The following is a 57671-nucleotide window of genomic DNA, read 5'->3' as shown; positions in this document are numbered from 1 at the left end:
TGGTGGGGCAGATTGAAGGTCACCTCCTAATGCCGTCGCAAAATAAAACCACCAAGTATGAACATGTGATTCCGCAGTTGATTGCGGCAGAACAAAACCCGAAGATTGAAGGGATGGCCGTTATTTTAAACACGGTCGGGGGAGATGTGGAAGCAGGTTTAGCCATTGCTGAGATGATTGCAACAATGAGTAAGCCGACTGTCTCGTTAGTATTGGGAGGGGGGCATAGCATTGGAGTCCCCATTGCGGTGGCAGCAGATCTTTCTTTTATTGCTGAATCCGCTACGATGATTATTCATCCAGTTCGATTAAATGGGCTTGTGATCGGGGTTCCGCAGACGTTTGAGTACTTAGAAAAGATGCAAGACCGTGTGATTCGCTTTGTAGAGGCACACTCTAGTATTAAAGAGAAGACATTTAGGGAGCTAATGTTCCAGACGGGGGATTTAGCACGTGATATTGGCACAAATCTGATTGGAGAGGATGCTGTGAAGCATGGATTAATTGATCGTGTTGGTGGTCTCGGTGTTGCTCTTCGTGAGTTAAATCGTATGATTCAAGAACGAAGACAGCCACAAGAGGTGGTTCAATGATTCATTACACTGTGCTTCCACATGAGTTAATATATTTGGATCCAGATCAACCACAAGCGGACACAAAAGAAGTTGTAATTGATGGAGTTACAGTAGAAGTGCTGATGAACACGAGCGGTCAAGCACAAATTGTACGTCTTCTCTCTTCCGATCCAGAGCACTTCCTCAACCCTCGGTTACAGCCAGGAAGTCAAATAAGTATGGTGCCCTCCGTTTAGTTTTACCGTTTGGAGTGAAGGTATGGAAGAGAGTTTCCATGCTATAATGGGGGAAGGAATGAGCATGCGGGAAAGGTGATCACTTTATGCCGAAAAAAAAGAAAAAGCAAAAGAAGAAGGACACCTTGCAACAAGCCATACGCTTTGAGATCTATGGCATTGCACTATTTACGGTCTCATTGATAGCTATGGCGAGACTAGGGGCTGTCGGACGCTCTCTTAGCTATATATCTCGCTTCATCGTAGGGACTTTCGATTTTCTCATCCCGCTGATGGGGATCATCATTGCAGGATATATTATGATTAAACGCCAGTGGCCACAGAAATGGTCGGCACGGTGGACGGGCATTCTGTTTATCATATTGGCACTGCTGATATGGAATCACATGAACACGTTTGTGGCGTTGCGTGCTGCTGGAGAAGAAGGGTCTGTTTTAGCTGTAAGTTGGGAGAAAATCTTAGAAGAGCGCAATTCACGCTTACCCACGGATATTGGTGGAGGAATGGTAGGTGCAGTGGGGTATGCTCTTTTCTTATACTTGTTTTCTAATACAGGTACCCCGTTTGCGATTGTAGCACTCCTCTTAGTAGGGTTTATTTTGACGGCACGCCTCTCTTTCATCCACTTATTTCAAACCGTGCGTCAAGCATCGGGAATGAAGTTTTCAGAGTGGAAGACGATGGTGAACCAGCGCTGGCGAGTGCACCAGTCCAAGAGCAAGCAGCAGGGGGAGAAGGAAGAGAAAGAGGCTCCTACATCTGCACGTGTGACAGAGTTAACCCAAGCAGAGAGTCCTGTAATTCATGATTTTGCCGATCGTCAGTTAGAGCAGGAAAAAAGAGAACAGCTGTCTTTATTTGCTGAAGATTCTTCTGTTCCCCCTCCTGTAAGTGAGGAAGGAAAGGCAGATGCATCAGGCACATCTCTTCATATGATGACCGAACCAGATTCTGCCTATCGTCTTCCTCCGTACAGTTTACTAAGTAAATCGAAGAAGCAAGGGCGAGGTCGGGAACGTAAGGATATGACTGCTAATGCGAAAAAGTTGGAGACTACCCTGGAGAGTTTTGGCGTACAAGCACAGGTGACTCAGATTCATCGTGGTCCTACAGTAACTCGCTATGAAGTTCAACCAAGCACGGGTGTGAAGGTGAGCCGCATAGTTAACTTGGCAGATGACCTGGCGTTAGCACTGGCAGCAAAAGACATTCGTATTGAAGCGCCGATTCCAGGAAAAGCGGCAGTAGGTATCGAGGTTCCAAATCAAGAAGTTTCAATTGTTGGCTTGCGTGATGTACTGGAAAGCTCGCAATACCACGAGGCAAAATCGAAATTAAGTATTGCGCTAGGACGTGATATCTCGGGAGAAGCGATTGTGGCTGATTTAGCTAGGATGCCACATGTATTGGTGGCAGGAGCTACTGGTTCCGGGAAAAGCGTTTGCATAAACGGTATTATAAGCAGTTTGCTCTATAAAGCAAAGCCGCACGAAGTAAAGCTGATGATGATAGATCCGAAACGGGTAGAATTAAATATATATAATGGTATTCCTCATCTTCTCACCCCAGTCGTAACAGATGCTCGTAAAGCAGCGATGGCCTTGAAGAAAGTAGTAGCCGAGATGGAGAAGCGCTATGAACTCTTCGCTCAGACAGGTGCTCGCGAGATTGAGCGTTACAACCAGATGATTCGTGATAAGAAAGAAGAGGGGCTTCATCCACTCCCGTATATCGTTGTCATTGTAGACGAGCTGGCTGATTTGATGATGGTCGCTCCACAAGATGTGGAGGAAGCAATTAGTCGTTTAGCTCAAATGGCTCGTGCAGCAGGAATACATCTGATTTTGGCAACCCAGCGACCCTCGGTTGATGTGATTACAGGTATTATTAAGGCTAATATTCCCTCACGCATTGCTTTCGCAGTCTCTTCACAGGTGGATTCGCGTACGATTTTAGACGGTAGTGGGGCGGAAAAATTACTAGGTCAAGGGGATCTACTCTATTTGCCTGTAGGTGCATCTAAGCCGACACGTATTCAAGGGGTGTTTGTATCTGATCAGGAAGTGGATACTATCGTCCATTATGTGAAGGAACAACAAGAAGTTCATTACCAAGAGGAGATGATCCCAACTGCCGAAGAACATGTACAGGCAGAGGATGTGGACGATGAATTGTATCCGCGCGCGGTACAATTGGTGGTGGAATCAAAAGCGGCTTCTGCTTCTCTCCTTCAACGTCGCTTACGAGTTGGCTATACGCGGGCAGCACGGTTGATTGATATGATGGAAAATAGGGGTGTAGTAGGTCCGTACGAAGGGAGCAAGCCACGTGAGGTTTTGATCACTCAAGAGCAATGGCATGCTCAAAGAAATATTTCGGTCTAAATATGAGCCTCTTTGTAAGTGGCATCATGATCCCGAGTATGGTATAAATGTGATGGGACAGCTTTCATTCTTACCGTAAATAGTAGAACGCAATCTGCAATAATGGTGTGACGTTCAGTAAATTGTTACGGGAAGAGTCGCCCGGATGAACGATACTGAAAGGAGAATCGTATACATGAAGAAGAAAAGTTGGCTGATTCTGCTGTTGAGTGCTATGTTGGTTTTATCTGCGTGTGGAAGTGGCAGTGGAGATGAGAGCAAAGAAGGTAAAGATGGAGGTCTCAAGCTGGGACTGGTAACGGATACTGGTGGGATTAATGATGAATCCTTTAACCAGACAGCTTGGGAAGGGATGAAGCAAGCAGAGAAAGAGTTAGGTGCAGAAGTAAAGTACTTAGAATCCAATAAAGACTCGGATTATATTCCGAACTTGACGAAGTTGATTCGTGGAGATTATGATCTTACTTGGGGTATCGGATTTAAGTTTGAAGAAGCGATGAGAGATATTTCGGATCAATTCCCGGATGCAAAATTAGGGATTGTGGACACCAATATGGGTGGAAATATTCCTGATAACGTTGTAGCTGTTACTTTTAAAGAGCATGAAGGCTCTTTCTTGATGGGAGTTATCGCGGGAGCAACCACGAAAACGGATAAAGTTGGTTTTATCGGTGGGATTGAATCTGAACTCATCAAGAAGTTTGAAGCAGGTTATCGTGCTGGAGTACATGCTGTTAACCCGGATGCAGAAGTAAAAGTAGCATACGCAGCCAGCTTTACGGATACAGCTAAAGGTCGCTCGCTAGCCAAGAGTATGTATAATGATAACACTGATGTTATTTACCACGCAGCAGGCGGAGTAGGAAAGGGACTCTTTAGCGAAGTGAAAACACGGGAACAAGGAAAATTTTGGGCTATTGGTGTTGATATGGATCAATCTAGCCTCGCACCTAATCATACCTTGAGCTCGATGATTAAGAAGGTGGATGTCGCGGTTTATGATGTCGCCGCTAGTTTGGATAAAGGAACGTTTGAGGGTGGAAAAGAAGTTGTACTCGGCTTGGAAGATGATGCGGTCGGTATTGCTACTACGAGTAACAAAAACACCCCAGATGATGTACTAAAGAAAGTGGACGAGTATCGCAACAAAATCATCGATGGTGAAGTTAAAGTTCCTGCCACAATTGAAGAGCTTGAAGAGTTTATGAAGTAAATTGCATACGAAGGTATGATGATAAGGGGCTGGCGTTGGCTAGCCTCTTTACATGACGGAGGAAGGGGGAGCCACAACCATGAATGTGGTGGAGATGAAAGGCATTACTAAACGCTTTCCTGGAATTGTCGCTAATGATTCCATTAATCTGCAAGTTAAAAAAGGAGAGATTCATGCGCTATTAGGTGAGAATGGTGCAGGAAAGTCTACCTTGATGAACATCTTATTCGGACTATATCAGCCAGATGAGGGTGAGATCTTTCTAAAGGAAGATCGAGTCGCTATAAGCGGTCCAGCAGACGCAGATCGTTATGGGATTGGAATGGTACATCAGCATTTTATGTTGGTGGAGCCATTTACGGTAACGGAAAATATTATGCTGGGGGCAGAGACAAAGAAGGGGCCCTTTCTTGATCGACTGAAAGCGGAGAAAGAAGTGCAGGAGATTTCTGATCGCTACGGATTAAAAGTGGATCCTAAAGCAAAAATAAGGGATATCTCAGTCGGGATGCAACAGCGAGTAGAAATCTTAAAAACCTTATATCGCGGAGCAGATGTATTGATCTTTGACGAGCCAACCGCCGTATTAGGACCACAGGAAGTAGAAGAGTTGCTCGCAATTATGAAAAACTTGGTGGCTGAGGGCAAAACAATTATTTTTATCACACATAAACTTAAGGAAATTATGAGTGCCTGTGATTCCGTCACCGTTATTCGGCGTGGACGAGTGGTCGACTCTTTATCCGTTAAAGATACGAATGAAAAAGAGTTAGCAACGAAGATGGTAGGGCGTGAAGTTACCTTTTCTGTAGATAAAGAAGATAAGGATAGCGGTGAAGTGGTGCTACAAGTGGAAAACCTCGTGGTAAACGATCATCGTAACCTTCATGCTGTCGCTGGATTAAACATGGAGGTTCGGGCGGGAGAAATCGTTGGGATCGCTGGTGTCGATGGAAATGGGCAATCGGAGCTGATCGAAGCGATTACCGGATTGCGTAAAGTCGAATCAGGGAGCATAAAACTAAGAGGTAACGAAATTACCAAGAATACTCCACGTCAAATTGACCAAGCAGGGGTAGGACATATTCCTGAAGACCGTCATAAACGCGGTTTAGTACTGGACTTTTCCATAGGTGAAAATATGGTATTAAAAACGTATCATCAATCTCCGTTTGCGCGAGGAATCTTAATGAATTACCCTGCAGTATTTGAACACGCGAAGAAGCTCATCGAAGAGTACGATGTTCGTACTCCGGACGAGCATACGATGGCACGGGCGCTCTCAGGTGGTAATCAGCAAAAGGGCATTATTGCGCGCGAAATAGATCAAGATCCTGAACTCCTGATCGCTGCACAGCCAACACGTGGATTGGATGTGGGTGCGATCGAATTTATTCACGGTAAGCTGATCGAACAGCGTGATAAGGGCAAAGCCGTATTGTTGGTCTCCATGGAGCTGGATGAGGTGCGTAATTTAAGTGATCGTATCGCTGTGATATATGAAGGAAAAATTGTGGGTTGGGTTGATCCAAAAACAGCAACTGAAGAAGAATTGGGTCTGCTGATGTCATCTGGAACACAGGAACGAGAGGTGAAAGCGTAATGCAAGCACTGCTAAAAATGAATCGTCAGTCCCCCCTATTGTTATCACTCATCTCAGTTGTGTTGGGTTTGGTTGTGGGGGCAATCTTTATGTTGATCGCGGGCTATAACCCCATCACGGCATATGGCGCCTTGTTTGCCTCAGCGTTTTTAGACCCATTTGATATTGGTGAGACATTGCGACAGACGGCTCCACTACTATTGACGGGATTAGCAGTTGCATTGGCATTTCGAACAGGTCTCTTTAATATCGGGGTGGAGGGTCAGGTCATCGTAGGGTCTTTAGCGGCGGTGATTGTAGGAACAAAGATGAGCCTTCCTTATGGCTTACACGCCTTCGTTGCGGTACTAGCAGGAGCGTTGGCAGGTGCGTTATGGGCGTATATCCCTGGATTGCTTAAAGCAAAGCGCGGCGTTCATGAAGTAATTACGACCATTATGATGAATTTTATCGCTTTAAGTTTAGCAAATGTATTAATTAGAGAGTGGCTTGCTGGAGGGTCTGATAAAACAGAGCGTATTTCAGAAAACGCGTCGATCAGAGTAGATTGGTTATCTTCTCTTTTCGCCAATTCCCGTATTAATTTAAGCGTGTTTATAGCTTTGTTAATTGCACTCTTTATGTACTTTTTACTTTGGCGCACTACTTACGGATATGAAATGCGCTCTGTGGGTTTAAATAAATATGCTGCGCAATATGCCGGGATCAATGTGAACCGGAATATCGTGATGTCAATGATGATTTCAGGTAGCTTTGCTGGGATTGCAGGTGCATCAGAGGTGCTGGGTACGTTTGAATACTTGGCAATTCAAGAAAGTTTTACGGGATTGGGCTTTGATGGAATTGCTGTAGCTCTATTAGGGGCAAATACGGTGATTGGTACCATTTTCTCTGCCTTCCTCTTCGGAGCGTTAACTTATGGTGGAGGCGCGATGCAGTTTGAAGCAGGTGTTCCTTTTGAGGTTGTACGCGTGGTTTTTGCCGCCATTATCTTATTTGTAGCAGCTAATATTTCGAGTATTATTGGGAAAGCATTGGGCTTGGATAAGCGAGGTGATAAAGATGCTTGATATCATTTCTAATATATTACAATCCATGGTTATCTATGCGACTCCTCTGATCTTGACAGCACTTGGTGGGCTCTATTCTGAACGATCTGGTGTTGTTAACATCGGGCTGGAAGGCATGATGATCATTGGTGCTTTTACAGCAGCGATCACCAGTCACTACACCGGTAGCCCATGGCTGGCTTTGCTGTTCGCTGCGATTGCGGGAATGTTTATTGCACTGCCGCATGCAGTCGCATCGATTACATTAAAGGCGGATCAAGTTGTAAGCGGTGTGGCGGTTAACTTTTTGGCCTTGGGGGTTTCCGTTTATTTGGTAAAGACGCTGTTTGATGCGGGGCAGACGCCTACAGTGCCCGTCTTGGAGCGAATCTCAATACCGATTCTAAACGAAATCCCTGTGATTGGAACCGCTTTTTTTGATATGTATCCTACTTCCTATTTAGCGGTTTTCGTGGTGATAATCACCTATATTATTCTTTTTCATACGGTATTTGGAATGCGTCTGCGTGCGGTGGGCGAGCATCCGCATGCAGCAGAAACGGGAGGAATTAGCGTTGTAGGGATGCGCTATACTGCTGTTATTATCAGTGGAATCCTGGCTGCACTGGGTGGGGCTGGATTATCGATTGCGATTGGGAATGAATTTAACGCTACTACGGTAGCAGGACAAGGCTTTATTGCTTTAGCAGCTTTAATCTTTGGGAAGTGGCATCCACTGGGAGCTTTTGGTGCGGCCAGCTTTTTCGGTTTAACGGTAGCTCTCGCGCTCGTAGGGCAGCTGGTAGGGTTAACTGCGTATGTTCCGAGCGGCGTTCTCAATATGATTCCTTATGTATTAACGATTTTAGTGTTAGCTGGCTTTGTTGGGCGGGCTGAAGCTCCCTCTGCATTAGGGAAGCCGTTTGAAAAAGGTACACGCTAATACGATGAAACGAATGAAACCTTTCAGTTTAGCTCACACACTGGGGAATTAGGTAGGGTGTGACCCCATCTGATGGGAAAAGTCCCTGTTCGAACGGGGTCTAACCCATTCTAAAGAGATTAAACGCATTTCCTGACTGACAGGGGATGCGTTTTTTGGAATGAGAAAAGGGATGAAAATAATGGTGTAAAATCAGAAGAGGGAGGGGATATAATAAAGGGAGAGCGTTGTTTGTATGAAAATAATGATTGAAGGTGGGGTCGCATGTCTTTTGTACCATTTAAGACCGTTGCTGTGGGCGGGATTCGCTTACATCTTTCAGTTTCAGATAAATTTAAAACGAATGTTGTAATGGCTATGATTCAACAAGAGCTTGCAGAAGAGAAAGTAACACAGACATCACTTCTTGCTAATGTATTAGAACGAGGAACTCGTTCTTATCCATCTACTCTCCAACTGAAGCAACAGTTGGAATCCCTGTATGGAGCGATTCTGTTTTCCGGCACTTTTAAACGAGGGGAGCGTCAAATCCTACAGGTAGGGATGGAGTTGGCCAACGAGGTTTATTTGCCCGATCAGGTAAACTTACTTGAGCAAGGCATTCAGTTGATTGGGGAATTACTCTTCCAACCTGCGATTGAGGAGGATGGCTTTCTTCCCATGTATGTAGAAGCAGAAAAGAAGAATTTGCAACAGCGGATGGATGCATTAAAAGATGATAAAATACGATATGCTGCGCAGCGTGCAACAGAAGAGATGTGCAAAGAGGAACCTTTTGCCCTCTCTAATCTGGGGAAACCCGAAGTGATTCCTACGATTACGTCACAGTCTCTTTTTACATATTATCAAAAGGCAATTGCCAATCAGCCATTAGATCTTTATGTCATGGGGAATGTAGAGCAGGAACATGTAGTTGAACTGATCAAAGCGAACTTTCCATATACATCTGAGCGAGAAACAAAGGTGGAAACGAAAGCTGTTGGTCATGTGGTTACGGAAGTTCGTGAAATTGTGGAGCGCATGGATGTTAAGCAAGGGAAGCTTAATATGGGTTGTCGTACACAAATCTCAATGGCAGATGAAGATTATATTCCATTACTTGTGTACAATGGAATCTTGGGTGGTTTCCCGCATTCTAAACTGTTTGTCAATGTACGGGAAAAAGCAAGTCTCGCTTACTACGCATCCTCTCGGTTGGAGAGTCATAAGGGTGTGTTGATGATACAGGCGGGGATTGAGATGGGTAACTACAAACAAACTGTAGATATTATTAAGGCACAAATGAATGCGTTAAAAGACGGAGAGATCTCAGATAAGGAACTGACGCAGACGAAGGCGATGCTATGTAATCAAATGCGCGCGCGACAAGATCGGGCAACTGATATGATCGATTATCATTATCACCATGTACTTTGTGGTAAAGAGCGAAGCTTAGCGGAAACAATAGCAGAGATTGAATCAGTTACGAAAGATGATATACGCCGAGTGGCGGAACAGATACAGTTGGACACGGTGTATTTCTTGCGGGATCAAGAGGAGGGGGCAGCCAATGGAACAGCTTAGAGACCAACTTCTACAAGAAACGTATTACCAGGAGCAACTAGATAACGGCTTAACAGTCGTACTACTTCCCCGACCAGACTATGTGAAGACGTATGCGATGTTTACCACACGTTATGGTTCGATTGACCAGCACTTTCGTTTGCCAGATGGAGAAAAGTTGTTAGTTCCAGATGGGATTGCCCATTTTCTCGAGCATAAAATGTTTGAAGAAGCTGAGGGGGATGTTTTTCAACAGTTTTCGCAACAGGGAGCATCCGCAAATGCGTTTACCTCGTTTAATCGCACCTCTTACCTATTTACGGGGACAGAGAAGATCGAAGAAAATCTAACGACATTACTTAACTTTGTACAGCGCCTCTACCTCACAGATGAAAATGTAGAGAAAGAAAAGGGGATTATTGGCCAAGAAATCCGCATGTATGAAGATAATCCCGATTGGCGTGTTTACTTTGGTTTGATTGGAGCACTGTTTCAAAAGCATCCCGTAAGGATCGATATTGCGGGAACAATTCAATCGATTGCAAAGATCGATAAAGAGGTTTTAACGACGTGTCACGAAACCTTTTATCACCCTAGCAACATGTTTCTTTTTGTCGTCGGGCCGATGGATCCAAAAAAGACGATTGCGTTGATTAGAGAGAACCAGGATAAAAAGCCTTTCCGTGATCGGCGTGAGATTGAGCGCTTTTTTTCTAAAGAGCCAGAGGCGGTTGCTACGAAGCGTGCAGAAACTTCCCTCAGTGTAGGGATTGGGAAATGTTACTTTGGGTTTAAAGAGATCAAGTTGGGAGCACAAGGCGATCAATATTTAAAACAGCAACTATCTACCGAATTGATGTTGGAGTCTATATTCGGAAGTGGATCATCATTTTATCAGTCTCTATACGATGAAGGTCTAATAGATGAGCAATTTGGTGCAAGCTATAGTTTGGAAAAAGAGTTTGGCTTTTCGGCAATAGGTGGGGATACGGTTGATCCAGATCGTTTATTGACCCGTGTGAAAGAAGAACTTCCGAAAAGAGTGAAACAAGGAATTTCAGAAGATGATTTTCTTCGATTGCGCAATAAGGAGATGGGGAGAATGGTGAAAGCATTTAATTCCCCTGAATGGATTGCCAACCAATATACCGGGTTATGGCTAAATGATGCTAGTTTACTACGGTACTTGCCAGTGTTAGATAATTTAACGGTTGATGATGTGAACCAAAGGATGAAAGAGCATATAGATGAAGAACGCTTTGCCGCCTCAATCGTGAAACCGTTGTAAGAGTTGTGCTGTTATTATCTGTGTAAAAAATGGGCTGTCATCTTCTTAAGAACGTTACAAGGTGACAGCTCTTTTTTGTGGACTTTAGGTACGAAAGTAATGTGATGGAGGTGAAAGCGTTACATTCCTTACAGTTTGTAGCGTATGGAAATGGGGTTAGTTAAAGAGCGGGAAGTTGTTTTCATTTCAGGTGGGAGTAGGGGCATTGGCGCAGCCACAGCAGTAAAGTTGGCACAGTCCGGTTTTGATATTGCGATCGGTTTTCGGACAGCCCAGTCTGATGCTCAACGTGTTATACAGGAATGCAAAACATATGGTGTAAGGGCAGTGGCGGTGCAGATGGATGTATGTAGAAAAGAGGATGTAGAGCGGGGAATGCGAGCCATAAAGTGGGAGATGGGAAGTCTTCCTATGGTATTGATTCATTGCGCTGGAATTTCACGTGTCGGTTTGATTCAAGATGTGACGGAGGAAGAGTATGAAGAGATGATGAATGTGCATGTGCGAGGGGCGATCTATCTTATTCAACAAGTTGTAAATGATATGATCCGCAACCAGTACGGGCGTATCATTCTTTTATCCTCTATTTGGGCAGAAGCAGGCGGTGCGGGAGAAGTGTTGTATTCGACAGCGAAGGGAGCAATTAATGGGCTGGTGCGATCACTTGCTAAAGAGTTAGCACCCTCTGCGATCACCGTCAATGCAGTCGCACCTGGGGCGATTGCTACAGATATGGTAACCAATCATTTAAACGATGTGGAGCAGCACATGTTAGCCGAGGAGATTCCCTTGGGTCGATTAGGGGAGGCGAATGAAGTGGCGGAAATGATTGCGTACTTATGTGAGCGAAGAGCAGGCTATGTGACAGGGCAAGTCTTGCATATAAATGGAGGATGGTACCCCTGATTTTGGTGGATGCAGGGGAATGTATAGGGAAGTGGGAACGCGGACATATTACCTTTAGAAGGCTTAATCCAAGCTTGTTTGCAGAAGGAGGAAAAAACATGTCTGTCCTAGAAAATTTTCAGGAGTGGAAAAGCTTTTTGAATGATCGTCTGGATCAGGCGGAATCGTTGGGTGTAGATAACGAAACGATTAGTAATATGGCATATCAATTGGGTGATTATCTTGCTAAAGGGGTAGATCCCAAAAACCACCAAGAACGGGTATTAAAAGAGTTGTGGGATGTTGCCTCGGAAGAAGAACAACATACAATCGCAAATTTAATGGTAAAATTAGTTAAACATTAGCAAAAGGCGATGAGTGATTTAAAAGCGAGTGATCCTGTGAAAGTCGCAGAATTACTCGCTTTTCTCTATTATCCTTTACATTAAGAAAATTCTATTATATTATATCCACATGTCTTATAGATGTGCTCTTTCGCTTATTTTGCAAGGTTTTCTTACACCGAGGGTTCGCTTATTGACTAACATATGCTATACTATTATATAAATACTTACTACGTCTATGGCTTGAAAGGTGTGACTTTCTTGGGCGGACACGACTGGTATTTGGAGTACCACATTCACAAGAATCGTCCCGGTCTTTTGGGCGACATCGCTTCGATCCTTGGAATGCTCTCCATCAATATCTTGACGATTAATGGAGTGGAGAACCAACGCCGTGGGATGCTCTTGCGAACGGATGATCGCGAGAAAATTCACGCATTAAAGCAAATCCTGAATCGAATAGATAATATAACCATCACCGCTATGCGTCCACCGACACTGATTGACCGCATGGCAGTACGCCACGGTCGTTATTTGGATCGTTGTTTAGAAGATAAGCGCACCTACCGATTTACACGTGATGAATTGGGCCTATTAGTAGACTTTTTAGCTGAGATTTTTCAAAAGAAAGGGCATCAGCTAATAGGTGTGCGAGGAATGCCCCGGGTTGGGAAAACGGAATCGATCGTTGCCTCTAGTGTGTGTGCCAACAAGCGCTGGACTTTTGTTTCATCCACGCTCTTGCGACAAACGATTCGCAGTCAGTTGGCTGATGATGAGATGGTTCCCGACAATGTTTACATCATTGACGGAATTGTGTCCACACTCCGCTCAACCGAGCGGCACCATATGCTAGTCCGTGAAATTATTCGGATGCAGGCAACAAAAGTGATTGAGCATCCTGATATCTTTGTGAGAGAGACAGAATATGAATTGGATGATTTTGATTATTTCATTGAGTTGCGCAATCATCCAGATGAAGAAATCACTTATGAGTTGCTAGATACTGGCTTCTCTGCTTTTGATATAAGTTAAAGTGTATATAAGAGATATAGACAGTAAGAGTAATGGGGATTTAAAGAATATAATCAGGGGGTGCAGCTGATGTCAGGAATTGGAGTTCAGCTGAAACAAGCTAGGGAGTCGATGGGATTAACGTTAAACGATGTGCAGAGAATGACGAAGATACATTTAGAATATTTACAAGCGTTAGAGCAGGATCAATTTGAATTGCTTCCGAGCCCATTTTATGTACGAGCATTTTTACGCTCATATGCACATAGCTTAGGGTTGGATGCAGAGCCGTTTCTAGACCGTTATGATAAAATGGATAGTGGGCAACCGGAGACGGGTCCACAACGAGAATCATCACAAGCTCCCCGTGCGGCCACAGGGCGGGAGCGTGGAGGTAGAGCCGATACTCCTCCACAACGTTCACGGACAAGCTCGCAAGAAACAAAGCGGATGAGAAGGCCGCAACAACCTCTACAAGATACGACGCAATCGCTTTCCCGTAGTCAACGTCACCCTGTTGTGCAGGATACGACGAGACTGAAAGCACAACAACCTGTGGATAATCCAGCAGGTGTTACCAATTCGGGTAAACGAAACACCGTGAGTATCGAACAGACAAAAGTAGCAGGGAAAGCACCTCTCTCTCGTAGTACAGGTCGACATGTCCCTGTGACCGATAATGGCAAGGGACCTTTATCATCTGAACGTTCCTCTACCGTGTCAGCGATGATGAATGTGAAAAAACCGAAGCTGAGCAAAGGGGTTTGGGCTGGTATTGTAGCTGCAGCACTCTTGATTCCAGCGACGATCTTTGGTGTTTCACAATTAGGTGGAGATGAAGAGTCAGCGAAAAAAGAACAAGTGGTAGCAGCTGATTCGCAGACCAAGGCGGCTAAATCAGACTCCACTGGAACCGCAAGCGCTGAAAAGGTTGCTGAGAAGGGACTCGTGCAAAAAGAGTATGGGGACTCAGATGCTGAAGGTGTTTTATACGAGCTAAAAGGTGAGAGTGAGATTGTTGTTAGTATCCGTATGGAAGGAACAGAGGATGTTAGCGTTCGTTTTGGGGACAATGTTAACGAAACCGATGAAAATTTCAGTTTGGAAACAGGGAAGAAAAGAGAGCTGAAAAAGGATGATTTCATCTGGTTCCGTGTTACTAAACCATCCGATACAAAGATTGAAGTAAATGGTCATGAAATTGATACGACGGCGGACGATCTGCCAAAGAGCTATCGAATCAAACTAGTGAAGAAATAATGAACGACTAGGGAGGTGGGCCGGGTGTCAGATGAAATCGGTCTCCGGCTCAGACGGGCAAGAGAAGCGATGGGGCTGTCAGTAGAAGAATTAGCAGAACAAACTCGCATACAACCGTCAGAGCTGATGATAATTGAAGAAGGACGGTTTGAAGAATTGCCCAGTCCTTTTTACGCGCGTTCCTATTTACGCTCCTACGCTAATGCTGTTGGAGTGGAACCACAAACGGTCTTGCGCCAGTACCGCGTGAGTGAACAACAGCGTATACGTGGTGAAAGTGAACCCCCTTTGGCGGGGAACTCGCGTGCAGGCAGAGTAAAGCGCAATCAGAGACGTATGGATCCAGGCTCTCGACCAGCAGTACCCGAGGAGAAGCAGGTCATTCAGGAAGAAAAGAGAACAGAGTCGCCTTCTTCTCCTCTGGTGGAGGGTAGATCGAGAACACAGGCTCGGTCGAACCGTATTGTGAGTGATGAGTTAAACCAAACCCCACCGAAACGGGAACAGGAAGAATCTACAGCTGCTTCATCTACACGGAGGATGGAACCGGTTACACCTAAAGATGAGATCCCATCCCGCAAAGAAAAAGAAGCCGTGCCTCAATCCACAATGAATACCCGCCGGGTGCAAATGCCAACAGATCTGCCCCGCCCAGAAGAGGTGGGTTTGCCGTCACGTAGTCGCAAAGATGATCAAGAAAAACAAGAGGATCTTTCTTTGCGTAGCCGGATTGAAAAGGAACAAACACCTTCTCAACAACTTTCTCGAGGGCGAGCAGAGGTAGCCGCCAGTAAAGAGGAACCCACTAAGCAGGATGAGGAACCGCTTCCACAGACATTATCGCGTACGGCCAAGCAAAGAGCGATCTCTGAAGGGGATCGTCGCACACGTGCAGGTGGAGGCTCTTCTACAGCTGAAAGCTTGATGCTGATGGAAAACCCGCAGAAAAAGAAAAAAAGTTCCTGGTTTGAATCTACTTTTAATCGTATCTTGCTTATTGGTATATTACTTCTAATTCCCGCTGCGATTTTTGTTGGGCTGCAGCTGTTAGGTGACGATAGTAAAAAATCTCCGGAGGCAGATTCTGCAGCTGAGGCAAGTGATGAGAAGAGTGATGAAAAGGAAGGCTCAACTCCACAAGAAGAGTCGGGAACAAAAGGTGTTCTGACGAAGGTTTCCTCAGGAGAAGGTGAGCCTGATGTATATGAACTATCTGGAACAGATAACATCGAAGTTGTCGTTGAAACCGAATCAGCTGTGTGGATACAGATTCGTGAATTTGAAGAGCTGGTAAATCGGGCAGGAATATTAGCAGATAAGAAGGTAGGATCTAACGATAAAGAAGTGTTTACCTTTGATAACGATGAGATTTGGATTGAATTTGGTAACACTTCAGGTTTAAAGGAAGTGAAGGTGGGCGGAGTCCCAGTAGAACTATCTTCTTCCGAACCTAATAAGAAACTAAACATTAAACACCTCAAATAATGCTCCCTTAGACGGGAGCTTTTTTGACATGGAATATAGGGGTAAGGTATACTGAAATGACTTAAGGGAACTCATCTTCTTAAGCAATATGCTGGTTTACCGCCCTTTTTAACCGAAGTCATCATGGGGGATGAGATTCATGCTAGAGTTAAACGAGGTACGGAAGCGTAGTGGATTAAGCTTGGAAGGGATACATAAAGAAACAAAGATCCCGCTCCAATATATAAAGGCGATTGAAGCGGGTAGTTGGGATGAGCTCCCCCCAGCTAAAGCTCGCCTGTATTTGCTTTCTTACGCTCAACATGTGGGTGTGGATGCAGATGACCTTTTTTCGGAGTATGACGAACAGCGAACAGATGCTAGGCATCAGGATGGAAATGATCTGGTGCGGACTCGATCCGAACGTGTACAAGCGCGGACTCGAGGTCATAAGACGAAGGTTATGGGCCAGGCCCTGATTTCGATGATCCGAGAGTCGTGGCAGACGAATCGTCTGAGATGGTGGGTGATTGGTGGGCTTACAACCGTTGTTCTTATTTTATCTGCAACAGGAGCGCTGTATTGGTTAGGATCTGATCAGCCTAAAGAAGTCGTTGATGCTACCTCTGGCGCAAAGGATGAAGAGTCAGTTTCCGCCCCTGTTAAAACTGACCAGAGTGTAGAAGCTGAAGGTGACCTGGCGACAGACGCACAGTTGGAATTGGTTAAACCTGCTGAACTAAATCAGTATGGTGACGAGTATGTTGTGCGAAATGTGAAAACGGTTCAGGTGGACGTGAAGGCGAAAAAAGATGTTCTCATCCGATATCGGGCAGGGGGGCCAACAGAAGAAATTACGGAAGAAACAACGATGAATAAAGGTACATCAAAAAGTTTTGCCCATGATGAATGGGTCTCGATCTATATGGAACGCCCAGATCAAGTAGAGCTGGTTGTAAATGGTGTTGGTATTGATACTAGCGGATACTCGAAAGCACAAGCTTTTCAATTGAAACGTGCAGATGAGAAGCAGCAGGGTGAGAATTAAACTAAAGGCTCTGCTGTTTTGACACGTATAAAAGGCCTCGCTTATACTTGTAGCAGATTGATTTAATGGTTGTGGAGGAAATGAATATGGTAATGTCCTGCGAAGGGGGGCTCCTGCTGTGAATCTGGCCAATCGCATTACGTTAGCCCGTATCTTCCTAGTGCCTGTAGTGATGTTCTTTTTGCTGGTAAGCTATGATTTCGGTCAGGTTTACATAGGGAAAGAAGCAATTTCGCTAAATGAGATCATAGCAGCGTTCATCTTTATACTAGCCGCTGCGACAGATGGCTTGGATGGTTATATTGCACGCAAAAGAAAGATTGTGACGAACTTAGGGAAGTTTTTAGACCCATTGGCGGACAAACTTCTAATTACAGCAGCGCTCATCTCTTTGGTAGAGATGCAGAGACTGGATGCGTGGGTGGCGATTGTGATCATTAGTCGTGAATTTTCCGTGACGGGCCTACGCTTAGTTGCTGCTGCTGAAGGGCAAGTGATCGCTGCTAGTCCGTTGGGCAAATTAAAAACAATCATCCAAATTGTTGCTATTGCTGCATTGATTTTAAATAACTTTCCTTTTTCCTACTTTGCTGTTCCCTTCAGTGAGATTTTGATTTGGTTGGCTGTAATCATAACTGTCATTTCCGGTGTGGATTACTTTTATAAGAACAGAGGGGTTATTCGCTTTTCAAAATCGAAATAATGTACGGGAAGGGAAGATGATATGCGAGCAGAAATTATAGCAGTTGGCACGGAGCTTCTGCTTGGACAAATTGTGGATACACATGCCGCCTATCTCTCACAGGCGCTATCTGAGCTTGGGATTGATATGTATTATCATACAACGGTCGGAGATAATCAAAAGCGGCTGGAAGACATTCTTATGCTTGCTTCCTCACGTTCTGACTTAGTGATTCTGACAGGCGGATTGGGACCTACCGAGGATGATCTTACAAAAGAGGCTGTGGCAGCAATGCTTAACATTCCATTGGTGGAGCATGCGCCATCATTGGAACGGATTGAGACGATGTTTCGTAAATTTGGGCGCACGATGCCACCTGCAAACCGCAAACAGGCATTAATGTTTAAAGATGGTATAGTTTTTGAAAACCGGCGTGGAACCGCCCCTGGTATGGGGGTGACACATAAAGGTGTTACCTATATTTTGATGCCAGGTCCACCCCATGAATTGAAAGCGATGTTTGAGCGCACAGTTCGCCCATATCTGGTAGGACTGCTGCCCCAGGCACATGTTGTTCACTCCAAGGTACTACGTTTTTATGCGATTGGTGAATCCCATTTGGAGGAAGAAGTGGGCGATCTTATCAAAGCGCAATCCAATCCGACAATTGCACCCCTAGCCAAAGAGGATGGAGTTACGCTGCGTCTAACAGCAAAAGCAACAAGTATAGAAGAAGCGACTTCACTTATTGCTCCCGTTCGGCAAGCGATTTTGGAACGGGTGGGTGCATACTGCTATGGAGAAGATGACGAGTCGCTAGAGCAAAAAGTGGTAGAGGAATTGGAGAGACGTCAATTAACTTTAGCACTGGCGGAAAGTTGTACTGGTGGGTTACTGGCTCAAGCTGTGACTAGTGTCCCAGGAAGTAGTAAGGTACTGCGTGGAGGGATTGTTTGTTACACCAACGAGGCGAAGCATCAACTTCTGGGTGTAAGTAAAAGTCGGCTGCAACAGTATGGTGCAGTAAGTGGAGAAGTGGCAGCAGATCTTGCCGAAGAAGCATGTGCACGAATTAACGCAGATGTGGCTATTTCGATCACAGGAGTGGCAGGGCCAGATTCTGTTGAAGGAAAAGAAGTGGGGACTGTATATATCGGACTTGCGGAAACAGGAAGGAAGGCAGTGATATATCAGCTCGCACTGCGGGGTACGCGGCGCTCCATACAGCGTCGTGCCGCAAATTATGCTTTATTTATCTTAATGGAACGTATACAGAAAGGTGTAGACATGCATGAAGTCATTTGAGATGTTCGAATTAGATGAGCAGGTATTACAAGGTGTGAAGGAGATGGGCTTTGAGGAGCCGTCTCCCATTCAAGAGCAATGCATTCCGATCGTTCTTCGTGGTGAAGATGTGATTGGGCAGGCACAGACAGGTACAGGTAAGACGGCTGCCTTCGGCATTCCTATCCTCGATCATGTGGATGTAGAGCGGCGGGTGGTACAAAGCCTCATTTTGGCGCCAACGCGGGAATTGGCGATCCAAGTATCAGAGCAGATCCAACGTATTGGTCGTAAAAAAAATGTACGCACGTTGCCCGTATATGGAGGACAATCCATCGGTCATCAGATTAAAGTATTAAAACAAGGTGTTCATATTGTGATCGGAACGCCTGGTCGTGTGCTCGATCATCTGCGGCGGGGGACTTTGAAGCTAGATGATGTGGAGATTATGGTGCTAGATGAAGCCGATGAAATGCTGGATATGGGTTTTGTTGACGATATTGAGGATGTAATGAAATATTTGCCCAATCAACGCCAGCTGCTGCTCTTTTCAGCGACGATGCCACGTGCTATTCGCTCCTTGGCGCAAAAGTATATGCGTAAGCCGCGCTATATCACTGTGAACCGGGGAGAAGTGACGGCACCTGTAATTGAGCAAGTGGTGTATAAAGTGTTAGACAGCGGGAAGCTAGATGGGCTTTGTCGCTTGTTAGATAGTGAGGATGTTGGTTTAGGGATCGTCTTCTGCCGGACGAAAAAAGGTGTAGATGAACTGGCTGATTCTTTGTCGGCACGTGGTTACCTTGCGGGGGGATTGCATGGTGATTTAGCGCAACCTCAACGTGATCGCGTTATGAATGCCTTTCGTCGACGCGAGATTGATTTGTTGATCGCCACCGATGTAGCTGCCCGTGGGATAGATGTCGGTAATGTTTCGCACGTAATTAACTATGATATTCCGCAAGATGCGGAAAGCTATGTGCATCGCATTGGTCGTACAGGGCGCGCTGGCCGAACAGGGAAAGCCCTTACGCTGGTTACTCCACGCGAGACGAAACAGTTACGCAGTATTGAGCAAGAAGTGGGATTCCGTTTGAAGGTGCGCTCGCTACCTACCTTGGAAGAAGTAGCAGAGAAGCAACAAGAGGCATGGGGTGCTCGTTTAGAGGAGACCATGAAGTCAGATCAAGAATATCCGATCTTTGACAGTATGGTAAAAGAGCTATCGACCCGCTATAATCCAGAACAGATTGCGATCGCGGCACTTCATCTCGCGTTTGCTGATCGCTTTACCAGCGAAACTGATGCCAATTATAACTTCGGGGAAACGGGTGCATCTCCGGGGATGGTTCGTTTCTTTATCAATGTGGGTCGCAATGCCGATATTCGTCCAAGGGAATTGGTTCAAGCGATTGCAGATCAGGCGGGTATTGAAGCGAAAGAGGTAGGGCGAATCAACATCTATGATCGCTTCTCTTTTGTAGAAGTTCCAGAAGAGGCTGCTCCGTTTGTCTTTGAAGCTTTACGGCAAACGCGTATCAATGGTGCACGCGTCAATTTAGAACCTGCACGCCCGCGTGAGCGTTCCTAACAAAAAAAACTGCCTTTCCACTCATTAGATAGTGGAAAGGCAGTTTTTTTATTTCTCCAGGTTAGGTAGTTTATATCCTCTGAAAATGAAACACGTAGCTTATGGTCGGCATAAATTACAGTGTAATGGAGAATGGAGGGTAGAGATGAAAGATTTATTTTATGAAGAAGATGTAGCCACTCAACAGATGGGTTTGAAAGCAGTATGTGTACATTTTTATGAAGATAGTGTGGGATATGAAGATCTAGTGACGGGTGCTATGGTTAGAATGCGATTTATTGGAAGCGAAGGTGTAAGTCGAACGAAGAGTAGCAGGGGAGAAGTACTTTATTCTTCACTCTGGCGAGGGGTTGACTTATGGTATTATCGTACGGCAATTGGTTGGAAATCAGATTGGGTCATACAGGCGGACTCAGAGGGATTAGGGGCAATTCAGTTTTCTTTTGAAAGTGAAGAGGCTCCTTACCTCGATGAGGAAGGAAGGCTGTGTATTGCAACCAACACAGGGGTATTCATCGAGGAAATCCCGGTTGCTATGCAGTTTGATCACTCTTTGTCTAAACAGATCGTAGCTGTTCAATATAATGTTCGTTCAGATGGCAGTATTGGGTTTGAACCAAACGGAGAATACGATCAAAAGCGTCCTCTCTTGATTGATCCAGTGGTACGTTATTCTAGCTATTTGGGAGGGACTGAGTTTGATTCGGGGAAAAGCATTGCCGTCGATTTAGAAGGGAACGCGTATGTAACAGGACGCACCTTTTCTAATGATTTTCCAGTTACTTCGGGTTCATTTCAAACTCGTTTGCGTGGAGGTTCAGATGCTTTTATTACAAAAGTGAACCCAGGAGGATCGTCCCTGCTTTACTCTACTTATTTAGGAGGAATAGGAGTAGATTTTGGATGTGGGATTGAAGTGGATGAGGAGCAAAGGGCTTATGTGACAGGGACGACACAATCCCCTAATTTCCCTATTACCTCTGGAGCGTTTCAAAGTAAACTAGCGGGTTCAGATGCGTTTGTGACCAAGCTAAACGCAAGCGGGAGTTCCCTTCTTTATTCTACATTTCTTGGAGGAGCAAATGGGGTGACACAAGGGGCAGACATTAAAGTGGATGCGGAAGGGAACGCTTATGTAGCCGGAGCGAGTAGTTCGAAGGAGTTTCCAGTTACATCAGGCGTGATCCAAACCAGTTTTACTGGCCAGTCCCCTAATTTCGCGGGTACGATTAGTAAATTTAATGCTAGAGGCTCCTCTTTGTTGTACTCCACCTATCTAGGTGGGAGTGATGAGACGCAATTGATAAGTGCGCTTGCTCTTGATGATAGCGGGAATGTTTATGTGACTGGAGGTACACTGGCCAGTAATTTCCCTGTTACAGCCGGTGCGTTTCAAACGCAACTAGGAGGAATTTCTTCTGCTTTCATCTCTAAAATAAATGCAACTGCGACCACCCTTCTCTATTCTACATTTTTAGGTGGGAACAACTTTATCGATATCACAGAGGGGCATGGCATCTCCATCGATTCCGATGGGAATGCCTATGTTACCGGTTGTACATCATCGACTGCTTTTCCCACTGAACGTGCTTTTCAACCCAATTTTGGGGGAAATGTAGATGGGTTCGTCAGTAAGTTCAATCGAACAGGATCAGCGTTGCTCTATTCTTCTTATCTAGGTGGCGGAGGGATTGATGATGGCTTAAGTATTGCGTTAGACTCTTTTCAAAATGCCTGGATTTCGGGTTTGACCCAATCAGAAAATTTCCCTGTTACCCCGGATGCGTTTCAGAGTCGTCGAAGAGGGTCGCAAAATGCTTTTATCGCTCAGGTAAGTTCTATCGGATCAGGCTTAACCTATTCCTCATACTTAGGTGGAATCGCATCTGAGGCGGGTGAAGATATTGTAGTGGATGAGTTTAGAAACGTATATATGACCGGGTTTACTTCGTCAGCAAACTTTCCTGTGTCGCTAGATGCGGTTCAGCAACAGTTTGGTGGGAATGCGGATGCATTTTTGTTTAGTCTGGTCTTTCCTGGGCAGGCTGTGCGCGGGGCGACGGGACCGACGGGGGCTACAGGTGAACGGGGCCCACGTGGGGCGAGGGGGGCAAGAGGGATCTCGGGATCGAATGAACGTTGACTCTTAAAGTGGTGTTACCTGGACATGGGGCGGCAGAAGACGAAAGAGGCCGTCTGCTTGGCACTGTGCCAAGCAGACGGCCTCGCTATTACTTAATGAATGCCTAGCGCCATTTTGGCATAGCGGGACATTCTATCTTTAGACCATGGCGGGTTCCATACAATTTCAACTTCTACTTCTTTTACACCGTCAACTTTGGTAACGGCTTGTGTTACCATCTCTTGGATCATACCGGCTAGTGGGCATCCCATCGCTGTCAGTGTCATCGTAACTTTTGCTTTTCCATCCTCTTCTACATCTACACCGTAGACAAGACCAAGGTTGATAATATCAATATTTAGCTCTGGATCAATAACCTCTTCCAGTGCTTCCATAATCATCTCTTCTTGTTTTTCTTTATCCATTGTGGTCCACCTCATTTTTTGCAAAAGGTTCTTCCTGCTCTTCTTTACTGTACCATATGCGCGAGTGGGTTAAAATAGGTAGAAAAATAATCGAATAAATGTTCGTAAACAACCTTGGCAGGCAGAGAAAAACCATGTATGATGAATATATAGATTGATAGAAGAGATCGAGAGGAAGTGGAATGGGATGTCGGATCGTAAACAAGCATTAGATATGGCGTTACGGCAGATCGAAAAGCAGTTTGGTAAAGGGTCCATTATGAAGATGGGGGAGGATTCTTTCCCTCCAGTAGAGACCATTCCGAGTGGTTCTCTAGCTGTAGATATTGCTCTAGGGATTGGTGGATATCCGCGTGGGCGAATTATTGAAGTATATGGTCCAGAATCATCTGGTAAGACAACCGTCGCTCTTCATGCGATCGCAGAGGTTCAGCGCGCTGGTGGTCAAGCAGCTTTTATTGATGCTGAGCATGCTCTTGATCCTGTATATGCACGTAAATTAGGTGTCAACATAAGCGAATTACTACTTTCTCAACCGGACACTGGGGAGCAAGCATTAGAGATATCAGAAGCATTGGTGCGTAGCGGTGCTGTGGATATTATTGTGGTTGACTCCGTTGCAGCGCTGGTTCCCAAAGCAGAGATCGAGGGTGAGATGGGAGACTCGCACGTGGGGCTGCAAGCGCGCTTGATGTCACAGGCATTGCGTAAACTATCCGGTGCGATTAGCAAGTCGAAAACGATTGCTATTTTTATTAACCAACTACGTGAAAAAGTAGGCGTGATGTTCGGGAACCCGGAAACAACTCCAGGTGGACGAGCACTTAAGTTTTATTCGAGTGTTCGCTTGGACGTACGACGTGCGGAAACCATTAAGCAAGGTCAAGATATGGTAGGGAATCGCACACGCATCAAGGTAGTGAAAAATAAGGTAGCACCACCGTTTAAACAAGCGGAAGTAGATATTATGTACGGTGAAGGAATCTCGAAAGAGGGAAGTATTCTCGATATCGGTAGCGATCTCGATATTGTGGATAAGAGTGGTTCTTGGTACTCCTTTTCAGGTGAGCGCTTGGGACAAGGACGTGAAAATGCGAAACAGTTTTTAAAAGAGCATGTCGAGATCGCAGGGCAGATTGAACGTAAGATTCGTGAGCATCACCAGCTGATTCAACCGGAAACGCAAACGGTGGAAGCTACGAGCGATGAGCAGAAGAAAAAAGGAAAGAAGAAAGAGGCTTCGCTCGATGTGCAATAAGAGTTAGGTGAGCAGGGAGGATGGGGATCATGACGACAGACGGCGTGATTACCCGAATTGAAAAGCAGCGAGGACGTACGCAGCGATATCACTTGTATCGCGATGATGTATACTGGGGCACTATTCATGAGGAAGTGCTAGTCAAAAAAGGTTTGCGTAAAGGCCTATCTCTAGGTGCTGAGGAATGGGGTCAGATTGGAGAAGCAGAAGAGCGTAGTCAAGTGCGACAATCTGCTCTTCGTCATCTCAGCTATAAACCGCGAACAGCACATGAAGTGCGTCGATTTCTTTTGCAGAAGGAGTATGAGGAGCATCATGTGGAGGAGATTATCAGCGAGTGTATCGATCATGGATACATAGATGATGATCGCTTTGCTACCGCCTGGGTTGCGGAGCGGATGCAGAGTAAGGGTTTAGGAAAACGCGTGTTGCGTCAAGAACTGGAGCGTAAAGGGATCTCGATAGAAGTGATCAACCAGGCGGTAGCGCAGATCGAAGAGGAAGACGAATGGGACATGGCACTCATGATGGCTGAAAAACGGTATCCACGGTTGGCACATCTGCCATGGCCAACCGTGGAACGGCGTTTGAGTGGCTATTTGTTACGCCGTGGTTATTCTGCGAGCCATGTATTTCAGATTATGCAACAGTTGCGAGACAATCATCAAGTAAAATAATGATAGTTTAAACAAAGCAAATTCACCCTACCTCAGTAGGGTGAATTTGCTTTGTTTGTGTGAGGTTATTATGCGTCGAGGTAGACTCCAGCGCTATCTTGAACCTATAGGGCAAAATGGCATATAGATGGATTAACTGATGTAAGGCGATGAGGGAGATGAGAAGGTGGATACGCACATAGTACGAAGCAAAAAGTATGCTATCGCTGAGCAGGGAATGAAGTGTACTTTCTACCCAACAGGGGTGCAACTTCGTTTGTGTGAGAAGGCTGCGATTATGCTACGTTTCTTGCAAACACGTCAAGGTATAGTACCGCAGAAGAGTAACGAGCAAGTTAGTGGATTTGAACGTGTTGTCTATGATAACGTGTGGCCAGGGATTGACGTTGTGTTCATGGATAAGAAAAGGCAACTAAAATACGATCTAATCGTGCATCCAGATGCTTGTTTGGGGGATATTCGCTTGCGTTATGAGGGCGGGGACGAAGTAAAGTTGACTGAAGATGGCGATTTGTTGATCTATACTTCGTGTGGCGTTCTGTGTGAAAGGAAACCAGTTAGTTTCCAGTGGATAAACCAAGAAAAGAAAATGATTGAAACCGGATTTGAGCTCTATAATGATGGGACAATTGGTTTTACAATTCACGGTGACCATTATGACCCTAACTGCCTCCTGCTAATTGATCCTATCGTTTTCTACTCCACTTACTTGGGGGGAACGGGTGGAGATGAGGGAAATGGTATTACGGTCGATTCAGCGCGGAGTGCTTATATAACTGGGGACACATGTTCGCTTGACTTTCCCGTCACCTCGGGTGTATTTCAGACGATGAATGCTGGATTGGATGATGTATTTATAAGTAAGTTTAATAAATCAGGAAGTTCTCTTCTCTATTCTACCTACTTGGGAGGTCGTTTAATTGATGGTGGAACCGATATCGCAGTAGATACTCTTGGAAATACTTATGTGACGGGTATTACTCTCTCTACTGATTTTCCTGTAACCTCAGGCGCGTTCCAGACTATGCCGATAGCTGCACCTACGACAAGCGATGCTTTTGTTAGCAAATTAAATGCCACAGGAAGTTCGCTTGTGTATTCCACTTATTTGGGTGGATCAGGAAGAGAGCGTGGACTTGGGATTGTGATTGATGAAACGAATAATGCTTATGTGACAGGGGAAACGCTCTCCACCAACTTCCCAATAACCTCGAATGCTTTTCAAACGATTTTTGGAGGAGCGTCGGATGCTTTTGTCACAAAGCTAAATACCACAGGGACTTCACTTCTCTATTCCACTTATATCGGGGGAAATGGTGGGGATGCGGGTAGAGGAATCGTTCTTGACGAAAATAGTCAGGCTTTTATTACGGGAGTGACTCAATCAACCAATTTTCCGATTACAACAGCCGCATTTCAAACCATTTTTGGAGGAGGGTCAGATGCTTTTGTTACTAAGCTAAACGCGGTGGGTTCATCCCTTCAGTATTCCGCTTATTTAGGTGGTCTTGGTAGCGATGCTGCTTTCGCAATTAATATAGATGGGGGCGGAAATGCATATGTGACAGGACAGACACAGTCAACCAATTTTCCGATTACCAACAATGCATTTCAAACCGTAATCCCTGCAGTAGGTCTTAACTCAGTGTTTATAACCAAGGTTAATCCATCAGGGGATCATCTTATTTACTCTACTTACCTAGGAGGATTTGGGGTTGATCGAGCATTTGGATTAGGGGTTGACTCCTTTGGGTCAGCATGGGTGACAGGAGAAACCATGTCAACTAATTTTCCTGTTACATCAGATGCATTTCAGGACAGCTTATCTGGTAATAGTAATGCTTTTGTGACGCAGTTGAGCTATTCTGGACAAGGAATCTCTTTTTCATCGTATCTGGGAGGGAGCCTAGATGATAGAGGAAATGCTGTTGCGGTCGATAATGTGGAGAGTGCCTACTTTACTGGGCGTACTGGATCTACCAATTTTCCTGTTACAGTGAACGCTTTTCAGTCGCAAAATGCAGGTAATGATGATGTATTTGTGACGAAGGTAGGGTTACGGTCTGCGGTAGGAGCAACAGGTCCGACCGGAGCAACCGGAGCTACGGGAGCAACCGGTGCTACGGGAACGAGAGGGAATCGGGGAGCACGGGGGAGACGTGGGCCACGGGGGCCACGAGGGGTGCGGGGTGGGAGTGAGGGAGAGCTGGGACTGTAGCCATTTCCCGTTACGAGGGTAAAAGTAGATGCAGTGAGGATGATTACACAAAAAGGCGGTTCTCTTCTACTTAAGCAGAAGAGAACCGCCTTTTTGTTTGGATAACGGATATAGGACTCGTGAAATCCCTGCTTAGATATGGGCACATGGCGCTTCCATCATGTAGAAAGGGTGTTTTTCTGGTAGGTACATGAAGAAGTACGAGGATTGTGCGATAATGAGAGTATGTGATATTAACGAGCGTAAGTGGGGGTTGGGCATGCGTCTATTATACTTTACAGATACACACATTCGTGGAACATCACCGCGCAGTCGCATGGATGACTTTCCACAAACTTTGAAAGAGAAAGTGTTAGAGGTTGTGAAGATAGCTAATCGCGAAGAGGTAGATGTTATTTTACACGGTGGAGACTTTTTTGATCGCCCTGATGTCTCCCCTTCGGTTGTAGGGGAGTTTGCAGGGATTTTGCGTAAGTTTTCAGCTCCTATCTATACGATTGCAGGAAACCACGATATATATGGACATAATCCGGAAACGGCTCATCGCTCTATGATTGGATTACTTGACGCTTTTGGTACTGTAACTATGCTGAATCAAGGAGAGCGACGTGTGTTGACTGCAGGGGGAATAAAGGTACAGTTGTCTGGTCAACCCTTTCATTACGATTTGGATCGACGCGATGTTCGGCTCGATTATGTTGTGCAAAACGAGAGCGAAGCAGATTTTTGTATTCATATGGTGCATGGTATGGTGGTAGAACGTGCCTTGCCAGACGGAGTGCACCATACATTAGTGGACAAGTTATGGTCTGATGATGTGGATTTGTTATTGACGGGTCATTATCATGCTGGGTTTGCTGTGCAGGAGAAAGAGGGAAAGTATATTGTTAATCCAGGAGCGCTAGCGCGCATCAACAATCATCCTTCTGAGATGCGGCGTCGCCCTCAGGTAGCATTGATTACTTTGGGAGAGAAGATAGATATCCAATTATTCCCTCTCCGGTCTGCTCCAGAGGGAAAAGATGTGTTGGATCGCTCTTATATCGAAGAAGCGGCGTGGAGAGCAGAGAAGATGTCTTCCTTTGTGCAACAAGTGCAGGCAGCAGGGACGTTTCATTCACTAGACCCCGTAGAGATCATTAATGAGATTGCTTTGTTAGAAGGAATCGCAGACGAGGTCAAGTACGAAGCGATGAGAAGGATTGCTGTCATTCAAGAGCGTATTGGTGAGGGGAGAGCATAAATGATCAGCTTTCGACGTTTAAAGATAGAAAACTTTCAATCGCACGTACAGACAGAGATTCACTTTGAGGACGGTTTACAAGTGTTTGTCGGTCCATCGGATAGTGGTAAAAGTGCGATTTTACGGGCTTTGCGTTGGGTGTTGTACAATCAGCCGCGGGGCAGTGATTTTATTCGGACGGGCTGTAGTCGGTGTCGGGTTTCGCTCACGTTAGTTAATGGGGTCACGATTATGCGAGAGAAGGGAACATCGATCAATCGGTATGTAATCATAAATGAGTCGGGGGAAGAGCAGGTGTATGAGGGATTCGGAAGTTCGGTTCCTCAAGAGGTATTGGATGCTCATCAGATGCTTCCACTTAAAGTGGACGGTGACTGGGAGATGGCATTACAGTTTGGAAGTCAATTAGAAGCCCCGTTTTTGCTCTCCGACTCAGGGAGTGTGAAAGCGAAGTCGATCAGTCGCATCAGTGGGGCACATGTACTTGATATGGCGCTACGTGATGCGGTGCGAGATCGACAGGCCCTCTTTGCTGAGAAACGTCAGCAAGAAAAGCAGGTGGAGGAACTTCGGCAAGAGTTAGTCCCGTATGAAAATTTACCTGAGCTTAAAGCGAACTTGGAGCGAGTGGAACACTTACAATCTGATATTGACCGAAAGAAACAGCAAGTGGATTCTTATCGAAAGTTGGCAGAGCGCCGGCGTGAGATACAAGCTCAGCTGGTTACGTGGAAAGGTGTGCTTCAGCAACTGGCGCAAGTAGATGAGATAGAACGAAAAGTATCAGCTAGTGACTCCCTCTTTTTACGCTTACAACAAGTGAAACGGCTGCATCGCGTGTGGCAAGAAAGAGAGTACACAGAGAAGCGGTGTAGGGATGTTCTAAAGCAAGTGCAGGCGTTACCTAAAGTAGAAGAGATGCTAGAAAGTGTCTCCTTGCAACTGAGAAAACAAGCAGGGCAGCACTCACTCAAACATAGATGGGTACGACTGCAAGAGCAATTGGATAGGAGTCGTTATTGGCTGAAAGAGACAAGAGGGACTGTGGAAGTAGAGAACTCTTTGGAGTCGGTACACGTAGCTCTTCAACGGTATCATCAATTGAAACAGATAACACCGCGGTGGCTACAAACGCAAGCGGAGCGACAAAAGTGGAAGCAAGTAGAAAGACAGACAGAGGTACTTCCACAACTATTACTGCAGGTAAGTGTGAGTGAAGAGAAGTTAGCAGTTCTACATCGTTTGCTTCAGTTAAGAGAACAAAAACGAGACTTACGAAAGCGCATCTGTGAAGGTGAGCAATTTCTTACGCAAAAAGAGGAAGAGATCGTTCGTCAGACAGAGGAGTATGCCAACCTATTGCGTCGATATGGACGTTGTCCAACATGTGGAACGGAGATGACCGAGGGGCACGATGTATTGCAACATTTGCGATAATGGATGGGAGTGATGGGGAATTGAATAATTTAGAGGATAAATTGAAACTGGTAAAAGGCTCGCTCGAGAAAGCCAAGGATCTGCGTTATAAAGCGGAAGCACGGTTAGAGCAGTTGGAAAAACAAGAAGAAGAGTTGTTGGCGGAGTTAAAGGTGTTGGAGGTAGAACCAGACAAGCTAGATGAAGAGATTGCCAAATTAGAGCAAGAGATTGAGCAAAAGTTAGAAGAAGCGAGTTCACTATTACCTAAGGAGCTGATCCAATAACGATGGATCGCAGAGAAAGAGAGGAGAGACTGCGCCAACAGTTAGCCGAGGCAAAGCAAGAATGGGTGCGTCGCGACGCCAAGCGAGAGACCTTAGCAGGGATGCTTGCTGACATAGAGCAGGAAATAAAGGAAAAGCAAGTTCAACTGGATTTATATGAATCGGTTCGTCTATTACTGCAGGAGTCATCTGACTATGCCCGCAAACAAGCTAAGGAACAGATCGAAACGTTAGTAACAAATGCATTACAATTTATCTTTGGTTCTGCTTTCCGTTTTGAGATCGAATTAACAGAACATAGCGGGAAGCCATGGGCAGAGTTTTATGTGGTGACAGAATGGGAGGGACAGGAAATCCGGAATAAGCCTCAAGATGCACGTGGGGGTGGGATTGTTGATATTACTTCACTTGCGCTTCGCATCGCTATGGTCGAAACCTTTGATCCGCGTCCACAGGGACCGATCATATTGGATGAACCAGGGAAGCATGTGAGTAGTGAGTATGTGATGAATATGCTCGAATTTTTACAGTCGACAGGGCGTATGTTTGATCGGCAAATGATCCTGGTTACACACAACCCGCATTTGACAGAAGCGGCTGACCAGGTATTCCATGTGCAGATCAAAGGGGGCAAAACCCAAATTATTCCTTCCTCAATTCTTGACAGCAACCATGAAAAAATAATAAAATCATAGTGTATCTCTGTTTTTTTGATGCACGAATGTAAGCTTGATTTGCGATAAAACGTACAGCGATGAAAAAATGAAAGTCTGGTAACTAGCCACAGACCGAATGACATCGGTCTTCTTTTATAGTTGGGAACAGAAGGGAGGCATAGGAGAGAAATGGAGGACCTTTTAGGAGTTCTTCTGCTCGTGATCGGTCTGATCGCAGGGGCTGCTATCGGCTACTGGATGCGTAAATTACTCGCAGAAGCACGGATTGGCAGTGCGGAACAAGAAGCCGCACAGATTGCGGAGAAGGCAAGGCATGAAGCGGGAGCACTAAAGAAAGAAAAGATACTTGAGGCACGTGATGAGGCTCATCATTTGCGCAGTGCAGCGGAAAATGAAATCCGTGAGCAGAGAAATGAACTCCTGCGTCTGGAACGGCGTCTGATGCAAAAAGAAGAGGGATTGGAGCAACGAACGGAATCTGTTGCCCAACAAGAGAAAGATTGGGCTCGCCGTACGAGTGAGCTCGCTGCATTGGAAGCACAAACAGCGCAACTTCATGAAGAACAAGAACAAGAATTAGAAAGGTTATCTGGTCTTTCTAATGAAGAAGCACGTACCTTGATTCTTTCACGAGTGGAGAGCGAATTGAAACAAGAGACAGCGCAGATGATTAAAGATATTGAGCAACAAGCGAAAGAGGAAGCCGACAAAAAAGCACGGAATATCCTGTCGTTGGCAATTCAACGCTGCGCAGCTGACCATGTGACAGAAACAACGGTGTCGGTGGTTAACCTGCCTAATGATGAAATGAAAGGTCGAATTATTGGTCGTGAGGGGCGTAACATTCGCACGCTGGAGACATTGACCGGGATTGACTTAATCATTGATGATACACCGGAAGCTGTGATCCTATCTGGATTTGATCCCGTTCGACGCGAAGTGGCGCGAGTTGCTCTAGAGAAGCTAGTGGCGGATGGACGCATTCATCCAGCTCGAATCGAAGAGATGGTGGAAAAATCACGGCGTGAAGTGGATGAACGGATTCGTGAGTATGGTGAGCAAGCCACGTTTGAAACGGGAGTGCATGGCTTACACCCTGACTTGATCAAGATCTTTGGTCGGCTTAAGTTTCGGACGAGCTACGGACAAAATGTATTGATGCATTCGATGGAAGTGGCTCATCTAGCAGGAATGCTGGCAGCTGAATTGGGTGAAGACGTGGTCTTGGCGAAACGAGCAGGTTTGCTTCATGATATCGGAAAAGCGATTGACCATGAGGTAGAAGGGTCACACGTTGAGATTGGAATTGAACTGGGTAAAAAGTATAACGAGCATCCAGTCGTGATCAACAGTATTGCTTCACATCATGGTGATGTTGAACCGACGAGTGTTATCTCTGTCTTAGTAGGTGCAGCTGATGCTTTATCAGCAGCGCGCCCGGGTGCGCGCCGTGAAACGCTGGAAGCCTACATTCGTCGACTGGAAAAGTTAGAGGAGATTTCTGAGTCTTTTTCAGGGGTGGAAAAGTCCTTTGCAATTCAAGCAGGACGAGAAGTGCGTATTATTGTCCGTCCGGAAGAGATTGATGATGATGAGGCGGTTCGACTGTCGCGTAACGTGAAGAAAGAAATTGAAAAACAGCTGGATTATCCAGGACATATTAAAGTAACGGTTGTACGAGAGACACGTGCGATCGAGTATGCAAAATAAGCGGCCGCTTGGTGCCGCTTATTTTTTAGCCTAGAGTGGAGGATATATGTGATGCGTGTATTAATGTTTGGAGATATTGTAGGTGATCCGGGGAGAAAGGCGCTTTTGCAGTACTTGCCGCTTTTAAAGCGATCATATCAACCGAACCTGATTTTGGCGAATGGGGAGAATGCTGCTCAGGGTAGAGGTATTACACGCCCCATCGTGCGCGAGCTACTACATGCTGGCGTCCATGGCATTACGATGGGGAATCATACGTGGGATCGTTATGAGATCTTTGATTTTATTGACACCGAACCGAAGATGGTTCGTCCAGCTAACTATCCTGAGGGAACCCCAGGTCAAGGGGTGATGAAAGTAAAAGCGGGGCAGAGTGAATTATATGTCATCAACCTAATGGGACGGACGTTTTTATCGCAATTGGATTGTCCCTTTCGTACAGTGGACAAGTTATTGGAGGGTTTGAACCCTGATATTCCTGTATGGGTAGATTTTCACGCTGAGACGACTTCTGAAAAAATGGCGATGGGATGGTATTTAGCTGGTCGGGTAGCGACTGTGGTAGGGACACATACACATGTGCAAACAGCAGATGAACGTATTTTGGCAGGTACCACTGCTTTTTTAACTGATGTCGGGATGACAGGCCCTTATGATAGTATTTTAGGAATGGATCGAGAGATTATTCAGAAGAAGTTCCTCACGCACTTACCCATTCGTATGGAAGTAGCGAGTGGAAGAGAGCAAGTTAATGCTGTCGTGGTGGATATGGAACGGACCGGACAACGTGCGACCCGAATTGCACGGATACGAATCGATGAAGACACACCTTTTATGGATAGATAAGAGGATGATTCGAGGAGAGTTGGAATTTTCCAACCTTTAACGGTGGATTGCAGGAATTATTATGGTACTAGCGAATATAGTTTACTAAGGCGGTTTTTGATCACTCGACAGTGACTTCATATTCGCTAGAAAGGCGGCGCACATTTAAATTTCATAGCTATAGGAAAAATAGCTGTCGCCATCCTATACTTCATCCATCGAGGAGGTACCGAACATGGAAGTATTAAAAGTTTCAGCAAAGTCTAGTCCGAATTCTGTTGCTGGTGCACTGGCGGGCGTGTTGCGCGAACGCGGGCAAGCGGAAATGCAAGCGATCGGAGCAGGTGCACTCAATCAAGCAGTGAAGGCAGTTGCGATCGCTCGAGGATTTGTAGCTCCAAGTGGGATCGACCTTATTTGTATCCCGGCATTTACGGATATTATCATCGATGGTGAAGAACGTACGGCCATTAAGTTGATTGTTGAGCCACGGTAAGGTAAGCATTTTTATGTATAGATCATTAGGGCACAGTGAGGCAGTTACTGCCAAGCGGGTGCCTTATATTTTTGTATAAAGGAGCACGAATGCGTGGTCTGGATTGATGGGCACTGCGATGTGCTAAGTAAAATGTGGCGAGCAGGAGAGAAGCTCTCCTTCTATGAGGAACGTGAAGAGCGGATGGATGTGATGCTGGACTCAGCTAGGATGGCTCCGCTTAAGCTACAGGTATTTGCTATCTATATACCTGAAGCGGTAAGTGCCAGTGCATTGTGGGAAGTTGCACTACAACAAGTCGATATTTTTTATGAACGGATTATAGGTGAGGGTAAAGAGGTGCGTGCGATCGCAACAGTCTCTGATTTGGATGGATTACAATCACCCCTATTGGGCGCCATCTTAGCCTTAGAAGGAGCAGATGCGCTACAAGGGGAATTATACCGCCTGCGTACATTATATCGTCTGGGAGTCCGACAGATGGGCTTGACCTGGAATTATGCAAATGAGGTGGCAGATGGAGCGTTGGAGGAGAGGGGTGGAGGGTTAACTGCTTTTGGTCGACAAGTCGTAGAAGAGATGGAGTCATTACAGATGATTCTTGATGTCTCACATCTGTCTGAAAAAGCTTTTTGGGATGTGCTAGAGGTTAGAAATGAGCTTCCTGTCATTGCTTCACACTCCAACTGTTATACTTTGTGTCCACACGTTCGTAATTTACGAGATACTCAGATCGAAGCGTTGATCAAGGTGAATGGTGTGATGGGACTTACATTTGTGCCCCCGTTTGTCGACGTGGAAAAAAGACCGCTCATGATAGATGATCTGCTTCGCCATGTGGATCATATTTGTCGTTTGGGTGGGGAGAATCACCTAGCATTTGGATCAGATTTTGATGGTTACCCAGAACTTATATATGGGTTGGAGCATGCGGGTAAGCTTGCAGTATTAGCGGAGGAGCTGCTGCGTCGATACCCTTCCTCACTAGTAGAAGGATGGATGTATAAAAATTGGGAGAATCTTTACCGTCGCACCTTATGACGGCGAAGCGCTCGCACATTTGTCATATTTATGCTATCATTTTATATAAGTGAAGGAATAAGAAAGTTAAGAATCTACAATATTAACAGGGAAGAAGGGACAGCGAATCATATTCGCCGTTACGTGTTGCCAGACCGTGATGTAAAATAGGATGATAAAGGGAATTACTAAGGAGATGAGTTCATGATCCAGCAGCTTTCGTGGAAAGTGGGCGGTCAGCAAGGTGAAGGAATTGATAGTACGGGAGAAATATTTTGCCTCGCTTTAAATCGCATGGGGTATTATTTGTATGGATATCGTCATTTTTCCTCACGTATTAAAGGAGGGCACTCCAATACTAAGATTCGTATCAGTACTCGCCCTATTCGAGCGATATCCGATGAGTTAGATATATTGGTGGCATTTGATCAGGAAACGATTGATGTAAATGCTGCCGAATTGAGAGCAGGCGGGGTGGTGCTCGCAGATGAAAAGTGGAACCCCAGCCTTCCAGAAGGAGTTACAGCTGAGCTGATTACGTTGCCGTTTGCGGAGATTGCAAAAGAGATCGGAATGGCTCAGATGAAAAATATGGTGGCTGTGGGAGCATCGAGCCGCTTACTCGGCCTTTCGATTGATGCGTTTAACGATGTGATTGAAGAGAAATTCTCCCGCAAAGGAAAAGAGATCGTGCAAAGTAATATGGATGCGATTGCACGCGGAGCGGATTATATAAGCAAATCACTGAATAATAAAAAACCGAAATATGAATTGGTTCCGGCAGATGGGAAGAAGCGCCTATATATGATAGGAAATGATGCGATTGCTTTAGGAGCGATAGCAGCGGGGGCGCGCTTGATGGCAGCGTATCCGATTACTCCGTCTTCTGAAATAATGGAGTATTTGATAAAGAAACTTCCGCAGTTTGGGGGGACGGTTGTACAGACCGAGGATGAGATTGCTGCGATTTCTATGGTGATCGGCTCTAATTACGGGGGTGTTCGCTCACTGACGGCATCGGCAGGTCCAGGGTTATCATTAATGACAGAAGCGATCGGTTTATCTGGGATGACGGAGACCCCAGCAGTTATTGTAAATACCCAGCGAGGTGGCCCCAGTACAGGTCTACCGACAAAACAAGAACAAAGCGATATCAATGCCATGATATACAGTACGCATGGGGAGATCCCTAAGATTGTGATTGCACCTAGTACAGTGGAAGAATGCTTCTATGATACGGTGGAAGCTTTTAATCTGGCGGATCAGTTTCAATGTCCAGTAATTATTCTTTCAGACCTTGCGCTTTCGCTGGGTAAACAAACGGTAGAGCCTCTTGACTATAAGCGGATTCAAATCGATCGCGGTAAAATGATTAGCGATGAGAGTCAATTGACAGAACTACCGACTGCGGAGCTGTTTCCACGCTATCAAAATACAGAAGATGGGATTAGTCCTCGTGTCATTCCAGGTACAAAAAAAGGCTTGTTTCATGTGACCGGTGTGGAACACGATAAAGTTGGGCGTCCATCGGAAAGTCCGCTCAATCGGGCGGAAATGATGGAAAAGCGGTTACGTAAGTTACAACACGGAATTCCGTTTACACAACCGGTTATGGTGGACGCAGATCATGATGATGCTGATCTCCTCATCGTCGGTATCTGTTCGACACGGGGAACGATTCAAGAAGCAAAGGAACGGTTAGAGCAGGATGATATGGCAATCAATCATATTCACATCCGTCAACTTCTTCCTTTTCCAACCGCTGAAGTGAAAAGGCAGTTGGAGCGAGCGAAGAAAGTATTAGTTGTCGAAAACAATGCTACGGGACAATTGCGTGCACTTATTGCACAACATTGCGGTTATCATGATAAATTGATTCACTTTGGTAAGTATGACGGCAATCCCTTCCTGCCAGCTGAAATTTATACCCAATGCAAGGAGCTGATGGTTCATGGCCACGTTTAAGGATTTTCGTAATAAAGTAAAGCCGAATTGGTGTCCAGGCTGTGGCGACTTCTCGGTGTTAGCGGCCCTCCAGCGTGCTCTCGCTAGCGTAGGAACGGAACCAGAGGAAGTGGCACTTGTTTCTGGAATTGGCTGTTCGGGTCGTATCTCCGGCTACACACATTCTTACGGATTTCATGGTATTCATGGTCGCTCACTCCCGATAGCACAAGGGTTAAAGTTAGCTAACCGCGACCTTACCGTTATTGCTGCTGGCGGGGATGGAGATGGGTTTGCTATTGGACTTAACCATACGATGCATGCGATTCGCCGCAACATCAACATCACGTATATTGTTATGGATAACCAAGTATACGGATTGACGAAAGGACAAACCTCGCCACGTAGTGCGGTCGGGTTTAAGACGAAGAGTTCACCTCAAGGGACGATCGAATCAGCACTTAATCCAATGGAGATGGCGCTGTCCGCGGGAGCAACGTTTTTAGCGCAAGGATTTTCTAGTGATTTGAAACAGATGACCCGTATTATTGAAGAGGGGATTCGCCATGAGGGCTTTTCCCTTATTAATGTGTTTAGTCCTTGTGTAACTTATAATAAAGTAAATACGTATGAATGGTTTAAAACAAACCTATCTAATTTAGATGAAGAAGAGGCTTATGATGCTAGTAATCGTTTACATGCAATGCAAAAGTTGATGGAGCATGAGGGCTGGTTGACCGGGATCATTTATCAAAATAAAGAACAACCACCATATGAACAATTGGTGCGAGGATTTGCAGAGAAACCGTTAGCGCATCTTGATGTCCGCTTGGAAAAAGAGAAGTTTGAGGAACTAATGATGGAGTTTGCCTAAAAGTTCGGTATAAAATATAGCAAACGACCACCTTTCGCGAAAGGTGGTCGTTTGCTATGTGTAGGTTATGAAATATTGTCCTCCTATGAAGGACAGGAGTGTTTCAAGAGAGAGAGGAACACTTCCTGCTCGATTATGTCTCAATATGGAAACGTTTACACCAATATAAAATATGAAAAATGAAAAGGATTAATTTTGCTGATAAACGTGCAAGCATGGTATAATCCAGAGGAACAATAAGAGACAGACATGCTTTTTGGGAGGTCAATGTACGCCATGGATGGACAAATGAAAGCGCTTATGAAGCATCATGCGGGCAGAGGGGCGAAGTTAGTAAACGTACCGATTCCAGGGATTGGGCCTCATGATGTTCTTATTCGGGTTAAAGCAACAAGTATTTGCGGCACTGATGTTCATATATATCAATGGGACGATTGGGCAAAGAGTCGAGTAAAGCCCCCTTATGTGTTTGGGCATGAGTTTTCTGGTGAAGTGGTTGAAGTAGGAAGCGGTGTTTCGCGTGTGAAAGTGGGAGATCATGTATCGTGTGAAACTCACATCGTGTGTGGTAAATGCCCTGCTTGTCGTAAGGGAGAAGCCCATGTTTGCTATAATACAGAAATTATCGGGGTAGATCGGGCAGGCTGTTTTGCTGAGTATGTTGCCATGCCAGAGGATAATTTGTGGATTAATAGCAAAGAAGTACCTCATGAATATGCCTCTATTATGGAGCCGATGGGCAATGCAGTGCACACGGCATTATCAGGTCCAATAGTGGGAAAAGATGTAGCTGTAATCGGATGTGGCCCTATTGGATTGATCGCTGTTTCGGTAGCACAAGCGGCGGGCGCTAGGCGTGTGTTTGCTCTCGATATTAATCCATATCGCCTTGAACTGGCACAATCGATAGGGGCGAGTAGTACGATTCATTCCGGGGAAGTAGATGCTGTAGCAGAGATTCGCAGTCATACATCTGGCTATGGAGTGGACGTAGTATTAGAAATGTCAGGCCATCCACATGCAATTCAGCAAGGGTTTTCTATGGTGGCACCTGGTGGTCGTGTCTCTATGCTTGGCTTACCTACCCGTTCGGTTGAATTGGATATTGCTAATGATGTGGTGTTTAAGGGAATTACCGTGCATGGTATTGTGGGTCGGCGTATGTATGAAACTTGGGAACAGACAGCGGGATTGCTGGAGTCGGGAAAAGTAGAAGTAGAAAAGATTATTACTCATCGTTTTTCGTTAGAGGAGTTTGAGAAGGGCTTTGATCTGATGATGCGGGGAGAGTCCGGGAAAGTCGTCTTGTTTCCATGAGTTAAGATACGTGGGTATACTTTCTAAGATAGCAATCTAGTTATAAGAAGGAGGAGAATGAGAATGAAACGTGATCTTGCAGCAGATTTTTCTTACCTGGCGAAAGAGATTGAGGAGTGGAAACTAGAAGGGATTTTTCGTCCACTGACGGAACTGGAGTCGGAACAAGGAGCGAAGGTGACGATTAAAGGTAAGGAAGTAATTCAGTTATCATCTAATAACTATCTCGGACTTACCACACACCCACGCTTACAAAAAGCGGCGATAGCTGCTGTAGAGCAATACGGTGCAGGAACAGGTTCAGTCCGCACCATTGCGGGTACTTTTTCAATGCATGAACGCTTTGAAGAGAAGTTGGCACAATTTAAACATACCGAAGCTGCACTTGTCTTCCAGTCTGGTTTTACCGCTAATGTAGGGGTGTTAGCTACGATCCTTACTAAGGAGGATGTTGTAATCAGCGATGAATTAAACCATGCCAGCATTATTGATGGCATTCGTCTTACGAAAGCGGGTCGTCGTATCTACAAACATGCGGATATGGAGGATTTAGAAAAAGCTCTGCAAGAATCTCAATCCGCACGAAAGCGCTTAGTTGTAACCGATGGCGTGTTTAGTATGGATGGGGATATCGCTCCGCTCGAACAGATTGTGGAATTAGCTGAAAAGTATGATGCGATCGTCATGGTGGACGATGCTCACGCAAGTGGTGTTCTTGGTAAAAATGGGCGTGGTACCGTTGATCACTTTAATCTGCACGGCCGGGTACATATTCAAGTAGGTACCCTTTCCAAAGCGGTAGGTGTGTTAGGCGGATATGTTGCTTGTCCTCAAGTAATGAGGGATTATATGGTGCAACGGGCACGTCCGTTTCTCTTCAGTACCTCCCATCCGCCAGCCGTTACAGCGGCTTGCCATGCAGCGATTGAAGTATTGGAAGAGGAACCAGAGCTGGTCGATAAATTGTGGTCAAATACACGCTTTTTTAAGCAAGGTTTAGAAAAGCTTGGCTTTAACACAGGTAAGAGCGATACCCCGATCACACCGGTGATTGTCGGTGAAGGCTCACTCGCTTCCCGTTTTTCGGATGAATTATTTAGCGCGGGTGTATATGCACAAGCCATTGTTTTCCCTACGGTAGCTAAAGACGCCGCTCGTGTTCGTACCATTGTGACGGCCCAACATACCGAAGCAGAGCTGGAAGAGGCGCTCGCTATATTTTCTGAGGTAGGAAAGAGATTGGGGATTATCTAGCTTAAAAAATAGAGGCTTGCTAATGGCAGGCCTCTATTTTTTCAATGAAAATACATGAACATGGTTCTATTTCTCATATAGTAAAATTCATGCATATTTGAAATTAATTAAAAAAAGATTTAATTACATTTAATCTAGCTATTGAAACAACGAATTATTAGTATATAATTAGATTTGACGGAAAGTTCTACTAAGGAGGACTGATGAATGGACGGATTACATACAAAAGAGATGGGTGAAATTTTACGTCGCATTCGAAAGGAAAAAGGCCTTCGCTTAGAGGATATTGCAGACCAAAACATCTCCCCGGCTACTGTAAGCAATATTGAGCGTGGAGTTCCACACGTATTGCCTGGGAAGGTTCAGTACCTTTTAGAACGTCTGGGTACGAATGAATCGGAGATTATCAGACTTCGATCTGGTATTAGAGAAAAACTAAACAAGATAGAACTCGATATGTTAGCGATCGAATCTTTTTGTGATATTGGTGAGATAGATGAAGCGATGTACAAATTAAATAAATACGAAAATTTAGATAATGAACACCCGTTAGCCGGAGTGGCTGTTTATCTTAAGGGGAAGTGCTTGATAGCGAAGGGTGCGTGGAAATCGGCGAGAAGAGCACTAAATACCTCTATAAAACTATCTGCAAAATATCCGGCTGAAAATATCGAATCATGTTCGTATTGTTTATTGGGTGTGATTGCTTATTTTACGAATGAATTAGAAGAAGCCATAAGTGTTACTGATAAAGGGATAAAAGCTTTTGTTAATGAGGGAAAGAGGAGCCAAGTTCTTGATGTCTTAATCGTTAATAAAATTACATTTCTTGATAAGCTTAACCGGTTAGGTGAAGCAATGGCTTTAACTGAAGAGATATGGTGTAAGAAGGAAGAGATAAAGAAGCCAGATACTTTACTTCATTTATACCAATTGAAAGTTAACATATTAAGAAAAATGGATCATCACAGTCTTGCTATCGAGATAGGAATGGAAGGACTGAACAGGGCTGGGATGACAACGGAGTACCGTCGTATTTTAGAATTATGGGATGCTATAGGGGCAGTATATCTTAAGATGAATGAGCTTGATAATGCCGAGGTTGCGTTAGAATTTGCTATGAAAATCGAAAAGAGAGTTAGAAAGAGAAACTATATTTATATATCTACACTTACTAAGTACGGGATTATGAAAATGAGGAAAGGTGAAGTAAAAAAAAGTGAACAGATTCTCAGTGAAGCGATATCACTAGGTGAAAAGTTACAGGCAGAAGTTTTCTTGCTGGATGCACTTATATATATGGGGGACATAAAAATCTTATTAGATAAGCATACTGAAGCTATTAATTACTTCAAAAGAGCATTGCAACTGTCGAAAAATCAGAAAATAAAGCATAAGCAAGAATATGTTTTAAGTAGAATGATGCATTTTCCAGATCATTTAAATAGTTTGGAGCATCAAGAGTATTTATCGGATTTACATGAGTTACAACAAATAAATATAAATGTTTATTGAAGATCAAAATTTTACATAAATAAGGAGGACTAATGATGAAAGGTTTACACACGAAAGAATTAGGAGAGTTGCTTCGCAGAATTAGAAAAGAAAAAAGTCTTCGCCTAGAAGATATAGCTGATCAAAATATCTCCCCGGCAACAATTAGCAATATCGAACGAGGAGTTCCACATGTCCTCTCGGGTAAAATAGAGTATCTTATGGAGAAATTAGGTACAGATGAAGATGAGGTGAAGAGACTCAAAGCGGGTGTAGCGGAAGAGCTGAAACAGCTTGAACTAGATTTACTTGCGATCGAATCATTTTGCGATGTGGGGGAGATAGAAGAAGCTATTGAAAAATTAAATAAATATGATAGTATGAGCACAGAGCATCCTTTTGCAGCTATTGTATATTTCTTGAGAGGGAAATGTTATGTAAGCAAAGGTGAATGGGAAAAAGCTAAAAGAGAAATATCGAGTGCTATTAGACTATCAGGGAATTGCCACACTGAAAATATAGAGGCGTCATCGTATTGTCTTCTTGGAATTATTTCCTTTTTTACGAATGAATTAAACCAGGCAATTCAATTTACAGATAAAGGTATACAGACTTTTGTACCAGAAGGAAAGAGAAGCCAACTCTTGGATGTCCTAATTATTAATAAGATTTCTTATCTTGAAAATCTAAATCGTGTTGGAGAAGCATTTACATTGGTGAGCGAGATTTGGGAGAGAAAAGAAGAGATAAGAAAGCCTGAGCTTCTTTTGCATTTATACCAACAAAGGGTTACTCTTCTAAGAAAGACAGATCATTATGAGGAAGCTATCGAGATAGGAACGGAGGGACTTGAACGTGCTAGAATGACCAGTGAATATATCCGGATTTTAGATTTGTGGGATGCAATGGGATCTGTATATTTGCGGATGGATGATTTAGAGAATGCAGAGGTTTGTTTAGACTTTGCTGTAAAACTAAAAAAGAAAATCAATACTAGACATCACCTATACATTGCAACATTAACTAGGTGTGGGATTTTGTATATGAGAAAGGGGGAACTTGAAAGGGCCCATTTATTCTTAGAGGACGCTATTGTACAGGGACGAGAATTAAAGGCGGATGTGTATTTGATAGATGCTCTTACGATAATGGGAGATTTAAAAGTTAGGTTAGGGAACAATAATGAAGCTATCTTGTATTATCAGGAAGCTATACAGATAGCGGAGAAGTGCGGTCTTAAGAAAAAAAAGCATGCTATTCTATATAGGCTAGCTAATTCTTATCAACATGTGGATCAGAAGGTATTTCAACACCTACTATCGAATATGTTTGAGGTATACAGAGAAATGAGAGAGGATGGATTAATCCGTGACATCATTTAAGGTATTTATCACAGTTGTTTGTATCTCAATTGGAGTATTATCAGCAACGGCAACGATTGATATTTCCACTACTCATGCAGTTGAAATGAAGGTTGATCAAAGAGAACTAGATCCAAGCTTTCCTTAAGGGATTGTGATATAAAAACCCGAACCATCCGGTTCGGGTTTTTTACATTGCCCACCCCTCTTAGATTCGTTATAATATAAGGATGAATTACGTTAGTTACTTCTATCCTTCAGTGTAAAATGTATATGACAAACTCATCGAGTAGAGGGGTTGAGCATAGATGAGTCAGAATATCAAAGATGTGGAGCATTATTTTATACAGCCTGATTTGAAGGCGGCGAAAAGACGAGGAAAAGAAAAAGTTCAAGTGTTAGACTTTGAACAAATTCCAGAAGATATGCGCGGTGTTGGTGCCGGTAAAAAATATATGATTAGAACGTATGGCTGTCAAATGAATGTGCATGATAGCGAAACGATTGCGGGTATGTTGGAACAGATGGGATATGAAGAGACAGAAGAAGAGCGTCAGGCGGATGTCATTCTCTTTAATACATGTGCGATTCGTGAAAATGCTGAGGACAAAGTGTTTGGCGGAATTGGACGTATGAAGAATTTGAAATTGGAAAACCCTGACCTGATATTAGGGGTATGCGGGTGCATGTCGCAAGAAGAAGCGGTGGTTAATCGTATCTTGCAGAAGCATCAGCATGTAGATCTTATCTTCGGTACGCACAACATTCATCGTGTCCCTCATTTACTTCGCAATGCATTACTCAGTAAAGAGATGGTTATCGAGGTGTGGTCCAAGGAAGGCGACATTGTAGAAAATATTCCCAAGGTAAGGCAGGACGGACTAAAAGCTTGGGTTAATATTATGTATGGGTGCGATAAGTTTTGTACGTACTGTATTGTTCCTTACACGAGAGGAAAGGAACGAAGTCGGCGCCCACAGGATGTATTAGATGAAGTGCGTCATTTGGCACGCCTCGGTTATCAAGAAGTGACGTTGCTAGGCCAAAATGTAAATGCGTATGGAAAAGACTTCTCCGATATTTCGTATACCTTTGGCGATTTAATGGATGAAGTACGGCAGATTGGTATTCCACGTGTGCGCTTTACGACGAGTCATCCACGTGATTTCGATAATCACTTGATTGATGTATTGGCAAAGGGCGGAAATCTGGTAGAGCATATCCACTTGCCAGCACAATCAGGGAATACTCAAATTTTGAAGATGATGGCGCGCAAGTATACACGCGAGAAATATTTGGATTTGGTAGAGCGTATGAAAGCGGCTATTCCTAATGTGGTGCTGACAACCGATATTATTGTGGGCTTCCCTGGGGAGACAGATGAGCAGTTTGAAGATACGCTTTCATTAATGAGGGAAGTGGAATATGATTCTGCCTTTACCTTCATTTATTCCCCCCGCGAGGGAACGCCAGCAGCCAAGATGAAAGATGATATTCCGATGGAAGTGAAAAAAGAGCGTCTGCAACGTTTAAATCGCTTGCAAGAGGAGATTAGTCTGCGGAAGAATCAAGCACTACAAGGTCACGTGGTTGAAGTGTTAGTGGAAGGTGAAAGTAAGAAAAATGAGGAAGTGCTTTCGGGACGCACTCGTAGCAACAAGCTGGTTAACTTTGTGGCTCCCAAATCTTTGATTGGGAAAATGACGTATGTGAAGATTACCACTCCTAAAACCTGGTCACTCGATGGCGAATGGGTGGGAGAGGTGGAAGCTCTACATGGCTAAGATGAGACAAGATGTTCTGAGTTTAGCTCGTCATTTTGGTGAAGAGCTGACCCAAGTAGATGAAGTGGCTTCTTTTCGTAGTGCAGAAGCACAGATCGATCGTAGTGAACGTGTACAACAACTCATCGAAATGATTAAGAAAAAGCAAAAAGAATTGGTGCATGCGAAGCATTATCAGAAAGAGGCGCACATTGGGCAGGTGGAAGTAGAGTTAGACGAGTTAAATCAACAGCTGGACACCCTCCCTATAGTACGAGAGTATCAACAATCGCAAATGATGGTAAATGATTTGTTGCAAATGATTCAACAAACATTGGCGGTTGCCGTCACCGACCAAATCGAGGTAGAAACAGGGAATGTAGCCCCTTCGGGATGTGGAAATGGCGGCCCATGTGCTTGTTCATAAAAATTTTTTTAAAGAACCCACGGAAAATCCGTGGGTTTTTTGCACCCTGGACATATGCCCCGCATACATATGATATTGAACGATTGCTTCGAGGAGGGAATTTAATGTCAGCTAGAAATAATGGGATGCAATATCGTCATATTGTCACTAAAGCTGTTTGCGGTAAAGGACGCAAGTTTTCGAATGCAACACATACCATTCATCCCCCAGAAGGTATTTCCAGCGTTTTGGGGGCGTGGATCATTAATCATTCTTATGATGCCATGAAGCGAGACGACACAGTAGAAGTTACGGGAAGTTATGATGTAAACGTATGGTATTCGTATGAGAAAAATACGAAGACCGATGTCATGAAGGAAACGGTACATTATGTTGAACAAATTCCGCTATCTGATTATGACCGTAGTATGAGAGACAGTCATGTGGAGGTGAGTGCTCTCGCAGTGCAAGCCCCCAACTGTGTTGAGGCAACCATATCGGGATCTGGGAACAGTATTCTTGTTCGAGTAGAACGTGAATTCTCCGTCGAGATGTTGGGAGACAGAAGAGTGTGTATTGCAGTTTATCCATCGGCGTATGATGATCTGGATGATAAAGGATTTGATCTTAACCAAGGTTCAGGACAAGAGTTTGAAGAGCTAGATCCTGATGATCTGGTCATTGACGATCTAGACAATTAGGGTTTAGTTTCAGGGGCTTAGGGGGAGGCGCTGGCCTCCTTTTTCTTTTTATCAGAGTTTTCACTAACACTTTTATCATTTCCCACATATCTTAGCAACAGGTTGACTGGGAATCCTTTTGGTTTAGAAAGGGGAAAAGCCATGGTTTCCCTATCTGATACGAATGGTGAAGTAACAGATCAACTCATTCGTCAACAGATGATCACAGACGATGGGAAATTGGTTTCCTCCCTTAGAATTAGGAGCTATATGCCGTACGCTGCCTCCATCTTCACGTTGAATCGCAAGCAAATGGTGGAGATGTATCAGTCGAGAGAACAGCGTTCCTTCTGCTTTTCTATGCATGGGATAGCGTATGCCGATGATGAGGGAGGATGCCTGTCACAGTATGTGGTTGCAGTGTTTCAAACGGATGCGTTGTTGATCTACAAATCGAAAGAAGAGACGGTGTGGTTGGCTACCGGCAAAAAGACAAGAAAGCCTACTTTCCAGCGAATTGCAGTTAATATGAAGAACCGCGAGAGCCGTCATGTCTCCACTCTCGCAGTTAGAGCTATTTATGCTTTAGGGTTGGACTATGGTGTTGTTAAAATTGGGCTTTTTCAACGTAAAAAATTGAAAGTAATTGATGTGGTAATAAACCCCCGTATGAACGATACAATTAAAGAGGCATTTTGTGAAGCGATCGTATCATACATTAATCGTTTACCTAATATGACGACTAGACCGGAATCCATTATGCTCGGCGCTGATCCTGAATTTATTATGCGAGATACGAGAACAGGGGAGATTGTATTTGCATCAGATTACTTTCCAAAGGACGGTAAGGTAGGATGTGATGCTATATGGCAGGGAGAAAATCGTGAAAATAAACCCCTGGTTGAGTTGCGCCCTACACCTAGCAGTGATCCCAAGAAAGTGATTCTGCGCATGTACCAGGGGTTATTGCATGCAAATCACCTGGTTCCAAAGGAGAATGTGAAGTGGCTAGCAGGAGGGTTGCCTGTTGCAAGGCTTCCTTTAGGTGGGCATATTCACTTTAGTGGCCTTGATCTTAACTTCCCCCTCCTTCGTGCTCTCGATCAATACCTCGCGTTACCATTGGTGCTTGCAGAAGATCCGAGAGGAATTCTGCGTCGTCCGCGATATGGCTTTTTGGGGGACTTTCGCCGTCAACCCCATGGGGGGTTTGAATATCGTACCCTCCCAAGTTGGCTCGTCTCTCCCGTAATTACGTGTGGTGTGATGGCATTAGGACAGCTGGTTGCAAGCTCTTATCCTCTGTTACGGTATGAGCCACTATCGACAGAAGAGAGACAACAGGCGTATTATGAGGGGAACAAGCGAGTCGTGGGAGATATTATTTATGATATTTGGTTGGAGTTGCAGGCCTTAGAGTACTATCCTAGGTATGAAGAAATGCTCGATCCATACTTTGATTCGCTTTGTGCAGGACAGGTGTGGGATGAAACAAAAGATTTTCGCACGATGTGGAACATATCCATCGGGGGATCAGATCTGCTTGTCTAGTAGAATTAAGACATGATAAGATGAATGCAGTAAAGAAAAATAGAGTTTCGGAGGTATAACGTAGTGACCACATATACTCCGATGATACAACAGTATCTATCGATTAAGGCAGAGGTCCCCGATGCCTTTTTATTTTTTCGTTTAGGTGATTTTTATGAAATGTTTTTTGAAGATGCTACGCGTTGTGCAACAGAATTAGAGATCACATTAACCAGTCGCGATGGGGGTGGCGGGGAGCGCATCCCGATGTGCGGAGTGCCACACCACTCGAGTGGTGCATATGTACAGCGTCTAATTGAAAAAGGGTATAAAGTAGCAATATGTGAGCAAGTTGAGGATCCTGCAACAGCCAAAGGGGTAGTGCGGCGTGAGGTGGTACGGATTGTCACACCCGGTACGGTGATTGAAGATCAGATGCTCGCAGAGAAAGAGAATAATTTTTTGATAGTATTGGCTGGTGATCAAAAGCAATGGTCATTAGTGGCTACAGATCTGTCGACAGGCGAATGTTATGCTACAGAATTTGCTGACGATCAGCAACGCTGGTTAGATGAAGCGGCAAGCTACCGACCGCGTGAGGTGATTGTTGATCCCAAGTTAGCTGATCAGCAGGAGTTTCTCACGCAGATGAAGCAGCGGCTATCCTCATTAATTACAGTATTAGAGGCGACGACTTACCTTACGGAAGAAAAAGTGGAACAAGCGTTAGAGCAACAATTTCCTCACGAATCTATTGATAATCTCCCTGATGCGATTAAACGTGGATGTGGAGTGTTGCTTCATTACTTAGGACAGACGCAAAAGAGGTCTCTTACTCATCTGCGCCGTCTTCATCGATATTACACAGAAGAACATATGGTGTTAGATGAAGCTGCTCGTCGCAACCTTGAACTGACGCAAACGTTGCGTACAGGTAAACGGAAAGGATCGCTTCTTGATCTACTCGACCATACGGGCACCTCGATGGGAAGTCGCATGTTAAAAAAGTGGTTGGACAAGCCATTAATCGATGCGAATGAGATTTCAGCACGTTTAGACGCTGTTGAGGCTTTGATAGCGGAGCGTTTACTTTTAGAAGAAGTGCGGGAAGTATTAAAAAAAGTATATGATTTGGAACGCCTTAGTTCTCGGCTTGCTTATGGCTCCATCAATGCGCGAGAGTTGTTGTCATTACGTCGCTCTTTGGAACAAGTGCCGCAGATAAAAGCTTTATTATTACGCGTGAATAGTGGGTTGCTCGCTCAACTGGAAGCTGAACTAGATCCATGTACTGAAGTGAGTAGCCTTATTGCAGAAGCGATTGAAGAGGAGGCTCCCATTTCCGTTAAAGATGGAGGGATCATCCGTGTTGGTTTTGATGATGAATTGGATCGGCTTCGGGATATTCAAGCTGATGGGAAGGGGTGGCTGGCCCGATTCGAGCAACAAGAGCGCGAATTGACTGGGATTAAATCATTAAAGGTTCGCTATAACAAAGTATTTGGTTATTTTATTGAAGTGACAAAGTCTAACTTACATTTAGTTCCGCAAGAGCGATATCAACGGAAACAAACGCTCTCTAATGCTGAGCGTTATATTACACCAGAGTTAAAAGAAAGAGAACAACTGATCTTGGATGCACAGGATCGATCTACAGAATTGGAGTATGAGCGATTTGTGCAGGTACGGGAACAGATTGCTCACCATATTGCTAAGCTGCAACAAGTGGCAGAACGGATCGCACAATTAGACGTGTTGCACTCGTTTGCTGTTATTGCTAGTCGTCATCATTATGTAAGGCCGACATTGTCGATCGACGGTCAATTTTATATTAAAGAAGGCCGCCATCCAGTGGTGGAAGCAGCAGTGGGGGGAGAGGTTTTTGTCCCCAATGATCTTATGATGGATGACCATAATCAGCTGCTTTTGATCACAGGTCCGAATATGGCGGGTAAGAGCACTTATATGCGTCAGGTAGCCTTGATTGCGATTATGGGTCAAATCGGGTGTTTTGTTCCAGCTACATCGGCACAATTACCTGTGTTGGATCGAATCTTTACTCGGATCGGGGCAGCCGATGATCTTGCTGGTGGACAAAGTACATTTATGGTGGAGATGGCAGAGACTTGCGGAGCATTACGACAAGCAACACCACGCAGTTTGATTCTGTTGGATGAGGTAGGTCGTGGCACCTCCACTTTTGATGGCATGGCGTTGGCACATGCTATTGTTGAATATATTCACGATCGTGTTGGAGCCAAAACGTTGTTTTCTACTCATTATCACGAATTAACGCACTTAGAACAAGAGTTAGCGGGCGTAGTTAATGTGCATGTTCGCTGTGTGGAAAAGGAAGGTCAGGTCGTCTTTTTGCATCAGGTAGCACCTGGGCGCAGTGATCGTAGTTATGGAATTCAAGTAGCAGAATTGGCAGGATTGCCGGAGCAGGTAATTCAACGCGCTCAGGTGATATTAGACCAGTTGGAAAATGATAATGAAAAAGAAAGTGCGGCCAGTCTACAACTAGACCTTTTTCAATTACAGGAAAATACGGTGGAGTTGACGTCGGTGAGTGAAAAGTGTCCAGTTGAAGCATCTGTCTTAGAAGAGTTGACTTCTTGGAATGTGATGACAGAAGCCCCACTCGCGACAGTACAATTTTTGCATGAGTTACAGCAACGTTTAGTGAAGAAAGAGTAGAGGTGGAGGCGATGATGGATGGCTAAAATCCATATCATGGATGAGCATTTAGCCAATCAGATTGCGGCAGGCGAGGTAGTGGAGCGACCTGCCTCGGTGGTAAAAGAATTGGTTGAGAACGGGTTGGATGCAAAGGCAACTCGTATTCAGATTGAAATCGAAGAGGGGGGCATCCGCTCTATCCGAGTCTCAGATAATGGAGAGGGTATGGAACGAAGCGATGTGGAACGTGCATTTAGTCGCCATGCTACCAGTAAGATCCGGAGAGATCGAGACCTTTATTCTATCCGGACACTCGGGTTTCGTGGAGAAGCACTACCTAGCATTGCTTCTGTCGCCCGCGTTACAGTGAAAACACATGATGGTTCAGAGAACGCGCCTACCCAGATGAGAATAGAAGGGGGTAAAGTGATTTCGCTGACAGATACAGCACACCCTCAAGGGACAGAGGTAAAGGTGGAAGATCTGTTCTTCAATACACCAGCTCGTTTGAAATACCTTAAAACGGTCAACACTGAAATTAGTCATGTAGCCGATTATGTGGGAAGGCTCGCATTGGCACATCCAGAAGTGGGTTTTTTATTGCGCCATAATGGAAAGCAGTTGTTTCATACGACAGGTGATGGTAAGCGCCTGCATGCTATTATGTCCTTATATGGAAAGCAAGTGGCGAGTAAAATGGTCTCTTTTCAAGGGGAGGATGTAGATTATCACATAGAGGGATGGGCGGCGCGTCCAGAAGTAACACGTGCCAATCGCACCTATATTTCCACGATTATCAACGGTCGCTATGTACGCAGTATGAAGTTAGCTAAGGCTGTAACGCGTGCCTTTGATACCTTGCTCCCCATTGGGCGTTTTCCCATCGTCGTGTTGGCGATTACGATGGATCCTAAGTTGATGGATGTAAATGTGCACCCAGCAAAGTTAGAAGTGCGTCTAAGTAAGGAAGACTCGTTATTTTCGCTGATTGAACAGACATTAAAGAAGCGCTGGCACCAAGAGCAGTTGATTCCCGCTGTGGATATGAAGCGCGCCAAGAGTGGGGATGGCTCACAAGTAACTTTGCGGCAGCGCCAGGATGAAAAGCCACAGCAACAACGATTGTGGTCGGAGATGTCAAAGCAAGAGAAAGAGCCATCATCACCTCTTCCAGGAAAGATACGTGAACAGGTTGTTTTTCCAAGTGATCGGCTTTATCGACTGGCACAACAGGGTACAGAGGAGGGCCAAGAGCATACGGATGGCATGCTTCCTGATGGGAGAAGTCCGTCAGAGAGCCAACCTTCTAAGATAGACTCGACGAAGCTAACGTCGCCGTCTATCTTAGAAGAGGGGCCTAAGCTCAAGGAGGAGAACAAGACCTATTCTTACGAGAGTTCGTCTCAAACGCTACCAGCGTTTCGTCCACTTGCTCAAGTACATGGAACCTATATCGTGGCTGAATCAGATGATGGATTTTATTTAGTGGATCAGCATGCAGCACATGAACGGATTTACTATGAGCGCTTTATGCAAAAAATGGCGGAAGGATCATTTGAACACCAGTCCCTACTCGTTCCTCTTACCTTGGAATGTACTGCTTCAGAGGCTCAAGTGATCGAGCGTTATCGTGAGCAGCTGCATAAAGTGGGGGTTGAGCCGGAGTCATTCGGGGGAACCACCTATCTAGTGCGATCACATCCACGCTGGTTTCCGCAGGGAAGCGAGGAAGAACTTATTCGTGAAATGATGGGCTGGCTGGAGCAAAAAGGCGAGGTTCGGGTGGAATGGTTGCGTGATGAGGGCGCCAAAATGATGGCGTGCAAAGCAGCGATCAAAGCGAATCGTCGTTTGCGTCAGGAAGAGATGGAAGCGCTGTTTACCCAACTATATAATTGTCATACGCCTTATACTTGTCCGCATGGACGCCCTATTTTTGTGCACTTTTCCAGCTATGATTTGGAAAAGCTGTTTAAGCGGGTGATGTAAGGGTGCTCGTTACGACATCAATGAAGGCACAGACGAAGGATATCGCTTTGGCGGAAGAGCTAGCACAGCGACTGCGCATCCCTTATATAGAGAGACAAAGACACAGTATAGTAGAGTTGTTAGATTTACAAGAGGCTGAGCAGGCATTGCTCGTAGCTAATCAACAAATACGGTGGCAGGAACGGAGTGGAGACTCATTTTTCTTTCATCCTAACTTGGCCGCATTACGGGTAAAGCAATGGAAACAGACGGGAAATGATAGCTTGATACAAGTAGCGGGAATCGAAGAAGGAGATGAAGTTTTAGACTGCACCTTAGGCATGGGGGCGGACGCAGTGGTAGCTGCTCATGTTGTGGGTAGCAGTGGACGTGTGGTGGGTGTAGAGAGCCAGCCTGTGATCGCTACGATTGTTGCCCATGGGTTAAAGCAATATAGAACAGAACGGAATTCGTTAAAGGAAGCGATGGAGCGGGTACAGGTGATTTGTGCTGACTACACTTCCTACCTCGCCCAATGTGAGGATAACGCGTACGATGTCATACTCTTCGATCCGATGTTTCGCCAGACTGTGAAAAAATCACCCGCTATGCAGTCATTAAAGCAACTCGCTAACCCTCAACCCCTTGATGATGGAGCCGTGAAAGAAGCTATTCGAGTAGCACGCCGCAAAGTGGTGTTAAAAGAGAGAACAGGAAGCTCGGAGTTTGAGCGCTTAGGCTTTACTATCGTGAAAGAATCGAAGCGCTATGCACTGGCGGTGATTGAGACTGAGGAGGGGAAGTGATGCAGACGAAGGGAAAGTTGCTCGTTTTGGTTGGGCCGACAGCGGTGGGTAAAACAAACTTAAGTTTACATTTAGCAGAAAAATTTAATGGAGAGATCCTCTCTGGTGATTCCATGCAGGTATATCGAGGGATGGATGTTGGAACGGCCAAAGCATCGCAGAAAGAGCAACAGCAAGTGCGCCATCATCTCTTAGATTTGGTTAATCCAGATGAATCTTTTTCGGTAGAAGAATTTCAAAAGCATGCATATGAGGCGATTGCGGCTATTCATGCCCGCTCCCACCTTCCTATGCTGGTAGGAGGGACGGGGCTGTATATTCAGGCGGTCACTCATGGCTATCGTCTACCTAATATAGAAGAAGACGTGGCTTTGCGCGCTAAATGGAATGATTTTGCGGAGAAAGAAGGTAATGAAGCGCTGTGGCGAAAGTTACAAGAACAAGATGAAGTGACAGCGATGCGTCTTCATCCTAACGATCGTAGACGGGTCATTCGTGCACTAGAAGTGATCGCTAACACAGGAAAGCCATTTTCTGCTCAACAAGTGCAGCAGAAACCGCCTTACGATATTCTTTTTCTTGGTTTGACGATGCCGCGTGAACTTTTATATAAACGGATCAACGAGCGTGTCGATCATATGATTGCGGCTGGATTATTACAAGAGGTAAGGGCATTGTATGCTCAGGGGTATGGTCGCGAGTTGACTTCGATGCAAGCATTGGGATATAAAGAGATCATGCAGCATTTAGCTGGAGAGATTTCCCTGGATGAGGCGATTGAGCGAATTAAGCGGGGCACCCGTAAGTTTGCTAAACGCCAACTCTCTTGGTTCCGTCGAATGGATGAAATCCATTGGTTTGATTGCACAGCAAGTGATTTTCAACAAGAAATTACCTCTTTGATTGCAGGGGATTTTCTTGCACACAGAGAATAGAGTAAACGAGTGCCAAACGTACATAGGAGGTAATCAGCGTTGAAACAAACGATTAATATCCAAGATACATTTTTGAACCAGATTCGTAAAGATTCAATTCCTGTCACAATATACTTGGTTAATGGCTTCCAACTTAGAGGGATTGTGCGTGGATTTGATAACTTCACGATCTGTATTGAAAGTGAAGGCAAACAACAAATGGTATATAAGCATGCGATTTCAACCTTTACGCCTGTTCGCCCTGTAAATTTGATGGCGAATAGCAACCAAGAAGATAACGATAACGAGAAATAAAACCAAGTGACTTCACTTGGTTTTTTCATATGTTCACCAACGAATGGGCTCCTGCGTATATATAGAGGAGCCCATTAGAATCGTAAGAGGTGAACCAGATGAGCCAACGAGTGATCACACGGGCATCTAACCGCATTCAGGTCGTGTGGGAACACAGTTTACCCCCTATTCCGGCAAGTGTGGAGGAGAAACCACTCGCGTTATCAGAAGCGCTCAAAGAAGAGCATCACCTTCCGCTGCAGCGTTGTATCCACCGCTTAGAAGAGCTGGTAGGATTACAACATGTAAAGGAGTTTATTCAAGAGATATATGCATGGTTGGAAGTGAACCGTTACCGTGCTGCTGCCGGTTTGTCAGCAGAACAGCAGGTGTTGCATATGGTTTTTACTGGGAATCCAGGGACGGGTAAAACGACGGTGGCTCGGATGATGAGCGAAATGATGAAAGAGATGGAAGTTTTAACAGAAGGACATCTGATTGAGGCAGAGCGTGCTGATTTAGTCGGGGAATATATAGGACATACGGCACAAAAAACAAGGGAACAAGTGAAACGTGCGCAAGGCGGAATTCTCTTTATCGATGAAGCGTACTCACTCATTCGGGGTGGGGAGCAGGATTTTGGGAAAGAAGCCATCGACACGCTTGTAAAAGCGATGGAAGATCATCATAATCACTTTATCTTAATATTGGCAGGGTACTCAGATGAGATGAAGAGGTTTATGAATGCCAATCCAGGGCTGCCTTCGCGTTTTCCTTTGCAGCTTCATTTTCCTGACTTTACGGTGGGGGAGTTGGTGCAGATTGCTGAGGAAATGGTGAATAGGCGGGAGTATATCCTAGCACGAGCAGCTAAAGAGAAGCTGGCTACCATGATATATAGACGGAAGGAGGGGGGACGCCTCTCTTTTGGTAATGCTCGTACTGTCCGTAATTTGGTAGAGCAAGCGATTCGTCAACAGGCGGTTCGCTTATTACAGGAACGAGACCCTTCAAGGGACACATTAATGATGATTTTACCTGAAGATATAGTAGAATAGATCTTTTACAATCCTTTTGCGCAATAAATCATTTATTCGTGGTATACTCTAGCGTAAGTAATGGTTTTTTATAGAAGGAGATGGTGGCCATCGAAATAGCAATTGTGGTGGGGACTAGTACGCGTGCCCAACAAGCTGAATTGGAATCCGCTTTAGAAGAGTTAACGCGTTTAGCGGATACAGCACAAGCTGAAGTTGTTCATCAAGTGGTGCAGATACGTGAGAAACCGGATCGAGTCACATTGGTGGGCAAGGGGAAAGTGGCGGAAATCGTGGAGGCTGTTGAGGAACATGAGGCGGACGTAGTCATTTTTCTGCAAGAGCTTTCTCCTGCGCAATTACGTAATTTGGAGCAGGCAATCCCATGTAAAATAGTGGATCGAACACAATTAATCCTCGATATTTTTGCAATGCGAGCGCAGACGCATGAAGGGCGTATTCAAGTTGAATTGGCTCAAATGCAGTATATGTTGCCTCGATTAGTAGGTTCTCGCCAAGGTTTATCGCGGACTGGTGGCGGTATCGGAACTCGAGGCCCGGGTGAGAAGAAGTTAGAAGTAGATCGTCGACATATACGCAGACGTATTAGTGAGTTGAAGGAGCAGCTGGAGAAAGTGAAGCGGCATCGTCTGCTTCATCGCAGTCGACGTCGTAAAATGGATATTTTACAAGTAGCATTGGTAGGGTATACAAACGCGGGGAAGTCCTCTTTGCTCAACCAACTGACCAATGCTGACGTCTTAGCGGAAAATCAATTATTTGCCACACTGGATCCCACATCTCGTTTCTTTGAGCTCCCTTCTAAGGAAACCATCATGTTAACAGATACGGTTGGATTTATTCGCGACCTTCCGCATGACCTGATCGCGGCATTCCGTTCCACCTTAGAACAAGTGACAGAAGCGGATCTTCTTCTTCATGTTGTGGATCAAAGTCACGCAGAGGCGGATGCGCAAATGAAGGTGGTAACACAAGTGTTGGAAGAGTTGGGGGCATCTCATGTACCTGTGTTAACTGTGCTGAATAAAGCGGATCAAACACACTCAGAGGTATTGACTCCTGAAGGGGAATCGATTTCTGTTTCCGCTTTTTCAAGTATGGATCTGTTACGGTTGGCAGAGCGCATCGATGAAATACTCCATCAACAGCAGGTAAAAGGGTTAGCTAAACTTCCTGTTGAGCGTGGAGAGTGGATCTCTTCTTTATACCAACAAGCAGATATTATTGAGTCTGAGGTAACGGGGCTCACAATGGAAATTTCATTTACGCTACCAGCGGAGCAATTTGAGCGCTTATCTCCTGAGATGAAATCGCATATTCAATTGCAGTAGACGGGGAGAGTGTTATTGTATCACTGGTTCCAGTTTAAGGTTAGTTCTATTGTAGGCCTTCTTTTCGTCCATGTCAGCGAAAGAAGGCCGTTTGTATGCCAACTTTGTTACATCATCATACTTATCGTAAAGGGACGAATTAGATGTATACGTATTTACAAAACAACCAATTGTTAAAAGGGTGGGCAGAGGAAGTGGAAGCCCATATCCATGAGAAGTTTAAAGAGATTGACCAAAGAGTAGAGCTTCACCAGATGCGTGCCTTAAAAGCGTTTCGTGAGGAAGGGGTAAGCGAGCATCATCTTGCCCCTTCTACCGGCTATGGCTACGATGATGCAGGGAGAGAGCGATTAGAACGTATTTTTGCCCGGTTGTTTGGAGCAGAGGAAGCGTTGGTCCGTTCTCATATCGTATCAGGAACACATGCGATCTCGGCTTCGTTATTTGCGGTCTTACGTCCAGGGGATCAGCTGTTGTCGATTACGGGACCTCCTTACGATACGCTGAAAGGGGTTATCGGAAACGAACAGGATGGCTCAGGCTCTTTAGCTGATTTTGGTATTGGTTATCGCGAAATCGCATTGACCGCTTCCGGTGAGGTGGATGTAGTAGCGGTGAGAGAAGCAGTACGTCAAGAGAAGCCGCAGTGCGTAGCTATTCAACGCTCACGAGGCTATGCAGCCCGACCTTCGTTTACGATTGCACAAATAAAAGAGATGATAAACGTTGTGCGAACTGCATCCCCTCAAACAGTCATTTTCGTTGATAATTGTTATGGAGAGTTTGTGGAAGAAGAAGAGCCGACTCATGTAGGCGCAGATCTGATTGCAGGCTCCCTTATTAAAAATCCTGGGGGTGGGATGGCCAAGTCGGGTGGCTATATCGCTGGACGTGCGCATTGGGTTAAGCGGGCTGCTACGGCAGTAGTTGCACCTGGAATTGGCAGTGAAGGGGGAGCTACTTATGGTTACCTGCGTGACTATTTTCAGGGATTGTTTCTGGCGCCACATGTGGTAGGTCAAGCATTAAAAAGTGCGGTGTTCTCTGCTGCGATGCTGGAGCGAGCAGGTTTTCCTACCTCCCCGCGTTGGAATGAAGGACGCACGGATATTATTCAACAAATCTCTTTTCAAGACCGTGATCTCCTAATTGCCTTTTGCGAAGGCATACAAGAAGCTTCGCCTATTGATGCGCACTTGTTACCGGTGCCGGCTCC

Annotated in this window: 50 protein-coding genes (2 of these 50 running past the window's edge); 49 read left to right on the top strand and 1 reads right to left on the bottom strand. The window is 45.0% G+C overall.

All coding sequences use genetic code 11. From position 1 onward, the window contains the following. The 19 genes from NXZ84_RS06640 to NXZ84_RS06550 form a co-directional block, all read left to right on the top strand. On the top strand, positions 1-593 hold the 3' portion of the coding sequence (locus tag NXZ84_RS06640) for a ClpP family protease (protein ID WP_258839483.1). The gene continues 142 nt to the left of window position 1, outside the view; only the last 593 of its 735 coding nucleotides appear in the window; its start codon lies off the left edge, out of view; its stop codon occupies positions 591-593. After that, a complete protein-coding gene (locus NXZ84_RS06635) occupies positions 590-811 on the top strand; it encodes a YlzJ-like family protein (protein WP_258839482.1) in 222 nt (73 codons plus the stop codon). The genes NXZ84_RS06640 and NXZ84_RS06635 overlap by 4 nt, the downstream gene beginning before the upstream one ends. Positions 812-897: 86 nt before the next feature. Further along, positions 898-3195 carry an FtsK/SpoIIIE family DNA translocase gene (locus NXZ84_RS06630; RefSeq protein ID WP_258839481.1) on the top strand — a complete coding sequence of 766 codons (2298 nt, stop codon included), beginning with the start codon at positions 898-900 and terminating at the stop codon, positions 3193-3195. Between the two features lie 175 nt (positions 3196-3370). Next, positions 3371-4408, top strand: a complete 1038-nt coding sequence (locus NXZ84_RS06625; RefSeq protein WP_258839480.1) for a BMP family lipoprotein — start codon at positions 3371-3373, stop codon at positions 4406-4408. Between the two features lie 79 nt (positions 4409-4487). Then, positions 4488-6011, top strand: coding sequence for an ABC transporter ATP-binding protein (locus NXZ84_RS06620; protein WP_258839479.1), 1524 nt, complete (start codon positions 4488-4490; stop codon positions 6009-6011). Further along, the gene (locus tag NXZ84_RS06615; RefSeq protein WP_258839478.1) at positions 6011-7081 is read left to right on the top strand and encodes an ABC transporter permease; all 1071 of its coding nucleotides are present in this window, start codon (positions 6011-6013) and stop codon (positions 7079-7081) included. The genes NXZ84_RS06620 and NXZ84_RS06615 overlap by 1 nt, the downstream gene beginning before the upstream one ends. After that, a complete protein-coding gene (locus NXZ84_RS06610; RefSeq protein ID WP_309495646.1) occupies positions 7074-8003 on the top strand; it encodes an ABC transporter permease in 930 nt (309 codons plus the stop codon). The genes NXZ84_RS06615 and NXZ84_RS06610 overlap by 8 nt, the downstream gene beginning before the upstream one ends. Positions 8004-8267: 264 nt before the next feature. Beyond that, positions 8268-9566 (top strand): EF-P 5-aminopentanol modification-associated protein YfmF, encoded by a 1299-nt coding sequence (gene yfmF / locus NXZ84_RS06605; RefSeq protein WP_258839477.1) that lies wholly within the window; start codon positions 8268-8270, stop codon positions 9564-9566. After that, positions 9553-10833 carry an EF-P 5-aminopentanol modification-associated protein YfmH gene (yfmH, locus tag NXZ84_RS06600; RefSeq protein WP_258839476.1) on the top strand — a complete coding sequence of 427 codons (1281 nt, stop codon included), beginning with the start codon at positions 9553-9555 and terminating at the stop codon, positions 10831-10833. Before yfmF ends, yfmH begins: the two co-directional genes overlap by 14 nt. Before the next feature lie 144 nt (positions 10834-10977). After that, complete coding sequence (gene ymfI, locus NXZ84_RS06595) at positions 10978-11739, top strand: elongation factor P 5-aminopentanone reductase (RefSeq protein WP_258839475.1); 762 nt, start codon at positions 10978-10980, stop codon at positions 11737-11739. A 98-nt stretch (positions 11740-11837) separates the two neighbouring features. Next, complete coding sequence (locus NXZ84_RS06590) at positions 11838-12083, top strand: DUF3243 domain-containing protein (protein WP_258840354.1); 246 nt, start codon at positions 11838-11840, stop codon at positions 12081-12083. A gap of 240 nt (positions 12084-12323) precedes the next feature. Continuing rightward, the gene (locus NXZ84_RS06585) at positions 12324-13097 is read left to right on the top strand and encodes a DUF3388 domain-containing protein (RefSeq protein ID WP_258839474.1); all 774 of its coding nucleotides are present in this window, start codon (positions 12324-12326) and stop codon (positions 13095-13097) included. 69 nt (positions 13098-13166) lie between these two features. Further along, entirely contained in the window at positions 13167-14336 is a 1170-nt protein-coding gene (locus NXZ84_RS06580; protein ID WP_258839473.1) for a helix-turn-helix domain-containing protein, read from the top strand. 24 nt (positions 14337-14360) lie between these two features. Further along, a complete protein-coding gene (locus NXZ84_RS06575) occupies positions 14361-15821 on the top strand; it encodes a helix-turn-helix domain-containing protein (RefSeq protein ID WP_258839472.1) in 1461 nt (486 codons plus the stop codon). A gap of 139 nt (positions 15822-15960) precedes the next feature. Further along, positions 15961-16848, top strand: a complete 888-nt coding sequence (locus NXZ84_RS06570) for a helix-turn-helix domain-containing protein (RefSeq protein ID WP_258839471.1) — start codon at positions 15961-15963, stop codon at positions 16846-16848. 118 nt (positions 16849-16966) lie between these two features. Next, positions 16967-17551, top strand: coding sequence for a CDP-diacylglycerol--glycerol-3-phosphate 3-phosphatidyltransferase (gene pgsA, locus NXZ84_RS06565; RefSeq protein ID WP_258839470.1), 585 nt, complete (start codon positions 16967-16969; stop codon positions 17549-17551). 21 nt (positions 17552-17572) lie between these two features. Beyond that, positions 17573-18835 carry a competence/damage-inducible protein A gene (locus NXZ84_RS06560; RefSeq protein ID WP_258839469.1) on the top strand — a complete coding sequence of 421 codons (1263 nt, stop codon included), beginning with the start codon at positions 17573-17575 and terminating at the stop codon, positions 18833-18835. Continuing rightward, positions 18822-20405, top strand: coding sequence for a DEAD/DEAH box helicase (locus NXZ84_RS06555; RefSeq protein WP_258839468.1), 1584 nt, complete (start codon positions 18822-18824; stop codon positions 20403-20405). The genes NXZ84_RS06560 and NXZ84_RS06555 overlap by 14 nt, the downstream gene beginning before the upstream one ends. Positions 20406-20550: 145 nt before the next feature. Then, positions 20551-22548: an SBBP repeat-containing protein gene (locus NXZ84_RS06550; RefSeq protein WP_258839467.1), complete on the top strand. Its 1998-nt coding sequence runs from the start codon at positions 20551-20553 to the stop codon at positions 22546-22548. A 92-nt stretch (positions 22549-22640) separates the two neighbouring features. Here NXZ84_RS06550 and NXZ84_RS06545 read toward each other — a convergent pair whose 3' ends face one another. Further along, positions 22641-22952, bottom strand: a complete 312-nt coding sequence (locus NXZ84_RS06545; RefSeq protein WP_258839466.1) for a metal-sulfur cluster assembly factor — start codon at positions 22950-22952, stop codon at positions 22641-22643. 187 nt (positions 22953-23139) lie between these two features. On the opposite strand from NXZ84_RS06545, the gene recA reads away from it, so the two are divergent. The 30 genes from recA to NXZ84_RS06395 form a co-directional block, all read left to right on the top strand. After that, complete coding sequence (gene recA / locus NXZ84_RS06540) at positions 23140-24210, top strand: recombinase RecA (protein WP_258839465.1); 1071 nt, start codon at positions 23140-23142, stop codon at positions 24208-24210. Between the two features lie 29 nt (positions 24211-24239). Beyond that, positions 24240-24887: a regulatory protein RecX gene (locus tag NXZ84_RS06535; RefSeq protein WP_258839464.1), complete on the top strand. Its 648-nt coding sequence runs from the start codon at positions 24240-24242 to the stop codon at positions 24885-24887. 166 nt (positions 24888-25053) lie between these two features. Further along, positions 25054-27105 carry an SBBP repeat-containing protein gene (locus NXZ84_RS06530; protein ID WP_258839463.1) on the top strand — a complete coding sequence of 684 codons (2052 nt, stop codon included), beginning with the start codon at positions 25054-25056 and terminating at the stop codon, positions 27103-27105. A gap of 190 nt (positions 27106-27295) precedes the next feature. Then, positions 27296-28348: a metallophosphoesterase family protein gene (locus NXZ84_RS06525; RefSeq protein WP_258839462.1), complete on the top strand. Its 1053-nt coding sequence runs from the start codon at positions 27296-27298 to the stop codon at positions 28346-28348. Continuing rightward, positions 28349-29785: an AAA family ATPase gene (locus tag NXZ84_RS06520; protein ID WP_258839461.1), complete on the top strand. Its 1437-nt coding sequence runs from the start codon at positions 28349-28351 to the stop codon at positions 29783-29785. It abuts the gene before it with no gap. A gap of 20 nt (positions 29786-29805) precedes the next feature. Continuing rightward, entirely contained in the window at positions 29806-30051 is a 246-nt protein-coding gene (locus tag NXZ84_RS06515; protein WP_258839460.1) for a hypothetical protein, read from the top strand. A gap of 2 nt (positions 30052-30053) precedes the next feature. Further along, a complete protein-coding gene (locus NXZ84_RS06510) occupies positions 30054-30746 on the top strand; it encodes an ATP-binding protein (protein ID WP_258839459.1) in 693 nt (230 codons plus the stop codon). A gap of 150 nt (positions 30747-30896) precedes the next feature. Continuing rightward, positions 30897-32438: a ribonuclease Y gene (gene rny / locus NXZ84_RS06505; protein WP_258839458.1), complete on the top strand. Its 1542-nt coding sequence runs from the start codon at positions 30897-30899 to the stop codon at positions 32436-32438. 51 nt (positions 32439-32489) lie between these two features. Next, complete coding sequence (locus tag NXZ84_RS06500; protein WP_258839457.1) at positions 32490-33284, top strand: TIGR00282 family metallophosphoesterase; 795 nt, start codon at positions 32490-32492, stop codon at positions 33282-33284. A gap of 214 nt (positions 33285-33498) precedes the next feature. Then, positions 33499-33759 (top strand): stage V sporulation protein SpoVS, encoded by a 261-nt coding sequence (gene spoVS, locus NXZ84_RS06495; protein ID WP_258839456.1) that lies wholly within the window; start codon positions 33499-33501, stop codon positions 33757-33759. A gap of 93 nt (positions 33760-33852) precedes the next feature. After that, positions 33853-34800 carry a dipeptidase gene (locus NXZ84_RS06490; protein WP_258839455.1) on the top strand — a complete coding sequence of 316 codons (948 nt, stop codon included), beginning with the start codon at positions 33853-33855 and terminating at the stop codon, positions 34798-34800. A gap of 183 nt (positions 34801-34983) precedes the next feature. Beyond that, positions 34984-36744, top strand: a complete 1761-nt coding sequence (locus NXZ84_RS06485; protein ID WP_258839454.1) for a 2-oxoacid:acceptor oxidoreductase subunit alpha — start codon at positions 34984-34986, stop codon at positions 36742-36744. Beyond that, the gene (locus NXZ84_RS06480; RefSeq protein WP_258839453.1) at positions 36731-37597 is read left to right on the top strand and encodes a 2-oxoacid:ferredoxin oxidoreductase subunit beta; all 867 of its coding nucleotides are present in this window, start codon (positions 36731-36733) and stop codon (positions 37595-37597) included. Before NXZ84_RS06485 ends, NXZ84_RS06480 begins: the two co-directional genes overlap by 14 nt. A 276-nt stretch (positions 37598-37873) precedes the next feature. Further along, a complete protein-coding gene (gene tdh, locus NXZ84_RS06475) occupies positions 37874-38914 on the top strand; it encodes an L-threonine 3-dehydrogenase (RefSeq protein ID WP_258840353.1) in 1041 nt (346 codons plus the stop codon). Between the two features lie 63 nt (positions 38915-38977). After that, on the top strand, positions 38978-40168 hold the full coding sequence (locus tag NXZ84_RS06470) for a glycine C-acetyltransferase (RefSeq protein WP_396654011.1): 1191 nt from the start codon (positions 38978-38980) through the stop codon (positions 40166-40168). 207 nt (positions 40169-40375) lie between these two features. Continuing rightward, the gene (locus tag NXZ84_RS06465; protein WP_258839451.1) at positions 40376-41683 is read left to right on the top strand and encodes a helix-turn-helix transcriptional regulator; all 1308 of its coding nucleotides are present in this window, start codon (positions 40376-40378) and stop codon (positions 41681-41683) included. Between the two features lie 35 nt (positions 41684-41718). Then, positions 41719-43044 carry a tetratricopeptide repeat protein gene (locus tag NXZ84_RS06460; RefSeq protein ID WP_258839450.1) on the top strand — a complete coding sequence of 442 codons (1326 nt, stop codon included), beginning with the start codon at positions 41719-41721 and terminating at the stop codon, positions 43042-43044. Next, positions 43031-43171 (top strand): hypothetical protein, encoded by a 141-nt coding sequence (locus tag NXZ84_RS06455; protein WP_258839449.1) that lies wholly within the window; start codon positions 43031-43033, stop codon positions 43169-43171. The genes NXZ84_RS06460 and NXZ84_RS06455 overlap by 14 nt, the downstream gene beginning before the upstream one ends. Positions 43172-43331: 160 nt before the next feature. Next, positions 43332-44807, top strand: coding sequence for a tRNA (N6-isopentenyl adenosine(37)-C2)-methylthiotransferase MiaB (gene miaB, locus NXZ84_RS06450; protein WP_258839448.1), 1476 nt, complete (start codon positions 43332-43334; stop codon positions 44805-44807). Further along, positions 44800-45213 carry a YlbF/YmcA family competence regulator gene (locus tag NXZ84_RS06445; RefSeq protein WP_258839447.1) on the top strand — a complete coding sequence of 138 codons (414 nt, stop codon included), beginning with the start codon at positions 44800-44802 and terminating at the stop codon, positions 45211-45213. The genes miaB and NXZ84_RS06445 overlap by 8 nt, the downstream gene beginning before the upstream one ends. Positions 45214-45317: 104 nt before the next feature. Beyond that, on the top strand, positions 45318-45893 hold the full coding sequence (cotE, locus tag NXZ84_RS06440; RefSeq protein ID WP_258839446.1) for an outer spore coat protein CotE: 576 nt from the start codon (positions 45318-45320) through the stop codon (positions 45891-45893). Between the two features lie 141 nt (positions 45894-46034). Beyond that, complete coding sequence (locus tag NXZ84_RS06435; protein ID WP_258839445.1) at positions 46035-47423, top strand: putative amidoligase domain-containing protein; 1389 nt, start codon at positions 46035-46037, stop codon at positions 47421-47423. A gap of 63 nt (positions 47424-47486) precedes the next feature. Then, complete coding sequence (gene mutS, locus NXZ84_RS06430) at positions 47487-50102, top strand: DNA mismatch repair protein MutS (protein ID WP_258839444.1); 2616 nt, start codon at positions 47487-47489, stop codon at positions 50100-50102. 18 nt (positions 50103-50120) lie between these two features. After that, positions 50121-52073, top strand: a complete 1953-nt coding sequence (mutL, locus tag NXZ84_RS06425; RefSeq protein WP_258839443.1) for a DNA mismatch repair endonuclease MutL — start codon at positions 50121-50123, stop codon at positions 52071-52073. A 2-nt stretch (positions 52074-52075) separates the two neighbouring features. Next, complete coding sequence (locus NXZ84_RS06420; RefSeq protein WP_258839442.1) at positions 52076-52858, top strand: class I SAM-dependent methyltransferase; 783 nt, start codon at positions 52076-52078, stop codon at positions 52856-52858. Further along, on the top strand, positions 52858-53793 hold the full coding sequence (gene miaA, locus NXZ84_RS06415) for a tRNA (adenosine(37)-N6)-dimethylallyltransferase MiaA (RefSeq protein ID WP_258839441.1): 936 nt from the start codon (positions 52858-52860) through the stop codon (positions 53791-53793). The genes NXZ84_RS06420 and miaA overlap by 1 nt, the downstream gene beginning before the upstream one ends. 39 nt (positions 53794-53832) lie before the next feature. After that, complete coding sequence (gene hfq, locus NXZ84_RS06410; protein WP_258839440.1) at positions 53833-54087, top strand: RNA chaperone Hfq; 255 nt, start codon at positions 53833-53835, stop codon at positions 54085-54087. Positions 54088-54185: 98 nt separating this feature from the next. Further along, positions 54186-55124, top strand: coding sequence for an AAA family ATPase (locus NXZ84_RS06405; protein ID WP_258839439.1), 939 nt, complete (start codon positions 54186-54188; stop codon positions 55122-55124). An 83-nt stretch (positions 55125-55207) separates the two neighbouring features. Continuing rightward, on the top strand, positions 55208-56455 hold the full coding sequence (gene hflX / locus NXZ84_RS06400) for a GTPase HflX (RefSeq protein WP_258839438.1): 1248 nt from the start codon (positions 55208-55210) through the stop codon (positions 56453-56455). Between the two features lie 143 nt (positions 56456-56598). After that, positions 56599-57671, top strand: partial view of a methionine gamma-lyase family protein gene (locus tag NXZ84_RS06395; RefSeq protein ID WP_258839437.1) — the 5' portion only. It continues 202 nt past the right edge of the window; the window shows 1073 of its 1275 coding nt (coding positions 1-1073); it begins with the start codon at positions 56599-56601; its stop codon lies off the right edge, out of view.

The organism is Mechercharimyces sp. CAU 1602, assembly GCF_024753565.1.
GTDB lineage: Bacteria > Bacillota > Bacilli > Thermoactinomycetales > JANTPT01 > Mechercharimyces.
The sequence above is the reverse complement of the archived record's forward strand: the minus strand, read 5'-3'. Positions and strand labels throughout refer to the sequence as shown.

Bases quoted from the DNA above. Each gene is read 5' to 3' on its own strand.
- NXZ84_RS06570 (WP_258839471.1), top strand. From the start codon at position 15,961: ATGCTAGAGTTAAACGAGGTACGGAAGCGTAGTGGATTAAGCTTGGAA.
- NXZ84_RS06615 (WP_258839478.1), top strand. From the start codon at position 6,011: ATGCAAGCACTGCTAAAAATGAATCGTCAGTCCCCCCTATTGTTATCA.
- NXZ84_RS06550 (WP_258839467.1), top strand. From the start codon at position 20,551: ATGAAAGATTTATTTTATGAAGAAGATGTAGCCACTCAACAGATGGGT.
- NXZ84_RS06620 (WP_258839479.1), top strand. From the start codon at position 4,488: ATGAATGTGGTGGAGATGAAAGGCATTACTAAACGCTTTCCTGGAATT.
- NXZ84_RS06545 (WP_258839466.1), bottom strand. From the start codon at position 22,952: ATGGATAAAGAAAAACAAGAAGAGATGATTATGGAAGCACTGGAAGAG.
- NXZ84_RS06485 (WP_258839454.1), top strand. From the start codon at position 34,984: ATGATCCAGCAGCTTTCGTGGAAAGTGGGCGGTCAGCAAGGTGAAGGA.
- NXZ84_RS06445 (WP_258839447.1), top strand. From the start codon at position 44,800: ATGGCTAAGATGAGACAAGATGTTCTGAGTTTAGCTCGTCATTTTGGT.
- NXZ84_RS06630 (WP_258839481.1), top strand. From the start codon at position 898: ATGCCGAAAAAAAAGAAAAAGCAAAAGAAGAAGGACACCTTGCAACAA.
- NXZ84_RS06625 (WP_258839480.1), top strand. From the start codon at position 3,371: ATGAAGAAGAAAAGTTGGCTGATTCTGCTGTTGAGTGCTATGTTGGTT.
- NXZ84_RS06635 (WP_258839482.1), top strand. From the start codon at position 590: ATGATTCATTACACTGTGCTTCCACATGAGTTAATATATTTGGATCCA.
- NXZ84_RS06590 (WP_258840354.1), top strand. From the start codon at position 11,838: ATGTCTGTCCTAGAAAATTTTCAGGAGTGGAAAAGCTTTTTGAATGAT.
- NXZ84_RS06555 (WP_258839468.1), top strand. From the start codon at position 18,822: ATGAAGTCATTTGAGATGTTCGAATTAGATGAGCAGGTATTACAAGGT.
- NXZ84_RS06500 (WP_258839457.1), top strand. From the start codon at position 32,490: ATGCGTGTATTAATGTTTGGAGATATTGTAGGTGATCCGGGGAGAAAG.
- NXZ84_RS06610 (WP_309495646.1), top strand. From the start codon at position 7,074: ATGCTTGATATCATTTCTAATATATTACAATCCATGGTTATCTATGCG.
- NXZ84_RS06405 (WP_258839439.1), top strand. From the start codon at position 54,186: ATGAGCCAACGAGTGATCACACGGGCATCTAACCGCATTCAGGTCGTG.
- rny (WP_258839458.1), top strand. From the start codon at position 30,897: ATGGAGGACCTTTTAGGAGTTCTTCTGCTCGTGATCGGTCTGATCGCA.
- ymfI (WP_258839475.1), top strand. From the start codon at position 10,978: ATGGAAATGGGGTTAGTTAAAGAGCGGGAAGTTGTTTTCATTTCAGGT.
- NXZ84_RS06480 (WP_258839453.1), top strand. From the start codon at position 36,731: ATGGCCACGTTTAAGGATTTTCGTAATAAAGTAAAGCCGAATTGGTGT.
- NXZ84_RS06535 (WP_258839464.1), top strand. From the start codon at position 24,240: ATGACGACAGACGGCGTGATTACCCGAATTGAAAAGCAGCGAGGACGT.
- miaA (WP_258839441.1), top strand. From the start codon at position 52,858: ATGCAGACGAAGGGAAAGTTGCTCGTTTTGGTTGGGCCGACAGCGGTG.
- NXZ84_RS06465 (WP_258839451.1), top strand. From the start codon at position 40,376: ATGGACGGATTACATACAAAAGAGATGGGTGAAATTTTACGTCGCATT.
- NXZ84_RS06435 (WP_258839445.1), top strand. From the start codon at position 46,035: ATGGTTTCCCTATCTGATACGAATGGTGAAGTAACAGATCAACTCATT.
- NXZ84_RS06580 (WP_258839473.1), top strand. From the start codon at position 13,167: ATGTCAGGAATTGGAGTTCAGCTGAAACAAGCTAGGGAGTCGATGGGA.
- NXZ84_RS06560 (WP_258839469.1), top strand. From the start codon at position 17,573: ATGCGAGCAGAAATTATAGCAGTTGGCACGGAGCTTCTGCTTGGACAA.
- NXZ84_RS06525 (WP_258839462.1), top strand. From the start codon at position 27,296: ATGAAGAAGTACGAGGATTGTGCGATAATGAGAGTATGTGATATTAAC.
- recA (WP_258839465.1), top strand. From the start codon at position 23,140: ATGTCGGATCGTAAACAAGCATTAGATATGGCGTTACGGCAGATCGAA.
- NXZ84_RS06510 (WP_258839459.1), top strand. From the start codon at position 30,054: ATGGATCGCAGAGAAAGAGAGGAGAGACTGCGCCAACAGTTAGCCGAG.
- spoVS (WP_258839456.1), top strand. From the start codon at position 33,499: ATGGAAGTATTAAAAGTTTCAGCAAAGTCTAGTCCGAATTCTGTTGCT.
- mutL (WP_258839443.1), top strand. From the start codon at position 50,121: ATGGCTAAAATCCATATCATGGATGAGCATTTAGCCAATCAGATTGCG.
- NXZ84_RS06470 (WP_396654011.1), top strand. From the start codon at position 38,978: ATGAAACGTGATCTTGCAGCAGATTTTTCTTACCTGGCGAAAGAGATT.
- miaB (WP_258839448.1), top strand. From the start codon at position 43,332: ATGAGTCAGAATATCAAAGATGTGGAGCATTATTTTATACAGCCTGAT.
- NXZ84_RS06520 (WP_258839461.1), top strand. From the start codon at position 28,349: ATGATCAGCTTTCGACGTTTAAAGATAGAAAACTTTCAATCGCACGTA.
- NXZ84_RS06460 (WP_258839450.1), top strand. From the start codon at position 41,719: ATGAAAGGTTTACACACGAAAGAATTAGGAGAGTTGCTTCGCAGAATT.
- cotE (WP_258839446.1), top strand. From the start codon at position 45,318: ATGTCAGCTAGAAATAATGGGATGCAATATCGTCATATTGTCACTAAA.
- yfmF (WP_258839477.1), top strand. From the start codon at position 8,268: ATGTCTTTTGTACCATTTAAGACCGTTGCTGTGGGCGGGATTCGCTTA.
- tdh (WP_258840353.1), top strand. From the start codon at position 37,874: ATGGATGGACAAATGAAAGCGCTTATGAAGCATCATGCGGGCAGAGGG.
- yfmH (WP_258839476.1), top strand. From the start codon at position 9,553: ATGGAACAGCTTAGAGACCAACTTCTACAAGAAACGTATTACCAGGAG.